Source organism: Micromonospora sp. NPDC049359 (assembly GCF_044466585.1).
GTDB lineage: Bacteria > Actinomycetota > Actinomycetes > Mycobacteriales > Micromonosporaceae > Micromonospora.
Genome location: NZ_JBITMW010000010.1, coordinates 285,186 through 327,873, shown reverse-complemented (window position 1 = coordinate 327,873; position 42,688 = coordinate 285,186). Strand labels below are relative to the sequence as shown.

Here is a 42,688-nt window from a genome sequence, read left to right as displayed (position 1 = left end):
GCTGGATCGGCGGCACCTGCCGGGATCTGGCGTTCGCCGGCCAGCAGGCGGTGGCCGCCACGCAGAGCGGCGGGGTGCTGCGGCTGGACACCCTGGCCGCCCAGCCGCAGTGGCAACCGGTCTCGGTCAACTGCGGGCTGCCGTTGCGCGACCGGACCCGGTTCGTGCCGGTCGACGCCGTCGCCGTGAGCGGCCCTGCCGCGGCGGCCGTCGGCACGGGCGGTCCGGCGGCCTCCGGCGCGGGCGGTCCGGCGGCGGACCGGCTGGTGCTGGCCTGCGGCGAGCGCGGCGTCTACCGCAGCGCCGACACGGTCACCTGGACCGCCAGCGCCAACCAGGCCACCGCCGACGTGGTGACCGTCCCGGACACGTGGCTGCTCTGCTCCGGCGAGCACGACATCGAGGTGGTGCGCCAGGATGCGACGCTCGGCGATTGAGCGGCTGCTGCCCGCCGCGTACCAGCGGGCATGCGTGCCGGGCAGCGTGCTCTGGGCGCTGCTGGACGTGATGGAGGGACTGCACGCCCCGGACGAGGCGATCCTCGCCGAGGTGGACGCCCTGTTCGACCCGTACCGGGCCCCCGAGGACATGGTCGTACGCCTGACCCGCTGGGTGGCGATGGACCACGTGGTGGCGTCGCACCGACCGGACGCGCCGCTGCCCCTGCCGGTCGGGCGGCTACGGGACCTGGTGGCCCACGGCGCGCTGCTGGCGCGGTGGCGCGGCACCCCGTACGGGATGCGACGGGCCCTGGAGGTGGCGACCGGGGTGAGCGGCTTCGCCATCGACGAACCCGACGAGAGGCCCTTTCACATCGTGGTGCGGGTGCCGGCGGACGCCGCCGACCACCTCGCCGTGATCACCCGCATCGTCGAGGCGGAGAAGCCGGCGGCGACCACCGCCGAGGTCGTCCTCGCCGCCTCGCCACCATCGGATCAGCCGACCGCGGCACCGTCCGCTTAAGGAGCCTTCATGACCACCGAATGGGCCGTCGTCGGCGCCGCGTCGCAGTTCACCCTGGACGCCGCCAACCACGGCGAGCTGACGTTCACCGTCTCCAACCCGGGCCTCGCGCCGGACACCGTCGTCTTCGACGTGGCGCCCGGCGAGGGCAGCCAGCGGGCCTGGTTCACCGTCACCGAGCCGCAGCGGGTGGTGCCCGGTCAGGGTTCGGTCTCGTTCCTGGTCCGCCTCGCGGTGCCGGCCGGCACCGCGCCCCGCCGCTACGACATGACCGGGTTCGCGTACTCGGCGAACACCGCGCCGGAGGAGAGTTCGCGCTCCAGCGGCCGGGTGACGTACGAGGTCCGGGCGGTCGCCGCGCCGAAGCGGACGCCGTGGCCGTGGATCGCCGCCGCCGCGGCGCTGGTGCTCGTGGTCGCCGGGGTGGTCGGCTACCTGCTGACCCGCTCCGACGGCCCACCGACGCCGGGCACGCCACGGGTCGTGACGCTGGAGGCGGAGAGCCTGGTCGACGGGGCAAAGGTGGAGTCCCCGGCGAAGACCGCGGCGGGCATCGACGCGCAGCCGAACTGCTGCGACATCACCTGGTCGGACGACGCGCAACTGTTCTTCACGGGCCTGGCGCCCGGTGACCGGGTGAACGTCACCGTCGAACTGCCGGCCGACGCCCTCTGGCGTTTCTCCACCACGCGCACCACGAGCTTCGACTACGCCAACACCATCTGGCAGATCGACGGCGTGCAGCTCGGCAGCACCTTCTTCGGCTTCAGCCCGACGGTGATCCGGCAGGACTTCACCGACGTGGGCACCGTCCGGTTGGCGGCGGGCCGCCACACGCTCACCCTGGTCGCCGTCGGCAAGACGCAGGGCTTCGACAGGTACTTCGCGGGCGTGGACCAGATCCGCTTCACCGAGGTGCCCGGGGCGGTCGCGCGGCGATGAGCGGTCGGCAGAAGGTCGTCCTGGTGACGCTGGCGGTGCTGCTGGTGGCGTTCTTCGCGCTCGCCGTCGGCGTCGGCGGCGGCGAGCAGGGCCGCGCGAGCGATCGGCCGGGAATCGTGCAGCGGCTGGGCCGGCTGGCCGGGGCGAGCAGCACGATCGACCCGACGACCGTGCAGGCCGACTGCGACCGTACCGGCGACGTGCTCACCTTCGTCGGCGGCTGCGCGGTGCGGGTCGCCGACCCGGGCGAGTTGCGGACGTTGGTGCTGCGCAGTGGCCGCACGTTCGTGGTGAACGCCCCGGCGCCCGGGGACGCCGACCTCACCGTGCGGTCGGAGGTCGAACCGGACGACGGCGGCGAGGCGGTCGCCCGGATCGCCGTCGACAGCGCGACCACGGTGCTGCTGGGCTGCCCGGGAGGTGTGGGATGCACGGTCACCGTCGCCGCCGGGTGACAGGTCCACCCACCGGCCCGAGCCGCGCGCTCCTCGACCGTAAGGAGGCCCGCCATGGGTGACCTGCGTAAGCCGTTCCTGCTGCTCGCGCTGGTCGCGATCACGCTGGTGGTCCTCGTCGAGGTGGGATCGTCGCTGCTCACCGGTGGCGGCGACGCCACCGGCGCGCTGCTGGTCGGCGCGGCGGACCTCGGCGTGGAGGTGGACGCGGCCGGGGTCAGCGAACCGTCCGGACGGGGCACCAGCTACCTGGCGCTGATCGACGCGGTGGCGCTCTGGACCACTGGCCTGTTCTGCCTGAGCCTGGTGGTGCCGGAGCGGGTGCAGGGCCGGATCCAGGGCGTCGCGACGCTGATCTTCTCGATCCTGCTCATCCTGGGCTCGCTGATCCTGCTGATCATCGCGTTCGTGGAGCTGATAATCATGGTGTCGCTGTTCCTGGCCGTGCCGTTCGGCACCCTGGCGTACCTGGCGCTGTGGGGCTTCTTCCCGGTCGGCGACGCGGCGGTGCTGCTCGGCCTGGCGCTGCTGCTCAAGCTGGTCTGGGCGGGGCTGTTGGTGCTGGCCCAGCCCCGGTTTCTGCAGAACAAGGGCCTCGTCCTGATAATCATCACCACCCTGCTGTGCACCGTCGTGCTGGAATTCCTGCACAATCTGGTGCCGGTGATCCTGGTGAGCATCCTCGACGACATCGGCGCGATCGTCTTCGCCATCATCGCCATCATCTGGGGGCTGGTGCTGCTGATCGGCTCGATCCCGGCGATAGTCAAGGCCATCCGCGTCACCGCCGCCGCCGTCCCCGCCGCCCTGCCCCGTCGATCATGAAGTTGTTGTCACCGCGCCCGGCGTGTCGGGACAACAACTTCATGATCGACGCGCGCTGGCGAGGGTGGCGCATTGGGCTGGAGACAGGGTGCCGTCGGCGATCCACACCTGGTAGCTGCCTTGGCGGGTGGTGGCGGCGGGGACCTCCGCCGGTTGGTCGAAGGCGAAGGCCACGCAGACGCCGGGATACATCGCGGTCCGCGCGAACCACCGGTCACCGAGGCCGAGGCCCGCGAAGACCAGGGTGTACGCGCCACCGCCCGGCCCGGTGCCGGCCAGCGCCAGCCACGGGGTGGCGCTGCCGTTGATCGCCTCCTCCCCCGTCGCCTCGGCGGTGAACACCGTCGCCTCGCCCCCGGCGGCGACCGCCCGCCAGAAGAAGCCGCCGTAGCCGGCCCCGCCGGGACGACCGTTGGTGGCCGGACTGCCCAGGCGCACGGACCTGTCGGCCGGCGCGGTGAGCGCGGAGTCCAGGTCGAGCCGCCAGACGTCCGGCGTCACCGCCGACGCGGCCAGCTGACGCCGCTCGGCGAGCAGCACCCGTCCGCGCGGGTCGCGCCACTGGAGCTGATGGGCCAGCCGGTCCGCCGAGCGCCGCGTCCAGCCGGTGTGGACGATCCGCCCGTGGTCCTCGCGCCACGTGTAGCCGACGTCGCGCACGTAGGTGCGCCCGCCCCACAGGTTGACGCCGTCGACGTCCTGCACCGCGAGGGAGGCTCCCAGGTGCCACACATGGTCGGCGGGGAGCGCGTCGGTGACCACCGTGCCGCCGAGGGTGCGCACGGGGTGCAGGTACGGCCGGGGGCCGTGCCGCGCGTCCAACGCGGGGTCGACGACGTACCGGGCCACCTCGGTCCCGCCGACCAGCAGCCGAGCCGGTTCCTCGGCGACCGGAGCGGGGTCGGTGGCGGGATCGGTGGTCACGGCAGCTCCGGCCGGACGGCGGCCGGCTCGCGGCTGCCGACCTCGGCGGCGAAGGCGCGGCCGACGTCCGTGGGGACCGGCATCCGGTTGGCGACGGCGTGCAGGGCCGCCAGGGTGTAGCCGGCGAGGATGGGCACGGCCACCGGTGTGACCAGGACGGCGAGCAGCCCCGCCAACGCCGTCACGCCCGTGAGGGCGGCCCACCGGGTGGGCGCGTCGAGGCAGGCGCGGGCGCTGGACCGGGCCGCGACCCGCCACCGCCCGCCCCCGTTCCGGCCCGCCTCGACGACGACCAGGCCGGCGTACCCGGCCAGAGCGGCCGCGACCAGAGCGGTCACCGCCAGCGCCGGTGGGCCACCGGGCACCCGCCCGGCGGTCAGCGCCGCCAGGTCGGCGGCGAGCAGCCCGAGCACGCAGAGCGCGAGCAGGCTGACCGGCACGCCGGGCAGCACCGAGCGGCCGAACCGGCGCAGGCTCGTACGCGCCGACGGCCAACCGCCGGTACGCGTCCAGTCGCGCACTGCCGCGCTGGCCGTACCGGCCGCCCCGGCGGCGGTGAGCAGCGGCGCCGCCGCGAGGGTCAACAGGATGCCGAGCAGCGCCAGGTCCGCGGCGTCGCGGGCGACGTCCCGCCAGTCCCGCCGCTCGGCGTCGTCGACGGGTTCAGCCCTTGATGCCACTGGTGTTGATCCCCTCGACGAGCATCCGTTGGAACGCGACGAAGAACAGGAAGACCGGCAGCAGCGACAGCACCGACATGGCGAACATCGGCCCGACCGCGCTCTGACTCGTCGAGTCGATGAAGAGGGTCAGCGCCACCGGCACGGTGTAGTCCTTCAGTTGGGACAGGAAGACCAGTTGGCGGAAGAAGTCGTTCCAGGTCCAGATGAACGAGAAGATCGCGGTGGTGACCAGCGCGGGTCGGCTCAGCGGCAGGATGATGTGCCGGAAGATCCCGTACGGGCCGGCGCCGTCGATCCGCGCCGCCTCGTCCAGCTCGCGCGGGACGCCGCGCATGAACTGCACCATGAGGAAGACGAAGAACGCCTCGGTGGCCAGGAACTGCGGGATGAGCAGCGGCAGGTAGGGCCACTCGCCACCCACCAGACCGAGGGTGCGGAACAGGATGTACTGCGGCACGATCAGCACGTGCTGGGGCAGCAGCAGCGTACCGATCATGACGGCGAACCAGAGGCCACGCAGCCGGAACCTCAGGCGGGCGAAGGCGTACGCAGCCAGCAGGCAGGAGAGCCCGTTGCCGATGACGGTGAGCAGGCTGACCAGCGCGCTGTTGAGGAAGAACCGGCCGAATCCGACGTCGAAGTTGGACCAGCCGGCGGTGTAGTTGCCCGGGGTGAACCGCTCCGGCAGCAGCCCGACGTTGTTGACGATCTCCTCCTGGGACTTCACGGAGGTGCCGACCATCCAGATCAGCGGGTAGAGCACCACGGCCACGATCACCACCAGGATCAGCAGCCGCAGCACGGGCCGGCCGCCGGGGCGTCGTCCCGCTCCGGGCAGCGCCGCCGCCGTCGGAGTCGCCATCACCGGTCCTCCCCGTCGGAGTAGTGCACCCAGAACCGCCCGGTGCTGAAGAAGATCGCGGTGAGCACCGCGATGGCGAGCAGGAACACCCAGGCCATCGCCGAGGCGTAGCCCATCTCCAGGTCGGTGAAGCCGGTGATGTAGAGGTTCAGCGTGTACATGAGGGTCGAGTCGACCGGGCCGCCGGTGCCGTTGCTGAGCACGAACGCGGCGGTGAAGCCCTGGAAGCCGTTGATCGTCTCCAGCACCAGGTTGAAGAAGATGACCGGGGAGAGCATCGGCAGGGTGACGGCGCGGAACTGCCGGAACCGACCGGCGCCGTCGACGGACGCGGCCTCGTACAGCTCGGTGGGCACCTGTTTCAGCCCGGCCAGGAAGATCACCATCGGGGCGCCGAACTGCCAGATGGCCAGCACCATGAGCGTCTGCAGGGCCCAGTCCGGGTCGTTGACCCAGGGCCTGCCCTCGATGCCGAAGAGGCTCAGCAGCGAGTTGAACGCACCATCGCGGTTGAACATGTTGACCCAGACGATGGCCAGCGCCACGCTGCCGCCGAGCAGCGACGGCAGGTAGAACAGGCCGCGGAACAGGCCGACGCCGCGCCACGCGCGGTTGAGCAGCAGCGCCACGCCGAGGGCCGCGGCCAGTTTCAGGGGTACGGCGACCAGCGCGAAGGTCAGGGTGACCCGCACGGCGTGCCAGTACGACGGGTCGGCGGTGAACATCCGCTCGTAGTTGGCCAGCCCCACCCACCGGGCCTCGGAGAACGGGGTGAGGATGTCGTAGTTGGTGAAGCTCAGGTAGAGCGACAGCAGCATGGGGACCGCCGTGACACCCATCAGGCCGATGAGCCACGGCGACAGGAAGACGTACCCCGCCAGACCCTCGCGGTGCCGGATGCCGCCGGACCCACGCCGGGTGGGGTGGGTCCGGACGGATCCGGGGCCGGGTCGGGTCGGGTCGGGCGCCGTGGTCAACGCCACGATCGGCTCCTCTCCTCGCCTCGTGGGGCGGGTCAGGCGATGGCGCCCTTGCACGCCTCGATGAACTGGGCGGCGGCCTGCGCGGGGGTGGCCCGGCCGTACTGGGCGCTCTCGGCGGCCTTGACCAGCTCGGACTTGACCGTGCTGTGTCCCTTGATCGGCACCTGTGGCGACTCGCCGAACTTCTGGGTCAGCTCCGCCTCGACGGCGATCGACTGCTTCATCGCGGGGTCGGTGGTGCCGTCGCTGACGACCTGACGCAGGTCCAGGTTGGACGGCAGGCCCCGGTCGGTGCCGAGCAGGGTGACGGCCTCCCGGTCGTTGACCAGGAAGTTGATCACATCGACCGCGACGTCCCTGTTCTTGCTGCCCTTGAACACCGACCAGTACATCGAGGCCCGGGCCCACTGCGCGCTCGGATCGCCGGGGTAGGCGATCACTCCCAGCTCGTCCTTGGTGTTCTTCTTCAGGTCCGGCATCTGGTTGGCCCAGACCCAGGACGTCGCGGACTTGCCGGTGACCACCAACTGCTTGGTGACGTCGCTGGAGTTGCCCTCGTGGATGACGTCGGCGGTCGGGGTGGCCTTACGGTCCCGCGCGCCCTTCCAGAGGTCGAACCAGGCGGTCACGTCCTCGGCGGTGAAGCCCAGATCCTTGCCCTGGTAGAGGTCCTTGCCCTGCTGGCGCAGCCAGACCCAGAACGCCTTGTAGTCGGCGCTCGGATCCTGGGTGCCGGGAACCCCCGTCCTGGCGGACACTCCCTCGGCCCAGGCGATGTGCTGCTCCCAGCTCATCCCGGTGGTCGGTTCGGGCAGGTTGTGCTTCGCCAGCAGCGTCTTGTTGTAGACCAGACCCTGCGTGTTCTCCCCGGCGGCCAGGCCGGCGAGCTTGCCGTCGACGACGCCGTACTGCCACAGGCTCTTGGGGAACGTGGCGGTGTCCAGCTTGCCGGACTTCTGGTACGAGGTGAGGTCGAGCGTGGTGTTGCGAGCCGCGTACTCGGCGAGGTAGTTGTCGTCGATCTGGAACAGGTCGGGCGGGTTGCCACCGGCGGTGAGCGTGGCGAGCTTGTCGAAGTAGCCCTGGTTGGCCTGCCAGGTCTTCTCGAAGGTCACGTTGGGATGCTTCTTTGTGTAGAGGGCGAGGGCGTCCTCGGTCAGCTTGGCCCGGGCGTCACCGCCCCACCAGAAGATCGAGAGCTTGACGGGGGCGTTGGGGTCGGCGGCGTCGTCGTCGCCGCACGCGGCGGCGCCGAACAGCAGCGGCGCGGCGACCGTCGCGGCGAGCAGGCCGCGCAGCAGCCGCCGCCGGGGCAGCGGGGTGGCGGGCGGACGCCCGACGGGCGTGCCGGTGGTGGGGGACGTTGCGGGGTGCATGTGCGCTCACTCCTCGGCTTTAGGAGGCGACGGCATCACCCGAGGCCGCGGTCGGGATGCCCGGACCCGCAGGGCAGTGCGGGTCCGGGCCTTAGGGCGCGGCCAGGGGACGTGCCGGCCGGGCATGCGGACCCGGCCCGGTCGAGTCGCGGATGACCAGGTCGGTCTGGAGCATTACCTGTGCGGTGGTACGCCGGACGCCGACCGCCGTGCCGGTACCGGGCCCCCGCGCGCCGCGCGGTGACTCGATGTCCTGTTGCAGCAGCATGTCGACGGCCGTCCGGCCGGCGGCCCCGGTGGGTGTGGCCACCGTCGTCAGTTTGGGTCGGGTGAGCCGGCTCAGGGCGATGTCGTCGACCCCGACGACGCTCACCTGCTGCGGCACCCGGACCCCGAGCGCGTCCAGCCCTTCGATGAGGCCGATCGCCATCAGGTCGTTGTAGGCGAGCACGGCGGTGACGCCGCTGTGCCGCACCTGCTCGGCCACGGCGGAGCCGCCGGTCTCGGTGGGAGCGTTGGGGCCGAGCACGGTCAGTTCCCCGCCACCGGCCCGGACGGCCGTGGTGGCGGCACGCCGCATCTCCCGGTTGGTCCACGAGCTGCGCGGCCCGCCGAGCAGGGCGATGTCGCGGTGACCGAGACCGATCAGGTGCTCGACGGCTGCCCGGGCGCCCTGCCCGACGTCCATCAGCACGCAGGCCAGGCCGGTCACCTGACGGTTCACCACGACCAGCGGCACCTCGCGGCTGAGCTGTTCGATCAGGCTGTTGCTCATCCGGGGGCTGCACAGCAGCACCCCGTCGACCTGCTTGGCGAGGGCGTGGACCAACTCCTCCTCGGCGGTCGGGTCCTCGTTGGTGTCGGCCACGAAGACGTGGTAGTCGCGGTGGCGTGCCTGGCTCTCCGCCGCCTTGATCAGCGGTGGGAAGAACGGGTTCGCGATGTCGGCGATGATCAGCCCGATGTTGTGCGTACGCCCGGTGATGAGGGCGCGGGCGGCCCGGTTCGGCCGGTAGCCCAGGTCCTCCGCGCAGGCCAGCACCCGGACCCGGGTCTCGGGGTTGACGAGGTGCGGGGCGGAGAAGGTGCGGGACACGGTGGAGATGTGCACCCCGGAGGCGCGGGCGACGTCCCGGATGGTGACTGGCACGGCGGCCCCTTCGTCCGAGTGCGGCGGTGGTCACGCGGGTGCCGCCAATTAATGCAAACGGTTGCTCCACTGTCAACGGTCAATGTTTGCAGCTTTGTTGCATCGAGACGCCCAGTGGTGGCCTTCAACCCCGCAAAAACCCACAATTGCCGCCGGTTGTGCCGCTGTCGTTGACGCCATCACATTGATCGTGGTTACTTCACTGCAAACCTTTGCAGGGGTCATCCGGAGGGCGATCGCATGTCACCGAGATCCGGCGGGCGGGTCCGCTACGCCATCGTGGGCACCGGCGCGCGAGCGGAGATGTTCGTCCGGGCCCTGGTGCTCGACCACCCGGACTCCGCCGAGCTGGTCGCCTTCGCCGACGTCAACCAGACCCGGATGGACGCGCACAACCGCTGGCTGGGCGAGCTGGGACACCGGCCGGTGCCCACGTACCCCGCCGGCGGATTCGCCTCCATGCTGGACGCCGAACGCGTCGACGTCGTCCTGGTGACCAGCGTGGACGTCACCCACGACGAGTACGTGGTGGCCGCGCTGCGCGCCGGCCGGGACGTCGTCACCGAGAAGCCGATGACCGTGGACGCCGCCCGCTGCCGGCGCATCCTGGAGGCCGTGGCCGAGACCGGCGGCAGCGTTGCGGTCGCCTTCAACTACCGCTACAACCCGCTGCACGAGCAGGTCCGCCGGCTGCTCGCCGAGGGCGCGGTCGGCGAGATCGGCTCGGTGCACTTCGAGTGGCTGCTCGACGTGCGCCACGGGGCCGACTACTTCCGCCGCTGGCACCGCGACAAGGCCACCTCCGGCGGCCTGCTGGTGCACAAGGCCAGCCACCACTTCGACCTGGTCAACTGGTGGCTGGCCGCCACCCCGGTCGAGGTGTACGCGGCCGGTCGACTCTTCTTCTACGGCGAGAGCGGCCGCCGGCACGGCTACGCCCGCGACTACGACCGGGCGTACCGCTCCCCCGCCGCGGTTGACGACCCGTTCGCGCTGCGGCTCGACGCGCACCCCCGACTGCGCGAGCTGTACCTCGACGCCGAGGCCGAGGACGGCTACCAGCGCGACCGCAACGTCTTCGCCCCCGGAGTGAGCATTGAGGACGACATGGCGGTGCTGGCCCGCTACTCCACCGGCGCGACAATGACCTACCACCTCACCGCGTACGCCCCCTGGGAGGGCTACCGGGTGATGGTGAACGGCAGCCGGGGACGCCTCGAACTGGAGGTGACCGAGAACGACTACGTCGACCGGGGCACCGCCGGCGCCGTCAAGGGCGCGGCCCTGCACGGCGTCGAGGCGCCGACCGAGGGGGGCGACGCGACGCTCACGGTGCGCCCGTTCTGGGAACCGCCCCGACGGATCCTCATCGAGGGTCGTACCCGCCAGGGGCACGGCGGCGCGGACGCCCGGATGACGGCGGTGCTCCTGGGCGGTCAGCCTGATCCGTTGGGCCGCGCCGCGACGGCCGAGGACGGCGCGCTGGCCCTGCTCACCGGCCTGGCCGCCAACCGGTCCCTGGAGACCGGGCGAGCCGTGCGCGTCGCTGACCTGCTCACCACCCGCTGAGAAGCAGAACGAGGAGCCCCGTGCCGACGTCCGACCACACCGACCTGCTCCTGCCGGCCGAGCCGGGCCAGCGCGCGCTGGCCCGGGAGCTGTACGCCCTCGCGGCGCGGCAACCGATCATCTCGCCGCACGGGCACGTCGACCCGGCCCTGCTCGCCGAGGACCAGCCCTTCCCCGACCCGGCGCGGCTGCTCATCGTGCCCGACCACTACCTGACGAGGATGCTGCTCAGTCAGGGCGTACCCCCGGGCGACCTGGGGGTCCCCACCCGCGACGGCAGCCCGGTCGAGGCCGACGGGCGGGTGATCTGGCGGCGCTTCGCCGCACACTGGCACCTGTTCCGGGGCACCCCGTCGCGGCTCTGGCTGGAACAGACCCTCCGTACCGTCTTCGGGGCGCACACCCCGCTGCGTCCCGACACCGCCGACGCCCTCTACGACGAGATCGCCGCGCGGCTCGCCGAGCCGGAGTTCCGGCCCCGGGCGCTGTTCGAGCGCTTCGGGATCGAGGTCCTCGCCACCACCGAGTCACCGCTGGACGACCTCGCGGCGCACGCCAAGCTCGCCGCCGACGGCTGGGGTGGGCCGGGCGGTCGGGTGGTCACCACCTTCCGCCCGGACGACGTGGTGGACATGGAGTTCGACGGCTGGTCGGCCAACGTGGCGCGGCTCGGCGCGCTGGCCGGCGAGGACACCGGCACGTACCCCGGCTATCTGGCCGCGCTGCGGGCCCGCCGGGCCGCGTTCGTCGCGGCCGGGGCGACCTCGTCGGACCACGGGCACCCCACCGCGCGCACCCTGGACCTGAGCCCGGCGCAGGCCGCCCGCCTCTACGACCGTGGGCTGCGCGGCGCGGCGGACGCCGCCGACGCGGAGGCGTTCCGGGCGCACATGCTGATGGAGTTCGCCCGGATGTCCCTCGACGACGGACTGGTGATGCAGCTGCACCCCGGCGCGGTGCGCAACCACAACCGCTGGCTGTACGAGCGGCACGGCCGGGACGTCGGCGGCGACGTGCCGCAGGCCACCGAGTACGTGCACGCGCTCGCCCCGCTGCTGTCCCGCTACGGCAACGACCCCCGGCTGACGGTGGTGCTCTACACCCTCGACGAGGACACCTTCACCCGCGAGCTGGCGCCCCTGGCCGGCGGGTACGCCGCGCTGCTGCTCGGAGCGCCCTGGTGGTTCCTGGACTCCCCCGAGGCGCTGCGGCGGTTCCGGGAGACGGTCACCGAGAGCGCCGGCTTCTACAACACGACCGGGTTCGTCGACGACACCCGGGCGTTCTGCTCCATTCCGGTACGCCACGACGTGGCCCGCCGGGTCGACGCCGGCTTCCTGGCCCGGCTGGTCGCCGAGCACCGGCTCGCGATGGACGAGGCCGCCGAGACGATCGTCGACCTGGCGTACCGGCTACCCAAACGGGTCTTCCACTTCGAAGGGTCGAGCCAGTGACCACCACCATCACCTCCGTCGAGGTGCACGACGTCCGCTTCCCCACCGCCGCCCGGGGCGACGGGTCCGACGCCATCAACCGGGGCGACTACTCGGCGACGTACGTCGAGCTGGGCACCGACTCCGGGCCGGTGGGCGCGGGGTTCACCTTCACCAACGGCCGGGGCAACGAGATCACCTGCGCGGCGGTGCGGGCGCTGGCCCACCACGTCGAGGGTCGTACGGTCGAAGAGATCGCCGCCGAGCCGGTGGCGTTCTGGCGCTCGCTCAGCGCGGACGTGCAGTTGCGCTGGCTGGGCCCCGAGAAGGGCGTCATCCACATGGCGACCGGGGCGCTCGTCAACGCCGTGTGGGACCTGCGGGCCAGGATCGCCGGCAAGCCGATGTGGCGGTTCCTGGCCGAGCTGCCCACCGACGACCTCGTCGCCAGCCTCGACTTCCACCACATCAGCGACGCGCTGACGCCCGACGAGGCGGCGGCCATCCTCGACAAGGGACGCGACGGCCTGGCCGACCGGTTGGCGACGCTGGAACGGGACGGTTTTTCTTCGTACACCACCTCGGTCGGCTGGCTCGGCTACCCCGACGACAAGGTGCGGGCGCTGACCCGGCAGGCGTACGACGACGGCTGGCGGGCCATGAAGATGAAGGTTGGCGGCCCGCTCGCCGACGACCTGCGCCGGGCCCGGATCATCCGCGCCGAGATCGGCCCGGACGCGCTGTTGATGATGGACGCCAACCAGGTCTGGGACGTCGACGAGGCGATCACCGCGATGACCGCCCTCGCGGAGGTGGACCCGTACTGGATCGAGGAGCCGACGCACGCCGACGACATCCTCGGGCACGCCCGGATCAACCGCGCCGTCGCCGAGCTGACCGACGGCCGGTGCCGGGTGGCCACGGGTGAGGTCGCCGCCAACCGCGTCATCTTCAAGCAGTTGCTCCAGGCCGACGCGATCGGCGTGATGCAGGTCGACGCGTGCCGGGTCGGCGGCGTCGACGAGGTGCTGGCCGAGCTGCTGTTGGCGGCCAAGTTCGGGGTGCCGGTCTGCCCGCACGCGGGCGGCGTCGGCCTCTGCGAGTACGTCCAGCACCTGGCGATCTTCGACTACCTGCGGGTAGGCACGAGCCTCGACGGTCGGATGATCGAGTACGTCGACCACCTGCACGAACACTTCGTCGACCCGGTACGCACCCGCGGCGGCCGGTACCTGCTCCCGGAGCGCCCCGGTTACAGCGCCACCATGAAACAGTCGTCGATCGCGGAGTACCGGTTCCCGGACGGTCCGGCATGGCGGTGACCGTCGGCGCGTCCCGCCTCGGCCTGGGTGTGCTGCGCCACCTGCCCGTCGACTCCCGCCCCCTGGTGCGGCCGGGCACCGTGCCGACGGGCGTCGTACACCTGGGGTTGGGGGCCTTTCACCGCGCGCACCAGGCGGTCTACACCGAGGCGGCGGTCGGCGCGGCCGGCGGCGACTGGGGCATCGTGGCCGTCGCCCCGCGCAGCGCCGCCGTGGTCGACGCGCTCGCCGCCCAGGACAACCTGTTCAGCGTGAGCGCCCTGTCCGCCGCCGACGCCACCACCCGGGTGGTGGGCGCGCTGAGCGGCGTACGGCACGCGCCGAGCGATCCGGACGCCGTGGTGGCGTTGCTCGCCGACCCGGCGGTCCGCGTCGTGACGCTCACCGTCACCGAGAAGGCGTACCAGCTCGACCCGGTGACCGGCCGGTTGTCGCCGGACTCCGCGCTCGCCGCGGACCTCGCCGGTCATCGGCCCCCGGCCACCGTGCCGGGTCTGCTGCTGCGCGGGCTGGCGGCCCGCGCCGCCGCGGACGCCGGACCGGTCGCCCTGGTGAGCTGCGACAACCTGCCGGCCAACGGCCGACGGCTGCGCGGCCTGGTCGACCAGGCGATCGCGCGGGCCGCCGGGACGCCGGCCGGGTTCGTCGACTGGGTGGCCGCCAACGTGACGTGCCCGGGGACCATGGTGGACCGCATCGTGCCGGCCAGCACCCCGGAGACCATCGACACGGCCCGTCGGGCGCTCGGCGTCACCGACCTGGCCGCGGTGGCCGCCGAGCCGTACGCGCAGTGGGTCATCGAGGACGACTTCCCCGGCGGACGGCCGGGCTGGGAACACGCCGGGGCGGTGCTGACCGACGACGCCGGGCCGTGGGAGCGGTTGAAGCTGCGCGCCCTCAACGGTGTGCACTCGGCCGTGGCGTACCTCGGCGCACTGGCCGGGCGGGAGACCATCGCGGACGCCCTGGAGATCCCGCACCTGGCCGACGTGCTGCGCCGGCTGATCGCCGAGGACGTCGCGGCCAGCTTCACACCGCCGGACGGGGTGCGGGTCGTCGACTACGGCGAACAGGTCCTGGCCCGGTTCGGCAACCCGGCGATCCGGCACCGCACCCTCCAGGTCGCCACCGACGGGTCGCAGAAGCTGCCGCAACGCATCCTGCAGACCATCGCCGACCTGCGCGCGTCCGGACGGTCCGCGCGCTGGGGCGCGCTGGTCGTGGCGTCCTGGTTGCGCTTCGCGCTGGGGTACGCCGACGACGGCCGCCCGCTGCCGTTGCAGGACCCGCTCGCGGGGCCGATCCGGGCCGCCCTGGACGCCGGCGCGCAGAGCCCGGCCGGCGCGGTCGACGCCGTCTTCGCGCTCCGCGAGGTGATCCCGGCCGAGGTCGCCGAGGACGACGAGGTACGCGCCCAGGTGACCGCCTGGCTCACCGCGCTCGGACGACACGGCGTCGAGGCGACCCTGGCCGGCGTCCGGTGAGCCGGGCGGCCCCGGCCGGGAGGGCGGCGCTACCGGCGGTGGCGCTTTCGGTCGGTGTCGCGTGAACGGGTCGGTGCCGCCGACGACGGTGGCGGTGATCGGGGCGAACGGGCACGGTCACTGGCACCGGCGGGTGATCGCCCCGCTGCACGCCGACGGCCGCCTGCGACTCGTCGCCCTGGTCGACGTCGCACCGGTGCGCGACGAGCGGGAGGCGCCCGTGCCGCCCGGCGTCGGCGTGTTCACCGACCACCCGACGATGCTCGCCGCCACCCGCCCGGAGGTGGTGGTGATCTGCACTCCGCCGCACACCCACCTGCCGATCGCCCGCGACGCCGTCGCGGCCGGCGCGGACCTGCTGCTGGAGAAGCCGCCGGTGCTGTCGATGGCCGAGCATCACGAGCTGACCGACGCGCTCTCGGCGGCCGGCCGGGTGGCGCAGGTCGGCTTTCAGGCGCTCGGTTCGGCGGCGCTGACCGCGCTGACCGACGCGGTGGCCGCGGGCCGGTTGGGCACGGTCACCGGCATCTCCGCCGTCGCCGCCTGGCAACGGCCGGACGCCTACTACGCCCGCTCCCCGTGGGCCGGTCGACGAAGCGTGGACGGCCGGCCGGTGCTGGACGGCGCGCTCGTCAACCCGCTCGCGCACGCGGTAATGCAGTGCCTCGCGGTCGCCGAGGCGCTGGGAGGGGCGCCACCGTGGCCGGCGGCGATCGAGGTGGAGCGCTACCGGGTCCGGCCGATCGAGGTGGAGGACACGGCGGTGCTGCGCGTCCGTCTCCGCGCCGGCCCACCCGTGCTGGCGGCGGTCACGCTGGCCTCCGCCGAGTTCGTGGCCGGCGAGCTGGTGGTGACCGGCACGAGCGGGCCGGCGTCGCTGGAGTACCCGACCGACCGGCTGCGCCTGCCCGGCGACGCGGTGACCCGCCGCGTCCCCGGTCGACGGGGCCTGCTGGAGAACCTGCTCGCCCACCGGATCGACCCGGTCGGGGTGCCGCTGATCGCGCCGCTGGCCCGTACCGCGCCGTTCACCGCCCTGCTGGACGCGCTGCGGGCCGCCCCCGAGCCCCGACTGCTCGACGGGGAGCTGGTCGACGGGGTGGGCGACGGAGACCAGCGCGTCCGTCACCTGCGCGGCGTGGCCGACGTGCTGCGCGCCTCGGCCGAACGCGGGGCGCTGCCGAGCGAGTGGGGCGTGCCCTGGGCGACTGCCCCGTATCGCACCGAACTCGCGGAATAGCACCTCCGGACCCGACACCACGCCATCAGACACCTCAGCAGAACGGAGCGAAGCGATGCGCAAATCCCTCATCGGCGTACTGGTGGTCGCCCTGCTGCTCGTCGCCGCACCGGCCGCCGCCCACCCCGACGTTCCGCCCACCGACCGGCTGTCCTGGTCGGCCCGCCACCTCGGTCGGCAGGCCTTGCCCGAGCGCGACGGCTGGGCGGCCGAGGGCGACGGCACCACCGGCGGCTCGGCGGCCACCGCCGAACGGACCCGGGTGGTGCACAGCCGGGCCGAGCTGGTCGACGCGCTCGGCGGTGACAACGCCACCAACGCCACCGATGCCACGCCGAAGCTCATCTACGTGGACGGTGCCGTCGACGGCTTCGAAGCACCCGACGGTACGGCGCTGAGCTGCGCCGACCTGGCCGACCCGACGTACCGGCTGGACGCCTACCTGGCCGCGTACGACCCGGCGGTGTGGGGTCGGGTGGCCCCCGCCGGGCCGCTGGAGGAGGCCCGGGTGCGGTCGGTGGCGAACCAGACCCGCCAGACCCAGATCAACGTGGGCCCCAACACCACGATCGTCGGGCTGCGCGGGGCCCGGCTGACCGGCCTCACCCTCATGATCGACCGGGCGTCGAACGTCATCGTGCGAAACCTGACCTTCGTGGACGCCCGGGACTGCTTCCCCGCCTGGTCGCCGACCGACGGCGAGACCGGCAACTGGAACAGCCAGTACGACCAGATCTCGGTACGTCGCAGCGAGCACGTCTGGGTCGACCACAACACGTTCACCGACGGCGACAACCCGGACAGCGCCCAGCCCAGCTACTTCGGGCGGCCCTACCAGGTGCACGACGGGTCGTTGGACGTCACCCACACCGCCAGCGGAGTCACCGCCACCTGGAACCGGTTCATCGGGCGGGACAAGCTGATGCTGATCGGCTCGTCCAACACGGTCGGGCCGGACGTGGGCCGGCTCAAGGTCACCCTGCACCACAACCTCTTCGACGGCGTCCTGCAACGACTGCCCCGGGTGCGCTTCGGTCAGGTCGACGTCTACAACAACCACTACCGGCTCGGCGGGGACGGCTTCCAGTACGCCCTCGGCGTCGGGGTCCAGTCGGCGATGTACGCGGAGAACAACTTCTTCACCCTGGATCCGGCGGTCGACCCGGCCGACCTGCTCTACGACTGGGGTGGCACCGGGCTGACCGAGCGGGGCTCCTGGGTGCGCCAGGGCACCGGCCGGGCCCGGCCGGTCGACCTGCTGGCCGCGTACAACGCGGTCCACGATCCCGACCTGGCCGCCGACGCGGGCTGGACGCCCACCCTGCGTCGTGATCCCGTGCTACCGACGCCGCTGGTCCCTCTCGTGGTGAATCCCCTGGCCGGGGCCGACCGGTTGCCGATCTGACGGCTCGACCCGCCGGAGTTCGTGGTCGGGTCGACGACGTAAGGGCTCATCGATGTGGTGAAGATCGGCTATAAGTGACGCATGGACTTCCCGCCGCACCTGGGCAGCATGCCGATGCACGCGATCACCGAGATCCACGGCGAACCGGGCCTGCTGGAGCGCTTCCGGCTGGAGATCCAACAGTTCGACGACGCCGCCCGCGAGCGGTTGACCGCCGCGCTCGACCTGGCCGCCGAGTTGCACCGTGACGACCGGCGCGTCCGCGAGCCGTACCTGAACCACCTGCTGCGGGTGGCGATCCGACTGATGCACCACTACCAGGTGCGCGACGTGGACGTGATCGTCGCCGGCCTGCTGCACGACGCGGTCGAGGACCACCCGGTCGAGCTGGCCGGCGACGGCGCCGGCACCGACCCGACCGGGGCCGCGCTGGCCGCGCTCGCCGTGCGGTTCGGGACGCGTGTCGCGACGCTCGTCGCCGCCGTCACCAACCCGGTGTACGACCCCGAGCGGGACCGCAACACGCAGTACCGGGAGCACCTGGCGGTCAGCCTGGACCGCGAGCCCTGGGCCCGGGTGATCAAGGTGTCGGACTTCACCGACAACGGCGTCGGCGTGATCCACACGGTCGGGCCGAAGGTCGTCTCGTCGGCCCGTAAGTACCGGCCGCTGGTGCCGCTCTTCCGGGATCTGATCGGCCGGCCGGACACGCCGTTGTCGGCGGGGGTCAAGCGGCACATCTTCGGTCAGCTCGATCTTGCCGAGGAGCGGTTCAGCGCCATCCTGGACCAGCCCGCGCACGCCAACTGACCTGCCGTCGCGTCACCCGACCGGGTTCTGTGACAAGTTCTCGGATCTGCGCCGCAGCCTGCGGAATTACGGTGGTTTTGCGTCAGTTGGGAGGCAAAGGTCCTCTCGGTCGAATCTCTGACGCGACCCCCGTCGAGAGGATTCGGACCATGCGCGACCTTTCTCGTCGCGATCTGCTCAGGGCGACGGCCGTCGGCGCCGGAGCGATCGCCCTGCCCGGCGTGATGGCTGGCAGTTCGGCGGTGGCGGCGGACGGCCCACCCGTCGGCGACACCTACCCGCCCGCGACGTTGACCGGCCGGATCGTCCGCCCCCAGAGCCCCGACTACGCGGAGGCGAGCATCGGCTGGGACGAGCTGTTCGTGCGCTACCCGCTGGTCATCGTCTTCGCTCAGGAGACCCAGGACGTCGTCAACGCCCTCACCTGGGCTCGGCAGCACGACGTGGCGCTGCGGGTACGCAGCGGCCGGCACAGCCTGGAAGGTTGGTCGAACGTCGACAACGGCCTCGTCATCGACGTCAGCGAGCTGAAGGACGTCCACATCGACACCGCCACGCGCACGGCGAAGCTCGGCGCGGGGCTCAACCAGTCGGAAGCGATCACCGCGCTCGGGGAGTACGACCTCGCGGCGACGACCGGAACGGAGGGGACCGTCGGCCTGTCCGGCGCGACCCTCGGTGGCGGCTTCGGGTTCCTCACCCGCTACCTCGGCATGGCCTGCGACAACCTGATCGGGGCGGAGATCGTCGTCGCGGCGGGCGCCAACGGCGCCAGGGTGCTCGAGGTGGACCCGTGGAACCACGCGGACCTGCTCTGGGCGCTGCGCGGCGCCGGAAACGGCAACTTCGGGATCGTCACCTCCCTGACCTACCAGGTAGCCCCGCTGGAGAGCGTGGCGTACCTGCAGGCGACCTGGTCGGGCCTCGACGACCTGCACGACGTCTTCGACACCTGGCAGCGCGTCGCGCCGTTCGCCGACCCCCGCCTCGGCAGCCAGGTCGAGATCCACCCGACCGAGATCCTGGTGTTCGGGGTGCTCGCCGAGGGATCGGAGGCGGAGGTGAGAAGGCTGCTGGAACCGCTGCTCTCCATCGGCAACCCCGAGGTCAGCGTGCAGATCGGCGGTTGGAGCGAGACGTACGCCGGATTCCAGGTCCCGAACGACGAAGAGCCGGCGAAGTGGAAGTTCTTCTCCCAGTTCACCAGGGAACCCTTCCCGACAAGGGCGATCAGCATCGTCCGCGAGTTCATGGAGAAGGCTCCGTCGCCGGACAGCAACTTCTTCACCCAGGCGTTCGGCCGGGGCGCCCAACGGCAGGAGCCCTTCGGCGGCTCGGCGTTTCCGCACCGTGACGCGCTCTTCTACTCCGAGCCCGGCGCTGGTTGGGGCACCCGCGGCGAGCCGGACAGCGGCGACGCCATCACCCCGATCGCGCAGACCTGGATCGCCGAGTTCAGCCAGGCGCTGCGACCCTACGTGGACGGCGCGTACGTCAACGTGCCGAACATCGGCATGGCGGAGTGGGAGGAGGCCTACTGGGGGCGCAACTTCCCACGACTGCGCAAAGTCAAGGCGAAGTACGACCCGCACAACGTCTTCCAGTACGAGCAGAGCATCCCGCCCGCGACCCACTGACCCGGCTGACCAGCAGTCCGCCCGCCCGCCAACCCGACGCCCCTACCCCACCCCCTCGCGCGTCCCTTGCTCTGCTTCAACGGAGGCAACACTGACGGCGTCTCAGTGTTGCGCGGGTTGAAGCAGAGCAGAGGGCGCGCAGGAGACCCGTGGCCGCCGCCCGCGGGCGGCCGGGCTGACTGAGCGGACTGTTGGCGGGGGCAGACCGACGGCCGGGCAGGAGCCAGACAGGTAGCGGCCAGGCGAGACAGGTAGAGGCCAGGCGGGACACGCGGGGGCGCGTTGTCGGTATGGGTGGTGCGGTTGCTCAGGGATACGGGACCGCGGCGCCGGAGCGGCCAGCCTGCACCAGACGCTCCAGCCAGGGTGTCGGAGCGACGCCCAACTCCCGGCCCAGGTCGGCGCGGAACAGCTCGAACCGTCGCACCGCCTCGTTGATGTTGCTTTCGGCCAGGTGCACCGCGATCAGCGCGCGGGTGGCGCTCTCCCGCAGCGGCTCCAGGTGCACGGCGGTCAACGCCACCTGCACCGCCTCACTGAAGCGTCCCTGGGCGGTGAGGCGTTCGGCGAGAGCTTCCAGCGCGTACAGCCGGGTCTGGCGCAGCCGTTCCCGCTCCGTCAGAACCCAGTCGTCGTACCAGCCGGGCAACAGCTCGCCGGTCGCCAACGCCGGCACGGTGCCCACGGGTGAGCCGCCGGCCAGCAGGACGGCCGCCGCCGTGCTCAGGGCGGCCACGTCACTCGTGACGTCGGCGGCCAGGGCCAGCCCGTCGTCCTCCTCGACCAAGGGCTCGGGCGTCACCCGGTGCAGCCGCCACAGCATCGTGCGCAGGTTGGCCCGCGCCCGATCCTCGTGGGAGGCGGGCCAGAGCGTCCCAGCAGCCTCCGAGCGGGCACACCGCTGGCGTACGCCGAGGTAGGCGAGCAGCCGCCGGGCCCCCTGCGGCACCACCACGGACCGGCCGTCGCGTTCCAGCGCGAAGCCGCCGAGCAGCCGCAACGCGTACCGACTCGGTCGCACCGCCCCGGTCTCCGGCGCCCCGGAGCGCAGGTCGTACCTCGCCTCGTGAACTGCCATCCGCGCGCCCTTCGTGCCCGATCGCCCCGTGGGATTCTCACGGTCGGGTGTGGAGGGTCGGTACGCCAGCGCAGTGTCGTCACACCGACCCGGCGAACGGCGCGGATCAACCGTTCGCCGGAGTCGTCGCCGGCCGTTCAGCGCAGCTTGCTCAGCGTCTGGGCGTACCCGGTCCACTCGGCGGCGTCGCCGGCCTCGGCGCGTACCCCGGCCTCCTTCATGATGCCGAGCACCCGCTCGGCCGGCGCCTCGGCGAGCTTGCCCAGCGTGCTGATCCCGGCGCGGGCCAGCGCGGCGCGGGCCTTGGTCGGCACCCCGGCGAGCATCGCGATGTCGGCGTCCGCGACGTTCTCCAGCCCCGCGTCGACGCCGAGGGCCGCGGAGACCGCCGACTGGGCCCCGACGGTGGTCCGGACCATGACGGCCTCGCGCTCGCTGACCTCGGCGATCATCGCGTCCAGGCTCGGGTAGCTGCTGTCGGCCGGCAGCACCTTGAGCACGTCGCGGATGGTCCGGCCGTCGGCCACCTCGTCCTCGCCGAAGAAGCGGATGAACTCGACCACCTTCACCTCGCGCGGGAAGCGCTGCCGCACGTCACCGTGCTCGACGGCGTAGCGGGCGACCTGGGCGGCGCCGCGCACCTTCGGACCGACCACCACGTCCACGCCGAGGGTCTCCACGGCGGGCAGCACGATCGTGCCGGCTTTGGTCTGCCAGATGCTGACCTTCTTGTCCATGAACATCGTGGTGCCCATGTACTTGCCGAAGTCCAACGCGCCGATGTAGTTGGGGATCTGCTCGAAGGTGTACGGGCCGGGCACGATCTTGTTCTCGTGCACCGTCGAGTGCAGCCGGTTGATCTCGGCGCGGATCTCGTCGAGCAACCGGCGCAGGCTCACCCGCATCGCCGCCATGCAGGTGAACGCCTTGGCCAGGTCGGCGCCGAGGTGGTCCAGGTCGTGCTCGATGCGGTGGAACCGCTCGTTGAAGCCCTGCTCCCCCGGTGTCTGGCCGGCCTGTACGACGTCCTCGCCGTCCACCCAGTCGGTGTGCGCGAACGTGCGGGCGAACGGTGGTGGGGCGCAGCCCGGCTCCACCGCCGGGAACGACTCGGCGTAGCTGAACACCCGCTTCGCGGTGCCGACGTTCTCGTAGATCCAGGAGGAGACCAGCACGCTGGCGTCCGAGGCGGGAATGCCGTGGCGCGTGAACGCCTCGTACAGCTCGGTGACGGTCACCCCGTCGTAGTTGATCTCGTTCGCCATCGTGGTGTCCCTCTCAGAGCTGGTCGTACACGCCGCGGTGCCGGCGCTGCTGGAAGGTGCGGAAGGTCCGGGCGACGGCCGGGCGCAGCGGCTCGGCCGTCCCGTCGTCGTCGAGGTCGACGTGGTCACGGCGAATGCCGAAGGTGTTGATCTCCACCCCGAGCGGGCAGATCCTCGTCAGGGTGTTCATCAGCCGTTCGTACTGCTCCAGGGTCAACGTCACCCCGTCGGGCAGCTCGACCCGGAACTCGTACGGATCGGTCCGGCCGGTCCGTACGTAGGAGAGCGCCACCACGGCGACCAGGCCGGCGTGGGTGGGGCGCAGCGCGGTCCGCGCGCCGACCGCCTTGATCTCCGCCGTGCCGCCGCCGAGTCCCACCGTGTACCAGCGGAACCCGGTGGCCCGACGCTCGCTCAGGTTCAGCCCGGCCTGCGGCAGGCCGATGACGCCGCACACCAGCAGCACCCGGTTGCCCGTCTCGACGAGCGGAAGCACGGCGGCGAGGTGCTGGTCGCGCAGCAGCCCCACCAGCCGGGCCAGCCGGTCGGCGGCGGCCGGTTGGCCGGCGATCAGCGCGGACGCCAACGCAGCCGGCAGTTCGATGGTCTCCACCAGCTCGTCGGGGAGGCGGTTCAGCGCGGCCACCACGGGCGCCGGGTCGCGTACCGCGGGCAGGCCGGCGGCGGCGAGGACCGCGTCGACCGGCTGCCCGGCCGGTCGGGTCGGCACGGCCGCCCACCGGGTCCGGGCCGCCGCGTCGGTCAACGGGGACCACGCCGTCTCCCCGGCAGCCACCCAGGCCGTGCGTGCCGCGGCCAGACCGGCCAGCAGCAGGGCGTTGCCACCCGGGTCGCCCGGGGCGTGGAACTGCGCCTCGACCGGCGCGTCGACGCCCACCGAAGCGGTGAGCGGCGCGGTCACCGCGAGCCCTCGGGTGGGCAGGTGCGACAGGTACATCACGGTGGTGCTGACCCGGTGCGTGGTCGGCAACCCGCAGACCCGCCACAGCCAGGCCAGCTCGCCGTCGGCCGAGACGGTGGGCACGCCGGCGGCGCGGGCGGCGGCGATGAGCGCCTCGGCGGTCCGGTCGGCGGTCACCGTCCGGCCGGTGTCCAGCACCCGGTTACGCAGGTCGGTGGCCTGCGCCGGGGTCGGCCAGCTCACGTCGACGCCGAGACCCAACTCGTAGCGGCTCCCACCGGCGTCGTCCTGGGCGCGGCTGACCTGCCACACGATCGTCGAGCCGAGCGCCCGGCACACCCGCCCCGCACGGTCCAGGGCGGTCGCCAGCGGCGGCGCGATGCCGTGCGAGCTGTCGAAGGTGTACGACTGACGCAGGCTCGCCCGCAGTGCAGTGACCTCGGCGAGGCGGCTGGCCGGCAACGCCCGACCGGCGTGGACGGTGTTGTTCGGCGGGGTGTTGGCGGGCAACACCAGGCGGTCGCGGCGCAGTTGGGCGAGGAAGTTGCTGCGGTGCTGCGGGTCACCGACGGCGACCAGCCGGACCGCCACCGCGAACTGGTCGTCGTCCTCGCGCAGCGTGAAGCGCGCCCCGCCGGGCAGGTCGGCGAAGAGGCCCGTGTTCGGGTCGGTGTCCGCGCCGGGGCCGTTGAGCAGCCGGCGTACCGCGCCCGGGGTGGGCAGCAGGAACCGCCGGTACAGCCCGAGCCGGTGGGCGTACGCGTCGTCCGGCTCGCGGGCCGGTGGGGGCAGGCGTCGGGCGTACACCTCGCCGTTGGTCGGCTCGTGCACCAGCTCGTCGACGAAGCGGGCCACCCCGACGTCCGCGCCGATCCGGTCCAGCGCGTCGCGCCGGGCGTGGGCCAGGGTCCGGTACGCGTGCACCTCCCGGGCCGCCCGACGCAGCCGGTGCTTCTCGTACGACACCAGGTAGAGCAGGCGACCCAGGTTGCCCTCGACCACGGCCAGCTCGACGAGGGCGGGGAGCGCGGTGCCGGTGACCGCCGTGGCGGCCGTGCCCTCGACGGCCCGCTCGGCCGACACGGCGACCGCGAACGGCGCGACCAGCGGCTCGTCGGCGGTGTCCGGCACGTACGCCGGCACCGACGCGCCCTCGGCGGACCAGGGCGCGAACACCACCGGCGGCAGTACCCGCTGCCCCGCGCCGCCCGGGTCGACGGTGACCGTCACCCGGACGGTCTCCTCGGCCAGGTCGCGGCGCAGCACGACGGTGAGCAGCGGATGCCGGCTGGTCCAGTCCACGGCGGCGGCACCGGTGGTGGCGAGCGGCACCACGACCCGCCGGACGGTTCCCGGGTAGGGGCCTTCCAACTGGTCGATCAGGTTGCGTTCGACGGACGGGTCGACGCCGTCCACGGGTACCCGGATGTCGGTCATCGCGCCCCCGCTCAGACGATCCGGAACGGCCGGGGGTCGTCCCGGTCGACGTAGACGGGCACCTGGTTGGCGGCGAGCACCGCGTTGTCGCCGACCGGCAGCCGCTGCACCCCGTCGCCGGTGGGCGCGCTGCCGGTCACCACCACCGCCGAGTCGGCCGGGAAGCGGACCAGCCGCAGGTTGCGCACGTCGGCGACGCCCGGCTCGTTCATCAGCGTCCAGATCACCTCGGCGGCGCGGACCGGCTCGCCGAAGGGCAGTTCGTCGACGTACCGGCGCAGCCGGGCGTGCAGCCGGGCGCGCAGCTCGGTGGCGGCCGTGGAGGCGTTGATCGTCTCCTTCGAGCCGGTGGGCAGCGGCAGGCCCCGGATCACCAGGTCGGCCTCGACGCCGATGCCGACCTCGTCGGCGCGGTCCACCGAGGCGAAGATGCCCACCGGGCGCAGGTCCTCGATGACCGACTCGACGGCGGCGTGCAGGCCGTCCGGCCCGTCCCAGATGGCGGCGGCGGTCGGCGCGACGAGCACCGTGACGTAGTACGGGTTGCCCAGGTCGCGTTCGGTGCTGAAGACCCGCTCGATGAAGTTGAAGTTGCCGAAGATGGACTGGTTGAGGTCCAGTCCGCCCCGGCCGTCGAAGACCTGCACCTGGCGTACGCCGGGCACGGTGGCCACGGCGAGGCCGATCGCCTCGGCCGTCCAGATGGAGCGGGGCGCGGCGAGCAACAGTTGCCGGTAGCGGGCGTCGGAGACCTGCTGTTCGCCGCCGGTGAGCGCGACGGCGTGGGTGATCTCGACCAGCTCCTTGCCGGCGGCCTGCTCGGCGTCGTCCAGGTCGGCCAGCAGGGTGTCGGCGCGGTTCCAGCGGTCGATCTTCTGCTGCGGCTGGGTGGGGTCGAGGTTGTGCGCCGGGCCGGGATAGAAGGCGGCGACGGCCGGTTCGCGCTCACCGACGGCGGCGGAGAGCACCACCGTCTCGTCCAGGGCCACGTGGTGCCCGCCGGGGGTGGACAGTCGGGCGCCCCGGGGCAGCGTGAGCTGTGGGTGGCCGGTCGGCAGCGCGGCCTTGAGCTTGAGCTTCACCGTCCCCCGGGCCGGCAGGTACGGCCGGGGTATGCCGAGTTCCTCGCCGAGGCGGGTCAGCGCGTCGGCGGTCGCGGACACCACGAAGGAGTTGTCGTAGACCGCGCCGAGCGCGGCCCACATCCGGGCGTCCTCCAGGGCGGCGAGTTCGAGGACCTTGCGCAGCACCGCGCCACTGGTCAGGTCGACGTCCTCGCCGAAGAGCAGCCGGGCGGTGGCCAGCTTCTCGGCGAGCAACCGGGCGAAGGACTTGGGCACGAAGCCGGTCTCGACGACGCCGAAGCCCGTCGAGCCGGTGGCCCGCAGCGCGGCGGCGTCGACGGCGAGGACGTCGGCCAGTTCGGCCGGGAGGGTCGGGTCAGACACTTGGCAGCTCCCCGAGGCGCACCGAGAGCCGGTCGTCGGTGATGGTTTCGAACTGGACCTGGACCTGGAGGGTGCGCGAGGCGCGCAGCGCGGCGGCCGAGGCGTCGTCGGCGCGGCCCGCGCCGAGCCGGCCGTCGTCGAGGTTGACGTCGACGATCTTGCGGACCCGCGGATCGCGGTCGAGCAGGGTGATGATGCCGATGCGGACCTGCTCGCGGATGAGGTTCGGCTCGATCTGCTCGGCGAGGGCGTTGAGGCCGTCGAAGCCGAACGTCGCGTCGAAGACGTTCGAGCCGCGCAGCGTGGTCAGCGCCACCGCGAGGCTCTGCGCCACGTTGCCGGTGCCCTCGACCAGCGCCAACGTCCGGCCGTTCGGTCCATCGTCGAAGACGATGTCCCGGGCCAGGTCGACGCCGGGCATGGTGGGTTCGAAGGCGAGGCCCCAGCCGAGGTAGCGGCGCTGGGCGGCCTGCCGTTCGCGCTCGGTACGGTCCACGTCAGGCCGCCTTCAGCTTGCTCTGGCCGGCGCTGGCGGACAGTCCGGGGCTGGAGCCGTCGGTGGCGCCGCTGAGCGAGTCCAACGCCACGGCCACGTTGCCGACCGTGAGCTTTCCGGCCGCCCCGGTCGCGGACGTCACCGTGCTGCACTGCTTGGTGGAGTTGCTGGTGGTGATGGTGCAGCCGGCCACCGACTTGCCGTTGATGCCGTCGAGGCGGACCACCGGCTTGTGGTCGACGGTCAGCTTGCCCTGCCCGGTCGGAGAGACCTTCCCCTGGTTGGGGCAGTGCACGTCGCTCGACGTGGTGAGCACGAATGCCATGTCGCTCTCCTCAGTGGACGTTCATCGCGTTGCTGACCTGGACGTCGACGTCGTCGGCGGCGATGCTGACCGTGCCGCCGCTGATGTTCACCGCGCCGTTGCCGGCGTCCAGGTCGATCTGGGTGGCGGTGATGGTGATCGAGCCGTCCTGCTTCATCACGATCGAGGACCCGCCGCCGGCGTGCTCGATGGTGATGCTGTCGGCCTCGTCGGCGCGCGCCGGGCGCTGGCCGCGACCCTTGAGCTGGGCCCGACCCACCCGCACGGTCAGCTCGCCCAGCTCGATGACCCGGTTGCCGTCGCCGTCGGTGAGGTCGTGCGCCACCTTGCCGTCGTGGTCGGCGGGGGTTGCCGTGTCGGCGATGGACGAGCGGCTGCTGTCGGCCACCCCGACCGGCAGGGACAGCCACCAGTCCCCCGGCTCGGAGACCGGGGCGTGCCCGGTGGGCCAGAGCGCGCCCACCTCGACCGGGTCGTCCGGTGCGCCGTTGCGGTAGGCCAGCGCCACCCGGGTGCCCGGGTAGCGGGGCAGGATCAGCCCGCACCCGCCCCAGGCGAATGGGGTCAGGTAGGTCACCCCGGGCAGCGGAGCGGGTTGCTGCCGGCGTACCGGCAGGCGGCGGGAGCCGTTGGGGCGGCCGTCCGGGCGAACGAGGCCCTCCCACACCGTCTCGGTCTGGGCGGGCGGCTCGACCGCGCCGCTGGCGTTGGTGGCGACCGCGCGTACCTCGCCGATCTCCAGGCCGCGCGTCTCACCCCGGGCCGCGCGGGCGGCCCGGCGCACCGCCTCGGCGGCGGCCACCCCGGGCGACGACGCCGGGCCGGCCGGCTCGGCGGTCCCCACACCGGACGCGTCGCTCCAGGTGTCCCACGCCTGGGCGCTCGACGCGACCTCCACGCCCTGCACCACCGTGACGAACCCGGCGGTACGCGACAGCGTGTGCCGGGCGGCGCTGAGGTAGAGCAGCTTCGACCCCGCGCCCAGTTCCCCGGTCGACGGGGCGAACGGCGCGGCGAACGAGCCGAGCAGCGCCGCGCCGACGCTGCCCAGCGTGGTGGCCTCGTCGGTGGCGGGCGGGTCGAAGCGCACCAGGTCGCCGGGCTTCAGGTCGGGGCGGCCCTTGAGGGTCAGCGTCCACGCCCGGCGGCGCGGCGCGGCGGTGCCGCCGGTCTCGGTGGCCGCGTACGGGTCGGTGTCCTGGGTGCCGTTCTCGGTGCAGGCCAGCAGACCGGTGGCGAGGGTCAGCGGCTTCGGCTCGCCCTCCGGGTACGGGATGGGACGCTTGCCGACGTGCACGGTGCCGTCGCGGATCAGCAGCATCCCCCGCCCGTACGCGTTGAGGGACTGCTGCAACGCGCCGCCGAGGCGTTCCAGGGCGGCACGGTAGAGCAGCCCCGCCCCGAAGGCGACCCGCTCGTCGCCGGCCGCCTCGGTCGCGCCCCGGGTCATCGTGCCGTCCGGGTTGGCGCCCCATCCGGTCACGTCCACCCGGGTCCGCTCGCCGATGGCGCGGATCGCGGCGGTGAACGTGGCCGCCTCGAACCGTTCGGCGACCCGCTGCCCGAGCCGGGCGTACGCCTGCTCGACGAGGGTCAGCTCGGTGTCGTACGTCCGCTCGCCGGTGAGCCGGCGCACCTTCGTGACCCGCAGGACGGCGACCAGCGCCTGGGTCAGCTCGGCCGGGGTCGGGCCGGCGTTGACGCCGACCAGGTTGGTGAAGAACGCGCCGACGGAGGTGTTGGCGTCGCGCCAGTACAGGTGCAGCTTCGCCACCAGCGGCGGTTGCCCCTCGGCGGTGCGCAGCGCGGCGAAGTGTTCGTCGACGAGCCCCTGCACGGTGACCGTGTACGCGCCGGGGCCCAGCCCGTCGGGCAGCGCGGCGTCGATGGCCGCGTAGTAGTCGGCGCTGGACAGGGTGAGCGCGGCGTCCGGGCTGATGCCGGTCGGGGTCTCCCGGTGGAAGGTGATGGTCCAGCCGGCGTCGTTGCCGACGGCGCCCTGGCGTACCTGGCCGGTCTGGAACGGCGTGAGCGTCACCGCAGCACCCTCCGCATCTTCTTGTCGAGCAGGTAGCGGTAGCGCAGCCGGGCGGGACCGAGGTCGGATTCGACGCGCTGCGCGGGCGGCCGGCGACGCCAGACGAACTCGTTGATCGGTGGTGGCCCGAACTGGTCCACCGCCCGGTCGGCGGGCCGCCAGGCCACGGTCAGGTGGGAGCCGTAGTCGCCGGAGCCGCGGACCGTCCCGGCGTGCAGCAGCCAGGCCAGCACCAGCACCTCGACGGCGACCGGGGTGACGCCGGGGGCGGTGGGTGTGCCCGCGTCGGGGCAGACCCGGCGCAGGCCGGTGGCGAGCGGCACGGAGCCGAGGATGCGGGTGCCCTGGCGGACGACGAGACGCAGCGGCACCCGCCCGACCAGCGCCGGTGGTCGGGACGTGGCCGTCGGCGCGGGTCGGGGCGCGAGGTCGTCGGCGGAGCTGCTCACCACGGCGAGCGGGTCGGTGGACAGCCACTGTCGGGCCAGGCCGGTGGGCAGGATCAGCACCGCGTGCACGCCCGCGCCCAACTCGACGCGGTGTGGCAGGCCGGCGGTGAGGCTCTGCCGCACCTCGGTGAACCCGTCGGGCACCGCGATCGGTGTCTCCGGCAGCAGGTAGCGGTCGATCGGGAACGGTGGCATCAGTTGCCCAACCCGTCGGCGAGCGCGCCGACTCCGATGCTGGCCACGTCGAGCAGCTTGCCGAGCAGGCTGGGACGGGGCACGTGGACGAGGGTGATGGTGGTGTCCAGGACGTCGCGGCGGGCGGCCGAGGCGTTGAAGGTCAGCGACTGCACCTGCATGTCGGTGCGGATGGTCATGGAGGTGACCAGGATCAGCCCGCCGAACTTCCCGCCGGAGTACGCCGCCAGGGCGGTGCCGCGTTTGCTCGCCTCGGCCATCGTCTCCAGGGCGAACTTCCAGGCGTAGCGTTCCGCGCCGACGAGCACGCCGGTGAGCGTGATGGTGTCGTCGTGGGTGGCCACGATGGCCTTGTGCGCGGTGGAGCCGATCGGCGGCAGGTGGTACGTCTGCGCCAGGGAGATGGCGGTGACCGCCCACAGGGGGATCGGCAGCACCCCGTCGCTGATGATCGCCGACGGCACCGTGCCGTACCGCATGAAGCTGCTGGTGATCGCCATGCTCAGCGTCCTCCGGTGGGTGGCAGCGGCACAGGGGTACCGGTGGGTTCGACGGCCAGGCCGAGGTCGCGCAGCGCCTGGGTGATCTCGCGGACCTCGCCCGCGGCGCTGGTGACCCGCAGCCGCAGCCGGCGCTCGGCCAGGGCGGCGCTGATGCGGGCGGGCCGGGTGGACGCGGAGCCGCGCCGGTTGATCCGGTCGATCTCGGCGGCGGCGTCCTCCATCCGGGAGATCGCGTCGAGGATGCGCGGATCGGGGGTGAAGCCGGGGTCGTCGCGCTGGAGGCGGGCGATCGCCTCGCGGAAGTCGGCGGCGTCGCGGCGCAGGTTGACCACGAGGTTGTCGGTGAGCGCGCTGACCCCGCTGACGCTGGCGGCCCGGTGCGACTTGTCGTCGACGAGCCACACCCAGCCGTCGTGGCCGATGCCGACGAGGTCGGTGCCGGCGACCTTGACGTTGGCGTCCGGTCCCTTGAGGAACAGCTCGATGCTGCTCAGCGAGAACGCCGCGCTGTACTCGCCGAGGACGCCCCGGCCGTAGGTGACCATGTCGTGGCGCAGGTAGCGGCGGAAGCCGGGGCCGTCGTCGGCGCGTCCACCGCCGTCGCGGAAGCGCCGCCACAGGGTGGCCAGCGCTTCGGGGTTGTGCACGGCGAGCTGCTGGGTGAGCCAGACGTCACCGCCGGCCACCACGGCCCGCAGGTCCGGGTCGCCGATGCGGGCGAGGGCGTCGGCGAGCCGGGCGTCGCTCATCTGCAGGCCACGCGAGCGGGCCCGGCCGAGGTCGTCGACGGCGGTGCGCAGCCGGGCCAGCTCGTCGGGGGTGAGCCGGCCGCCGAGACGGGCCTGGAGGTCGGCGACGGCGGACCGTTTGCCGGCCTCACTCTCGGCGGCGACCGCGCGCCACAGCGCGGCCGGTTCCAGCTCGGCGGCCCGGCGCAGCGCCGCCTGCCGGTCCGCCGGCATGGCCCGGAACGCGTCCCCGACGATCGCGGCCGGCTCGACGTGCCGGCCGGCCGAGCCGCCGCCGCCGTCGAACTCCCGCAGCAGCGAGTCGGCGTACGCGCCCGCGTCGTCGGCCAGCCGCAGCGGCGCGTCACCGACGATGCCCTCGCGGGGTCGGCTCAGCTCGCGCATCTCGGTGCTGAGCTGGTCGAAGTACTCGCCGAGGGTGGCCACCCGCACCCCCTCGGGCAGGGTGCCGCCCTCCAGCACGTGGTCGAGGATCGCGGCGATGTTGTCGCGCAGCACGGCGATGCGTTCCAGCCGGTTGAGCGCGTTGCCCAGGTGCAGGTCGCCGACGTCGTCGACGATGCGGCGGATGAGGTGCTCCAGCAGCCGCCGGGAGCGCACCTCGCCGGCCTCGCTGTGCTCGGCGATGGTCCGCATGAAGCGCCGCAGGCGGGGGTTCGCGTCGGCGGCGGCGTGCACGGCGGCGGCGTCGAGGAACCGGCCGGCGCGGAACCGGCGGGGCCCGGTCACGGCCGCACCACCGGCACCCGCGGGCCGGCGGCGGCACCGCCGGGCTGCGAGTCGAGCACCATGAGGATGAACCGGGCCCCCTCCGGGCCGCCGACCGCGCCGCTGAGCATCGCCTCGCGCTCCACGTACGCGAGGATCGGCTCCATCAGCTTCTGCACGACACGTTCCAGCACCTCGTTGAGCAGGATCTCGGTGAGGAACCCCTGCAGCAGGTCGCGGGACGCGGCCTCGACGATCTGCCGGGTGACCCGGCGTACCACGTACCCCCGGGCGGCGCGCAGCCCCGCGCGGACGCCGAAGCGCAGCGCGACCCGGCCGCCGCGCACGGCCGCGCCGCCGATGGTGCCGGCCTCCGGGATCAGCGACATCGCCAACCCGAGGTACGCGGCGAACAGCTCGACCTCGACCTCGGTGCGGGTGAGCACCAGCTCCGGGTCCAGCATCGAGGAGTAGAGGCGCTCGCGTTGGTGGGCGTGTGCCACGTCGACGGCGGCGACGGCGACCCCGACCACGAAGCCCAGCGGCGGGCAGAGCAGCGACAGCGCGATGATCCCCACCATGACGGCGAACGCGCTCAGCGCCTCCCGGCCCAGCTCTGTGCTGAACAGGCTGTCGACGCCGGTGGTGTAGTAGGGGTTGCCGCCGAAGAACTCGCCGAGCTGCTGGTGGGTGACGAGATGGATGCCCTGCAACGCGTAGCGTCCGCCGGAAATCGTGGCCGACGGGATATGTTCGCTGATCCGGCTGGACCGGAAGGCGAAGTGCGCGTCGGTGCGGGCGCGGCCGAGCATCTCGGTGTTGTGGCGTCGCATGTCCTGCAACACCCGCCACAGCTCGTCGCGGATCGCCGACCGGTTGCCGGCGAAGCGGGCCAGCACGTCGGGCAGGTCGCTGATCTGCTTGACCAGCGGGTCGACGCCCTCGGCCTCGCCGCGCTGGATGACCAGCGCCTGTTCGATCTCGGCCAGGGTCCAGAGCACCGCGTGCGAGTCGCGGATGCGGGTGACGCCGTCGCGTTCGACGATCTCGCCGGCCGCGCCGGGGCTGGTCAGGGTGGCCTCGGCGGCGAGGAACGCGCTGGAGATGGCGCGGGCGGCCCCGTACCAGGCGGTGGACGGGTTCAGCATGCTGAGCGTGGCGACGGCGCCGCCGCCGGCGTCGGTGTGCGCCTGCGTCCACCGGGCGGCCTCGTGGCGGCGCAGCCGCTCGCGCAGCCCCTGCAACTCGGCGTAGTCGGTGAGCTGGGAGACGATCAACCGCTCGAAGATCGGCGCGTACGCCTCGAAGCGGGCGATCCGCGCCTCGATACCGGTCCGCGAGCTGAGCAGGAGTTGCACCAGCATGGCCTGGCTGCCGACGACGAACAGCTCACCCACCGCGGCGTTCACGGCCGGGCTGAGCGCCTGCGCGAAGTGCAGGTTCCAGGACGCGGACGTGTCGATCCAGCCGCCCTGGATCCGCGCGAAGTGCTCGGGCTGGCGGTAGCGGCGCATGACGAGTTGGGCGAGATGGTCGAGGCGGGGCACGACGCCGGCCAGGTGACGCAGGAACTGCACGGCCGGCGAGGCGACCGGTCGGAAGTCCAGCGGGCCGAGTCGCCCGCTGCCCTCGGGCACCGGCCGGGTGAACGCCTCCCGCTCGGCCGAGCCGACGAGCAGGCTGATCGCGGCGGCCCGGCCGCGCAGCACGGCGGCGGCCTGGAGGCAGAAGTTCGCCGGGTAACGGCACGGCTCGCCCATCTGCAACCGGAACGCGATGTCGTCCATCAGTCGGCGCAGCTCGTCGCCGTCCGGGCCGAGCGCGGCCAGCTCCGGCTCCCCGTTGAACGACGCGCAGGCGGGCATCGTGGAGTGCCCCGCCCCGACGGCGGGGAACCGCCGCCCCTCGACGCCCGGCGGTGCGCTGGGGCTGCTCGGGTCGAAGACGAACCCGCCCCGCCGGGCGGCCGTGCCACCGTCGCCGGTGCCACCGGCCCCGCCACCGGGACCGCTACCCGTGCCGAGGCCGCCCGCCCCGGTGCCGCCCGGGCCACCGCCACCCGGGCCGCTGCCCGCTCCGCTGCCGGCTCCGTTCCCCGCACCGGCCCCGGTGCCCGTGCCGACGCCACCGCCGGGCGGCGCGTTCGGATCCGGCGCGGCGACCGGACGCTGCTCGACGCTGATCGGCAACAGGTTGGCCGTACCGGTGAAGTGCAGCGTGGCGTCGGTCTCCTCGGTGCTGACCAGCAACAGGGAGACGCCGCCGATGTCGACCACCACCAGGCTGGTCGGCGTGGCCCCGCCCACCGACGCGAGGATCGCGTCGACCCGCCGCGTCACCTCGGCGTCGACGGCCCGCTCGATCTGCGCCTGGTACTCCTCGACGCTGGTGGTCTCGCCGCGCGGCGAGGCGATCCGCAGCCGCCGCCGGATGTCGCCGCTCAACTCCTCGTCCACCATGGCGACCAGGGCGCTGCGGTCGGCGACCGGCCGCCGCTGCACCGTCCCGGGTTGCGGGCTGGGCACCCGCGCCTCGACCTCGAAGTGGGGTTGCGGGGTGGCCCGGAACACCGTCTCGCCGAACTGCTCGAAGGTCAGGACCGACAGTGGAGTGGTGGTCACCATGATCGCCCAGACCGGGCGGCCGTCCACGTCGATGACCCGGGCGATGATCCCCTGCGGGGCGCCCGACGGGAGGCCGCCGTGCTGGCGTACCGCCTCGCGGGCCAGCTCGGCGAAGTGACCGGCCAGGTAGGCGGCCGGGCGCAGCAGCCACTGGTAGGTCACCCGCGGCGGCTCGGGGCCGTCCACCGGCACCTCGGCGGCGCCCCCACCGGCGTCGTAGGACGGCACCCGGTACACGGCGAGCAGGTGGCGCATCCGCTGCGGGTCGAACAGCTCGGTGGCCGGTTCGCTCAGCGGCAGGGGCACCCCGGGCGGCAGGCCCGGGTCGAGCCGCGCGGCGGCGACGACCTCGTCGACGCGCCGGCGCAGCCGGGCCTCGAAGGCACGCCGCTCGTCCGGCGTCACGTGCTCCCGGGCCGCGCCGGTCCAGCGGAACTCCGGCGCGTCGGTGCGTACCTCCAGGTAGCCGCCGTGTGGCGCGACCGCCTCCTGGCGGGAGCGTTCCAGGGCGCGGGCCAGGGCGGCGGCGAGCGCGTCGGTGACGGCCTCCGGCCGCTCGGTCACCGACCGCGCGTCCAGCCGGATCCGCACCGGCACGTGCACCGAGATGGCCACCGTCAGAACCGCCCGTCCAGGTGCTCGGCGAGGCGGGCCAGCGCGAGGTCCGCGAGCGCGTCGGCGTCGAACGCGCCGCCGGCCGCGACCACCTCGATCTCCACCGGGAAGTGGTACGCGATGACGGCGCGATCGTCCTCGGTCACCTGCTCGGCCTCGGCCTCGCTGCCGGCCGCCGGCAACACCAGCTCGCCCGCGTGCACCAGGGCCAGCCCGGTACGGGTGACCCGGGCGGCGCGGCCAGCTCCGGTCGCCATCTGTTACCTCCGGTTGATCCTGGTGCGGTTACGGCAGGACGGACGGGTCGCCGGTCTTCGGGTCGACCGAGGCCGCCAGGCTGAAGCCGCTGAACGTCGCGGCCGGCGCGCCGGAGATGGTGGCGGTGGTCGGGGTGGCGCTGGTGATCAGGCAGTCCTGCAACACGAAGGACGAGAACGCCCAGTCGTCGCCGGTGTGCTCCAGCAGCGCGATGTCGAACAGCTCGCCGTCGAGGGCCAGTTTGGTGAGCCGGCCGGCGACGTCCCCGATCGCCTTGACGGTCATCGTGAAATTCATCGACACGGGCGCGTGGATGGCGCCCATGTGGGTCACCTCGCACGAGTGCAGCGCCTCGACGTTGAGCGAGAAGGACGGGCTGAACGAGTCGATCGGGCTGATCAACACCGTCTCGGTGCCCTTGGTGTACTGCACCGCGAGGCGGGTCTTCCACTCCATGGTCTGGTTCCTCCGGTCAGAACTTGGCCACGAGCGTGACCAGCAGGCGGCTCACGGCCGGGCCGTAGGTGACGGTGATGACGAGGTCGACGGTGCGGTCGGCCCGGGCGGTGGTGACGATCGACGTGTCGGTGGCGGTACGGGCGACCTCGGGGATGGTGAGGATGTCCAGCACGGGGATCTCGATGCGGTAGTCGTCGATCACGGCCTGCCGCTTGAGCGGGCCGAGGATGCCGTCCACCTGGGTCTTGAGCAGGGTCATGCCCGGCTTGGTGATGCGGGCGTCGCCGACCAGGCCGATGAGTCCGGCGCGGAGCATGAACTCGATCTGATCGAGGGTGCGTACCAGGTCGACGTGCAGCAGGCTCGCGTCGGTGGTGAAGAGCCGCCCGTCGGCGAAGTGCAGGCTCTCGCCGGTGATCAACGTGGGGTCGATGATCGGGGTGAGGTTGGCCTCGGAGAGGCCCTTGATCTCGGCCGGGCTGTACTGCTTGGCCACCGGGATGGCCACCCCGCGGATCTTCTTCAGCACGATGCTGTGGTGCACCGGCAGCCCGGCCACGGCGGCCATGGCGGCGGTGGCCGCGTCGCCGTCCGCGCCCCGGGCGGCGATCATCAGCATCCGGCTGGTGCTGCTCTTGAGCGGGTTCGCGGCGGTGGTGATGTCGGTGACGTAGGTGGGGCTCTTCTCCGTCGCCGGGTTGACCATGGCGAAGCCGATGCGGCGTTGGCCGGCAGCGGACATCGTCTCCACGTGCGCCTTGAGCGCGTGCAGCCCGGTGGGCGCGCCCGCGCCGGCAGGGTTGCCGACGGTCGACTCGTTGGCCAGCGACACCATGGTCACGTCGTCGGCGGCCTCCAGACCGCTGAGCGCGGCGGCGTAGTCGTCGCCGGCGACCTTGACGCCGTACACCTTGGCCGGGCGCGGGTCCTGCAGGAACGCCAGTTCGAGCGAGTTGTAGAGGGCGTTGCGGACCACGTTGCCGGCCTGTCGGCGGGCGAAGTTGGTCACCGCGTCGTCGAGGGTCTCGATCCGGACCGGTGTGTTGGCCGGGGCGGACCCACCGTCGGCCGTGGACGGCGTCTTGCCCACCACGGCGATGACGCCCGGCGAACGCTGGGCCAGCGGCGCCGGGGGCGGCACGATCCGGACCTCGATGAACGGGAATGCTGCTGTCGGTGCCACGGGTCCTCCCGGACGAAGTTGCTGCTGGTCTGATCTCAGGTCGGGACGGCGGCGAGCCCGATGCCGCTGCGGGCGAGCCACTGGCCGGCACGGGCGAACCGGTCGGCCCGCTTCTGCGCGGCGGTGCCGGTGTCACCGCCGGGCCAGCCGTCGTCGTCGAACGTCTCGACGGGCACCACCCACACGGCGACCACCCGGTGTCGCCGCCGGACGTCCTCCGGCGCGGGCACGTCCAGCCCCAGCTCCTCGGCGCGGGCACGGACCAGCCGCGTCTCGACGAGCAGGTCGGCCAGGGAGAAACCCTGGTCGCGGACCAGCACGGCGGCGGCGAACGGCAGCGGGCGGGGTGTGGGTGGGGTGGCCGGCGGCGCGGCGTAGCGCAGCCGCACGGTCGCGCCGGCGGCCTGCCCGCGCATCCGGTCCACCAGGTCACCGGCGTTCGCCGCGCCGACACCGGCGAGCAGCCGGTCCAGGTGCGCGTCGGTGAAGGCGGCGGGCTGGTGCAGGCCCGCCCGCAGCCGGGCCACCAGTCGGGTACGGCGCTCGGTCTCCAGCAGCGTCGGATCGGCCGGCAACGCGCCCAGGTCGGCGATGATCTGCGGGTCGACGTCGAAGGCCGGCGTCGCCACGTCGAGGTCCTCGACCCGGTCCCGGGCGGCGCTCGTGCGCACCACGAGGCTCCCCCGCCAGAGCGCGTCGATGCGCAGCGCCGACCCGCCGAGTCCGTGCAGACGCACGCGCAGCTCGGTACGGGCCGTGCCACCCTCGCCCAGCCACTCCCCCTCGGCGAGGGTCACCGGCGCGGCGGCGAAGCCGAGGGTCAGCTCGTCGAAGACGGCCGCGTACGGGGGCGCGACGGGCATCGCCTCGGTGTCGTACGCGGCCTCGACCAGGTGGGCCAGCGAGGCGTCGTCGAAGAGCGCGGCGCGGGTGCCCGGGTCGGCCAACCGCACCAGCACACCGTCGACGAAGTCCACCGCTGCGGCCTCCCCGCTGCCCACGCCGGCGCACACCGCCCGGTCCGGCACGAGGATCGCGAAAGGGCCGTCACCCGAGCGTCACCGCCACCGTCACCGCACCGGTCACCGGCCGAACTGTCGGCAGCCCGACCGGTGACCGATCGCGACCTCAGGGGCGCAGGACCACGCGCAGCGGGTGCGGGGCGGTGCTGGCGAGGTCGTCGAGCACGGACCTCAGCAGCGCGTGCTGGCCGGGCGGCTCGTCGGCGAGGAGCTGACCGGCGTCGGTGACCAGCAGGGCCAGCGGGCCGGCGTCCAGCCGGTCCCGGAGCACGTCGGCGAGGGCGTCCCAGGTGTCGCCCAGGTACGCCGGCAGGGCCAGCGCCTCCGCCAGCGCGGCGAAGAGCGCGGGTCGGGTGCGGGCCGCCGCCCCGGCCAGTACCACCGCGCCAACCTGCTCAGCGTCGTCCATGCGGGTGCCTCCTGGACCGGCTGGCCACCGGGTCGGTCAGAGCCGGTAGAAGTCGGTGTAGTGGTTGGGCGAGAACCAGGTGACGCCCGTGCTGCGGTTCACCACGATCCGGTACGCGTCGCGGGCCGCGCCCTGGGTGCGGGGGTACACGTCGTACTCGTAGTAGGTGGCGTTCGTGGGCAGTTGACCCTCGTAGTTGTAGAACCGGCCACCGGCGAAGTTGGACAGCCCGCCACTCCAGGAGTACCAGCCGCGGCTGGTCGGGAAGCCCTTGGCGGACCAGCCGGAACGTGCGGTGCGCGCGTCCGCGCAGCGGCTGATGGTGCAGGAGCTGTAGACCGCCGCCGACGCGGAGTCCGTCAGCCGTGGGGTGAGCACGGACGGGCCGACCAGCGCGGCGGCGACCAGGGCGAGGAGCAGGGCGAGGGTGGTGGTACGCCGGCGGATCACGCCGAGCGCGGCAAGCGGGGACACGAGGGTGGACACAGGCTGCCTCCAGACCATCCGATTCATCGATCCACGTGAGTGGCGGGTCGCGCTCAGTCTGGCCGTTGCCCGCGGTCGGCGACAGTCCCGCCGGCCCAACTGCTCCACAATGCCCGGTGAACCGCGGGCAACCGGCATTGTGTCGCACATCGGCGCGGCGGCGGGCATTTCGGTCATCCGTTGTTAACGTGAGCTGCGGGCGCGCGGACCCGTGACCGTGAAGGGGTGCCATGACGGACGCTCCCGAGCAGGAACCGAGGCCCGCGGATCTGTGGCGGCAGCGGGTCGTCCGCGCGCTGAGGATCACCCGGAACGGCAGCGTGCGCGGCTGGCGGTGGTGGGCGCGCACGTGGGACCGGCTGGTGGCCGCGCTCCAGGACGAGGCCCCCGTCGGCGCCGGCCCGTCTCCGCCCGGCCCGCTGGTCGAGCAGCGCGACGCGCCCCGGCTGATCGCGGTGCCCGCGCAGGGGTACGTCTACTCGTTCTACGTCCGCGCCACCTTCGCCTGGTCGTCACCGGCGAGCCTGCGGGCCGAGGTGCTGAACTGGTACGTGGGGTACTTCCAGCCGAACGCCGTCCAGCGACTGACCCGGCTCGCCGCCGATGCCGCCCGGGACCTGCCCCCGCACCGGGCCGCCGACCTGGAGGTGGCGTTGCAGCGGGCGCTCGCCGAGGACCCGGAGTGGTCCTACCGGCGCGGGGACGTCCTCGTGACCTGCCGACCCGACGCCGCCGTACGCCTCGACGAGCGGATGATGCCGGCGCTACGACCCCACGTCGACGCGATGGTGCGGATGGAGTACCAGTTCGACGAGCAGATGCGCCGGGCGACGTACGCCGAGGAGTTGAGCCGGCGGTGGGCGACGATCCTCGGCGACCGCCTTGACGAGGACGCGGACCAGGAGATGGCGGACGCCCGCGAGCACCTGCTCGCCGCCCAGCGGGAGGCCGCGCGCTGGATCGGCGACCTTCTTCACCACCGGGTCACCAAAACTTGATCGCGACTGGTTAGCATCCTCCCGTCCTTCCACCAGGGAAGGCACGGGGGAGGAACGCACGATGCAACTTGAACGCAACTGGAAGCCGTACGCGAAGGGCCCGGCGCTGCTGGTCCTCGCCGTCGTCCTGCTGTTCTCGCCGGAACTGCTGGCGATGATGAACCAGGAGTTCACCTTCGGCAACTGGGTCGGGTACGCGATGGCGGCGCTGGCCCTGATCGGCGGCCTCGGCGCGGTGCGGGAGAGCCGCGAGGCGTTCGCCGTCCGCATCGGTGAGCAGGGCATCACCTGGACCAAGGGACCGAACACCACCGAGTTCGGGTGGTCGGAGGTGACCCGGGTGGCGATCGAGAAGAAGCCGAACGCCGGCAAGCTGGAGAAGCCGAGCATGCTCACCGTCTGGGTGGCCGACCAGACGCAGCGCGCGGTGCCGCCCGACGTCGAGCTGACCGGCCTGCGCGGCTACCGCGTCGCCGACCTGCGGAACACCCGGCAGTCGCGCGACGAGGTCGCGGCCGCGCTGCGCCAGTACGGCGGGGACCGCTACCCCACGCCGGCCGCCTGAGTCTCGGAGCCATCAATGTCGACAATGCCCACTCCCGCGCCCGTGCCACCCCCTGCCCTGCGGCCACCCGCCGACGGGGAGTGCCAGTTCTGCGGCAGTCACCCCGCCGCGCGGGTCTCGTTCCAGTCGATGACGAGCATCGTGATCCTGTACGTCGTCTCCTCCCAACGCGGCTGGATGTGCCGCGCCTGCGGCCTCTCGCTGTACCGCCACCACACCAACAAGACCCTGCTGGCCGGCTGGTGGGGAATCGGCATCATCGGCATTCCGATCTTCCTCGGCTTCGACCGCTTCCGGTTGCGGCGCATCCTGCGGCTCGCCCCGCCCCAGCCGACGCCGGGCGTCGCGGCGCACCTGCCCGCGCCCCTCGACCCCGGCAAGCCGGTCATCCAACGCCCCGGCGCGATCGTGAGCCTCATCCTGCTGACCCTGTTCCTCCTGATCGCCGCCTGCGGCGCCCTAGCCTTCGCCACAACCCCCTGACGCGGCTTTTTCATGATCACTTGATGGTGACCAGTTGTCAGAGGTGCCGGAGAACTGGTCACCATCAAGTGATCGTCAGGATGGGCGGCGGCTGGCCAGGATCGCCAGGGTCTGCTGACGGACCTCGGCGGGGTTCGCCAGCAGGCGACGGTGGGTGAAGCGGACGACGAGGATTCCCGTGGTTGCCAGCAGGGCGTCGCGGCGGAGGTCGATCTCGCGTTCGGCCGGGTCACCGTGGCTGTTGGCACCGTCCAGCTCGACGTTGACCCGCTCGGCCTCGGCGAGCATGTCAAGGTAGATGGTCCGACCGCCGACTCGCACCGGTGCCTGGCGGACGAACGCCGGCATGCCCGCCCCCGTGAACACGTGATCGTGGCCCAGATCTCCAGCGGGCTACGGCAGCCGGCGGCGAGCCGGTCCACCAGGCCACGCAGCGCCGCGCGGTCGGTCAACCGGGGCTCCTCGGCCAAGGCGGCGACGAGTCGCTGTGACGTGGTGAGCCGGTCATTGACGGCGCGGATGACCGGGCCGGGGCGGTCGCCCGGTGGCAGCAGCGGCCAACAGTCCACCAGGGTCCGGTCGAGTCGCGTCACGGGGAACCCACCTCGTACCACCGCCTGCGGCGGTTCGGCCGCGAATCCCGTGCGGTGTCGGAGAATCAACCCGGGCCGGCCACGCAGACCCGAGCCGATCGGTACGTCCACGTACACCGGCTCGCCGGATGGCTGGCGGCGCAGGCCCCACACGTCGAGCGCGGTCAGCCGGCAGAGCGCACCCCGACCGTCGGCGTACGCGAGAGCCGCCCGCCGCGCCACTTCGGGTTCGACGCGGGCCAGGAGCGGTTCCGCGGTGCTCGTCCGGGAGAGCAGGGTGGCGTCCAGGTAGACCCCGGGCAGCGCCCGGACCAGCCGACCAGCCCGGCACGCGGCCTGAACCGTCCACTCGGGTGCCGCCCGCACCATCTCCCGCCAGGTGCACACCCCACCACCGGAAGCCACGAGCGCGCACAGTCGCGAGTCCATGGGCCGAACCTGCCGTACCGCGCCCCGGCACACCGGCCGCGCGGGTGCCCCTGTGGACAGCGCGCACTCCTGTGGACGACGTCCCAGACCGCGCCTCGATGTGGTAGGCGGGACCTGTCAAACGCGCTCGTCACCTGGCGAGTGCACGGGGAGACCGGCACGCCGGAAACCCAGCGCCCTTCGGGAATCACGGTCCGCCTTGTACGCGGCGCCGAGCACGACGTTGATCGCGACCCGGTTGGCAATGTCGTCAAAGTCATCGATACGGAAGGCCCGGAACAGCTGAATGCCGTCGGTGGGCCCGTTCCGGATCTCGATCCGCCCATCCACGTCGAAGTAACTGGACGCGGTGACGGACTCCTTGTCGAAGACGCCGTTCGGGCCGGCCACCACCGGCTTGTCCACGACATCGGTCAGCTCGTGCGGGGCCGCGATGAACTGCTCCAGCCGGGCCGAAGCTCGCCGCGCCCCCGCAGCATCATCCGGCTCGAACACCCACACCCAGATCTCACGTGGATGCGCGTTCCAGCAGATGAGTTCGGGCCCGGAGAAGTTTCCGTCAACGTCGCACGTCACGAGTGCGTCCGGAAAACGCTGCCGCAGGTCTGCCACACGGGTGGCGAGACCGCCCGCGTAGGCGGCGTGTTCCGAGATGTCCCACGGCACCTACGGCTCCCGCATCCAGGTCTTCGGGTCGGTCACGAAGACGCCCTTGCCCTGGTGCCGCCGGATGACCCGCAGCGCCTCCAACCGGGCGTAGGCCATCTGCACGGTCCCATGACTGACGTCGTAGCGGGAACGCAGTTCGGCGATCGAGGGCAACTTGTCCCCCGGCTTGAGCTTCTTCGACCTGACGTCGGCGATCACATCGTCGGCGATGCGCCAGTA

The 42,688-nt window shown here is 72.7% G+C and carries 41 protein-coding genes and 1 pseudogene (1 of these 42 running past the window's edge); 16 read left to right on the top strand and 26 right to left on the bottom strand.

Annotated elements, in window-relative coordinates; translation table 11 throughout:
• The 5 genes and pseudogenes from ACIBTX_RS23665 to ACIBTX_RS23645 all read left to right on the top strand — a co-directional run.
• Nucleotides 1-437: pseudogene (locus tag ACIBTX_RS23665) on the top strand (putative baseplate assembly protein); the annotation flags it as partial.
• Entirely contained in the window at nucleotides 418-963 is a 546-nt protein-coding gene (locus ACIBTX_RS23660; RefSeq protein WP_357118251.1) for a phage tail protein, read from the top strand. The pseudogene ACIBTX_RS23665 and the gene ACIBTX_RS23660, both read left to right, overlap by 20 nt.
• 9 nt (nucleotides 964-972) lie before the next feature.
• A complete protein-coding gene (locus ACIBTX_RS23655; protein WP_357118248.1) occupies nucleotides 973-1,905 on the top strand; it encodes a hypothetical protein in 933 nt (310 codons plus the stop codon).
• Nucleotides 1,902-2,360 carry a hypothetical protein gene (locus tag ACIBTX_RS23650; RefSeq protein ID WP_357118244.1) on the top strand — a complete coding sequence of 153 codons (459 nt, stop codon included), beginning with the start codon at nucleotides 1,902-1,904 and terminating at the stop codon, nucleotides 2,358-2,360. Before ACIBTX_RS23655 ends, ACIBTX_RS23650 begins: the two co-directional genes overlap by 4 nt.
• 54 nt (nucleotides 2,361-2,414) lie before the next feature.
• Entirely contained in the window at nucleotides 2,415-3,185 is a 771-nt protein-coding gene (locus tag ACIBTX_RS23645; RefSeq protein ID WP_357169860.1) for a hypothetical protein, read from the top strand.
• A 39-nt stretch (nucleotides 3,186-3,224) separates the two neighbouring features.
• On the opposite strand, the gene ACIBTX_RS23640 is transcribed toward ACIBTX_RS23645, so the two are convergent.
• The 6 genes from ACIBTX_RS23640 to ACIBTX_RS23615 form a co-directional block, all read right to left on the bottom strand.
• On the bottom strand, nucleotides 3,225-4,109 hold the full coding sequence (locus tag ACIBTX_RS23640; protein WP_357169858.1) for a PmoA family protein: 885 nt from the start codon (nucleotides 4,107-4,109) through the stop codon (nucleotides 3,225-3,227).
• Nucleotides 4,106-4,789 carry a hypothetical protein gene (locus ACIBTX_RS23635; RefSeq protein ID WP_357169855.1) on the bottom strand — a complete coding sequence of 228 codons (684 nt, stop codon included), beginning with the start codon at nucleotides 4,787-4,789 and terminating at the stop codon, nucleotides 4,106-4,108. The genes ACIBTX_RS23640 and ACIBTX_RS23635 overlap by 4 nt, the downstream gene beginning before the upstream one ends.
• Nucleotides 4,773-5,654 carry a carbohydrate ABC transporter permease gene (locus ACIBTX_RS23630; protein WP_357118232.1) on the bottom strand — a complete coding sequence of 294 codons (882 nt, stop codon included), beginning with the start codon at nucleotides 5,652-5,654 and terminating at the stop codon, nucleotides 4,773-4,775. The genes ACIBTX_RS23635 and ACIBTX_RS23630 overlap by 17 nt, the downstream gene beginning before the upstream one ends.
• Nucleotides 5,654-6,637 (bottom strand): sugar ABC transporter permease, encoded by a 984-nt coding sequence (locus ACIBTX_RS23625; RefSeq protein WP_357118229.1) that lies wholly within the window; start codon nucleotides 6,635-6,637, stop codon nucleotides 5,654-5,656. The genes ACIBTX_RS23630 and ACIBTX_RS23625 overlap by 1 nt, the downstream gene beginning before the upstream one ends.
• A gap of 32 nt (nucleotides 6,638-6,669) precedes the next feature.
• A complete protein-coding gene (locus ACIBTX_RS23620) occupies nucleotides 6,670-8,013 on the bottom strand; it encodes an extracellular solute-binding protein (protein WP_357169852.1) in 1,344 nt (447 codons plus the stop codon).
• Nucleotides 8,014-8,104: 91 nt separating this feature from the next.
• The gene (locus ACIBTX_RS23615; protein ID WP_357118223.1) at nucleotides 8,105-9,163 is read right to left on the bottom strand and encodes a LacI family DNA-binding transcriptional regulator; all 1,059 of its coding nucleotides are present in this window, start codon (nucleotides 9,161-9,163) and stop codon (nucleotides 8,105-8,107) included.
• A gap of 240 nt (nucleotides 9,164-9,403) precedes the next feature.
• Between ACIBTX_RS23615 and ACIBTX_RS23610 the strand changes: the two genes are divergently transcribed.
• The 8 genes from ACIBTX_RS23610 to ACIBTX_RS23575 all read left to right on the top strand — a co-directional run bounded on the left by ACIBTX_RS23610 (nucleotide 9,404) and on the right by ACIBTX_RS23575 (nucleotide 20,063).
• Nucleotides 9,404-10,732, top strand: a complete 1,329-nt coding sequence (locus tag ACIBTX_RS23610; protein ID WP_357169849.1) for a Gfo/Idh/MocA family oxidoreductase — start codon at nucleotides 9,404-9,406, stop codon at nucleotides 10,730-10,732.
• 20 nt (nucleotides 10,733-10,752) lie between these two features.
• Nucleotides 10,753-12,186: a glucuronate isomerase gene (uxaC, locus tag ACIBTX_RS23605; protein ID WP_357169846.1), complete on the top strand. Its 1,434-nt coding sequence runs from the start codon at nucleotides 10,753-10,755 to the stop codon at nucleotides 12,184-12,186.
• Nucleotides 12,183-13,487: an enolase C-terminal domain-like protein gene (locus ACIBTX_RS23600; RefSeq protein ID WP_357169843.1), complete on the top strand. Its 1,305-nt coding sequence runs from the start codon at nucleotides 12,183-12,185 to the stop codon at nucleotides 13,485-13,487. The genes uxaC and ACIBTX_RS23600 overlap by 4 nt, the downstream gene beginning before the upstream one ends.
• Nucleotides 13,478-14,971 (top strand): mannitol dehydrogenase family protein, encoded by a 1,494-nt coding sequence (locus ACIBTX_RS23595; protein WP_357169840.1) that lies wholly within the window; start codon nucleotides 13,478-13,480, stop codon nucleotides 14,969-14,971. The genes ACIBTX_RS23600 and ACIBTX_RS23595 overlap by 10 nt, the downstream gene beginning before the upstream one ends.
• 61 nt (nucleotides 14,972-15,032) lie before the next feature.
• On the top strand, nucleotides 15,033-16,211 hold the full coding sequence (locus ACIBTX_RS23590) for a Gfo/Idh/MocA family oxidoreductase (RefSeq protein WP_357169837.1): 1,179 nt from the start codon (nucleotides 15,033-15,035) through the stop codon (nucleotides 16,209-16,211).
• A gap of 55 nt (nucleotides 16,212-16,266) precedes the next feature.
• Nucleotides 16,267-17,616 (top strand): polysaccharide lyase family 1 protein, encoded by a 1,350-nt coding sequence (locus tag ACIBTX_RS23585; protein ID WP_357169834.1) that lies wholly within the window; start codon nucleotides 16,267-16,269, stop codon nucleotides 17,614-17,616.
• Nucleotides 17,617-17,697: 81 nt separating this feature from the next.
• Nucleotides 17,698-18,426 (top strand): HD domain-containing protein, encoded by a 729-nt coding sequence (locus ACIBTX_RS23580; protein WP_357169831.1) that lies wholly within the window; start codon nucleotides 17,698-17,700, stop codon nucleotides 18,424-18,426.
• 149 nt (nucleotides 18,427-18,575) lie between these two features.
• Nucleotides 18,576-20,063: an FAD-binding protein gene (locus ACIBTX_RS23575; RefSeq protein WP_357169828.1), complete on the top strand. Its 1,488-nt coding sequence runs from the start codon at nucleotides 18,576-18,578 to the stop codon at nucleotides 20,061-20,063.
• A 307-nt stretch (nucleotides 20,064-20,370) separates the two neighbouring features.
• Here the strand turns inward: ACIBTX_RS23575 and ACIBTX_RS23570 are convergent, their stop codons facing one another.
• The 17 genes from ACIBTX_RS23570 to ACIBTX_RS23490 all read right to left on the bottom strand — a co-directional run bounded on the left by ACIBTX_RS23570 (nucleotide 20,371) and on the right by ACIBTX_RS23490 (nucleotide 38,732).
• Nucleotides 20,371-21,141 carry a BTAD domain-containing putative transcriptional regulator gene (locus ACIBTX_RS23570; protein WP_357169825.1) on the bottom strand — a complete coding sequence of 257 codons (771 nt, stop codon included), beginning with the start codon at nucleotides 21,139-21,141 and terminating at the stop codon, nucleotides 20,371-20,373.
• 137 nt (nucleotides 21,142-21,278) lie between these two features.
• Nucleotides 21,279-22,406, bottom strand: coding sequence for a hypothetical protein (locus ACIBTX_RS23565; protein ID WP_357169822.1), 1,128 nt, complete (start codon nucleotides 22,404-22,406; stop codon nucleotides 21,279-21,281).
• 13 nt (nucleotides 22,407-22,419) lie between these two features.
• Complete coding sequence (locus ACIBTX_RS23560) at nucleotides 22,420-24,765, bottom strand: hypothetical protein (protein WP_396833026.1); 2,346 nt, start codon at nucleotides 24,763-24,765, stop codon at nucleotides 22,420-22,422.
• An 11-nt stretch (nucleotides 24,766-24,776) separates the two neighbouring features.
• Nucleotides 24,777-26,213 (bottom strand): baseplate J/gp47 family protein, encoded by a 1,437-nt coding sequence (locus ACIBTX_RS23555; protein WP_357169816.1) that lies wholly within the window; start codon nucleotides 26,211-26,213, stop codon nucleotides 24,777-24,779.
• Nucleotides 26,206-26,709 carry a hypothetical protein gene (locus ACIBTX_RS23550; RefSeq protein ID WP_355051237.1) on the bottom strand — a complete coding sequence of 168 codons (504 nt, stop codon included), beginning with the start codon at nucleotides 26,707-26,709 and terminating at the stop codon, nucleotides 26,206-26,208. The genes ACIBTX_RS23555 and ACIBTX_RS23550 overlap by 8 nt, the downstream gene beginning before the upstream one ends.
• Before the next feature lies 1 nt (nucleotide 26,710).
• Nucleotides 26,711-27,034 carry a hypothetical protein gene (locus ACIBTX_RS23545; RefSeq protein ID WP_355051238.1) on the bottom strand — a complete coding sequence of 108 codons (324 nt, stop codon included), beginning with the start codon at nucleotides 27,032-27,034 and terminating at the stop codon, nucleotides 26,711-26,713.
• A 10-nt stretch (nucleotides 27,035-27,044) separates the two neighbouring features.
• Nucleotides 27,045-29,072 carry a hypothetical protein gene (locus tag ACIBTX_RS23540; protein WP_357169813.1) on the bottom strand — a complete coding sequence of 676 codons (2,028 nt, stop codon included), beginning with the start codon at nucleotides 29,070-29,072 and terminating at the stop codon, nucleotides 27,045-27,047.
• On the bottom strand, nucleotides 29,069-29,716 hold the full coding sequence (locus ACIBTX_RS23535) for a hypothetical protein (RefSeq protein ID WP_357169810.1): 648 nt from the start codon (nucleotides 29,714-29,716) through the stop codon (nucleotides 29,069-29,071). Before ACIBTX_RS23535 ends, ACIBTX_RS23540 begins: the two co-directional genes overlap by 4 nt.
• The gene (locus ACIBTX_RS23530; RefSeq protein WP_053659787.1) at nucleotides 29,716-30,216 is read right to left on the bottom strand and encodes a hypothetical protein; all 501 of its coding nucleotides are present in this window, start codon (nucleotides 30,214-30,216) and stop codon (nucleotides 29,716-29,718) included. Before ACIBTX_RS23530 ends, ACIBTX_RS23535 begins: the two co-directional genes overlap by 1 nt.
• Before the next feature lie 2 nt (nucleotides 30,217-30,218).
• Nucleotides 30,219-31,697 carry a hypothetical protein gene (locus ACIBTX_RS23525; RefSeq protein ID WP_396833025.1) on the bottom strand — a complete coding sequence of 493 codons (1,479 nt, stop codon included), beginning with the start codon at nucleotides 31,695-31,697 and terminating at the stop codon, nucleotides 30,219-30,221.
• The gene (locus ACIBTX_RS23520) at nucleotides 31,694-34,915 is read right to left on the bottom strand and encodes a hypothetical protein (protein WP_396833024.1); all 3,222 of its coding nucleotides are present in this window, start codon (nucleotides 34,913-34,915) and stop codon (nucleotides 31,694-31,696) included. The genes ACIBTX_RS23525 and ACIBTX_RS23520 overlap by 4 nt, the downstream gene beginning before the upstream one ends.
• A 2-nt stretch (nucleotides 34,916-34,917) precedes the next feature.
• Complete coding sequence (locus ACIBTX_RS23515; RefSeq protein ID WP_357169801.1) at nucleotides 34,918-35,172, bottom strand: hypothetical protein; 255 nt, start codon at nucleotides 35,170-35,172, stop codon at nucleotides 34,918-34,920.
• A 28-nt stretch (nucleotides 35,173-35,200) separates the two neighbouring features.
• A complete protein-coding gene (locus ACIBTX_RS23510; protein WP_355051244.1) occupies nucleotides 35,201-35,629 on the bottom strand; it encodes a hypothetical protein in 429 nt (142 codons plus the stop codon).
• Between the two features lie 16 nt (nucleotides 35,630-35,645).
• The gene (locus ACIBTX_RS23505) at nucleotides 35,646-36,815 is read right to left on the bottom strand and encodes a hypothetical protein (RefSeq protein ID WP_396833023.1); all 1,170 of its coding nucleotides are present in this window, start codon (nucleotides 36,813-36,815) and stop codon (nucleotides 35,646-35,648) included.
• Nucleotides 36,816-36,850: 35 nt separating this feature from the next.
• The gene (locus ACIBTX_RS23500) at nucleotides 36,851-37,816 is read right to left on the bottom strand and encodes a hypothetical protein (RefSeq protein WP_357118168.1); all 966 of its coding nucleotides are present in this window, start codon (nucleotides 37,814-37,816) and stop codon (nucleotides 36,851-36,853) included.
• Nucleotides 37,817-37,943: 127 nt separating this feature from the next.
• Entirely contained in the window at nucleotides 37,944-38,246 is a 303-nt protein-coding gene (locus ACIBTX_RS23495; protein WP_396833022.1) for a barstar family protein, read from the bottom strand.
• A gap of 36 nt (nucleotides 38,247-38,282) precedes the next feature.
• Nucleotides 38,283-38,732, bottom strand: a complete 450-nt coding sequence (locus tag ACIBTX_RS23490; protein ID WP_396833021.1) for a ribonuclease domain-containing protein — start codon at nucleotides 38,730-38,732, stop codon at nucleotides 38,283-38,285.
• A 230-nt stretch (nucleotides 38,733-38,962) separates the two neighbouring features.
• Here ACIBTX_RS23490 and ACIBTX_RS23485 point away from each other — a divergent pair, with 230 nt between their 5' ends.
• From ACIBTX_RS23485 to ACIBTX_RS23475, 3 genes are all read left to right on the top strand, one after another.
• The gene (locus ACIBTX_RS23485; RefSeq protein WP_357118159.1) at nucleotides 38,963-39,730 is read left to right on the top strand and encodes a hypothetical protein; all 768 of its coding nucleotides are present in this window, start codon (nucleotides 38,963-38,965) and stop codon (nucleotides 39,728-39,730) included.
• A gap of 61 nt (nucleotides 39,731-39,791) precedes the next feature.
• The gene (locus ACIBTX_RS23480; RefSeq protein WP_357118156.1) at nucleotides 39,792-40,295 is read left to right on the top strand and encodes a hypothetical protein; all 504 of its coding nucleotides are present in this window, start codon (nucleotides 39,792-39,794) and stop codon (nucleotides 40,293-40,295) included.
• Nucleotides 40,296-40,310: 15 nt separating this feature from the next.
• The gene (locus ACIBTX_RS23475) at nucleotides 40,311-40,778 is read left to right on the top strand and encodes a hypothetical protein (protein WP_357118153.1); all 468 of its coding nucleotides are present in this window, start codon (nucleotides 40,311-40,313) and stop codon (nucleotides 40,776-40,778) included.
• Nucleotides 40,779-40,853: 75 nt separating this feature from the next.
• On the opposite strand, the gene ACIBTX_RS23470 is transcribed toward ACIBTX_RS23475, so the two are convergent.
• The 3 genes from ACIBTX_RS23470 to ACIBTX_RS23460 form a co-directional block, all read right to left on the bottom strand.
• Nucleotides 40,854-41,126: a DUF559 domain-containing protein gene (locus ACIBTX_RS23470; protein ID WP_363660308.1), complete on the bottom strand. Its 273-nt coding sequence runs from the start codon at nucleotides 41,124-41,126 to the stop codon at nucleotides 40,854-40,856.
• A 791-nt stretch (nucleotides 41,127-41,917) separates the two neighbouring features.
• On the bottom strand, nucleotides 41,918-42,466 hold the full coding sequence (locus ACIBTX_RS23465; protein ID WP_396833020.1) for a hypothetical protein: 549 nt from the start codon (nucleotides 42,464-42,466) through the stop codon (nucleotides 41,918-41,920).
• Nucleotides 42,467-42,688: the 3' portion of a winged helix-turn-helix domain-containing protein gene (locus ACIBTX_RS23460; protein WP_396833019.1), read on the bottom strand. It continues 18 nt past the right edge of the window; 222 of the gene's 240 nt are visible here — the last part of the coding sequence; its start codon lies beyond the right edge, outside the window; the stop codon is at nucleotides 42,467-42,469.

Coding starts and splice junctions, on each gene's coding strand:
- ACIBTX_RS23485 (WP_357118159.1), top strand. CDS start 38,963: ATGACGGACGCTCCCGAGCAGGAACCGAGGCCCGCGGATCTGTGGCGG.
- ACIBTX_RS23530 (WP_053659787.1), bottom strand. CDS start 30,216: ATGGCGATCACCAGCAGCTTCATGCGGTACGGCACGGTGCCGTCGGCG.
- ACIBTX_RS23535 (WP_357169810.1), bottom strand. CDS start 29,716: ATGCCACCGTTCCCGATCGACCGCTACCTGCTGCCGGAGACACCGATC.
- ACIBTX_RS23630 (WP_357118232.1), bottom strand. CDS start 5,654: ATGGCGACTCCGACGGCGGCGGCGCTGCCCGGAGCGGGACGACGCCCC.
- ACIBTX_RS23595 (WP_357169840.1), top strand. CDS start 13,478: ATGGCGGTGACCGTCGGCGCGTCCCGCCTCGGCCTGGGTGTGCTGCGC.
- ACIBTX_RS23470 (WP_363660308.1), bottom strand. CDS start 41,126: ATGCCGGCGTTCGTCCGCCAGGCACCGGTGCGAGTCGGCGGTCGGACC.
- ACIBTX_RS23655 (WP_357118248.1), top strand. CDS start 973: ATGACCACCGAATGGGCCGTCGTCGGCGCCGCGTCGCAGTTCACCCTG.
- ACIBTX_RS23570 (WP_357169825.1), bottom strand. CDS start 21,141: ATGGCAGTTCACGAGGCGAGGTACGACCTGCGCTCCGGGGCGCCGGAG.
- ACIBTX_RS23660 (WP_357118251.1), top strand. CDS start 418: ATGCGACGCTCGGCGATTGAGCGGCTGCTGCCCGCCGCGTACCAGCGG.
- ACIBTX_RS23610 (WP_357169849.1), top strand. CDS start 9,404: ATGTCACCGAGATCCGGCGGGCGGGTCCGCTACGCCATCGTGGGCACC.
- ACIBTX_RS23650 (WP_357118244.1), top strand. CDS start 1,902: ATGAGCGGTCGGCAGAAGGTCGTCCTGGTGACGCTGGCGGTGCTGCTG.
- ACIBTX_RS23545 (WP_355051238.1), bottom strand. CDS start 27,034: ATGGCATTCGTGCTCACCACGTCGAGCGACGTGCACTGCCCCAACCAG.
- ACIBTX_RS23565 (WP_357169822.1), bottom strand. CDS start 22,406: ATGGCGAACGAGATCAACTACGACGGGGTGACCGTCACCGAGCTGTAC.
- ACIBTX_RS23575 (WP_357169828.1), top strand. CDS start 18,576: ATGCGCGACCTTTCTCGTCGCGATCTGCTCAGGGCGACGGCCGTCGGC.
- ACIBTX_RS23645 (WP_357169860.1), top strand. CDS start 2,415: ATGGGTGACCTGCGTAAGCCGTTCCTGCTGCTCGCGCTGGTCGCGATC.
- ACIBTX_RS23480 (WP_357118156.1), top strand. CDS start 39,792: ATGCAACTTGAACGCAACTGGAAGCCGTACGCGAAGGGCCCGGCGCTG.
- ACIBTX_RS23495 (WP_396833022.1), bottom strand. CDS start 38,246: ATGGACGACGCTGAGCAGGTTGGCGCGGTGGTACTGGCCGGGGCGGCG.
- ACIBTX_RS23515 (WP_357169801.1), bottom strand. CDS start 35,172: ATGGCGACCGGAGCTGGCCGCGCCGCCCGGGTCACCCGTACCGGGCTG.
- ACIBTX_RS23475 (WP_357118153.1), top strand. CDS start 40,311: ATGTCGACAATGCCCACTCCCGCGCCCGTGCCACCCCCTGCCCTGCGG.
- ACIBTX_RS23585 (WP_357169834.1), top strand. CDS start 16,267: ATGCGCAAATCCCTCATCGGCGTACTGGTGGTCGCCCTGCTGCTCGTC.
- ACIBTX_RS23510 (WP_355051244.1), bottom strand. CDS start 35,629: ATGGAGTGGAAGACCCGCCTCGCGGTGCAGTACACCAAGGGCACCGAG.
- ACIBTX_RS23560 (WP_396833026.1), bottom strand. CDS start 24,765: ATGACCGACATCCGGGTACCCGTGGACGGCGTCGACCCGTCCGTCGAA.
- ACIBTX_RS23580 (WP_357169831.1), top strand. CDS start 17,698: ATGGACTTCCCGCCGCACCTGGGCAGCATGCCGATGCACGCGATCACC.
- ACIBTX_RS23620 (WP_357169852.1), bottom strand. CDS start 8,013: ATGCACCCCGCAACGTCCCCCACCACCGGCACGCCCGTCGGGCGTCCG.